The organism is Anabaenopsis tanganyikae CS-531 (assembly GCF_029891675.1).
GTDB classification, from domain to species: Bacteria; Cyanobacteriota; Cyanobacteriia; order Cyanobacteriales; family Nostocaceae; genus Anabaenopsis; species Anabaenopsis arnoldii.
Genome location: NZ_JANQDF010000030.1, coordinates 1 through 57,172, shown reverse-complemented (window position 1 = coordinate 57,172; position 57,172 = coordinate 1). Strand labels below are relative to the sequence as shown.

Below are 57,172 nucleotides of genomic sequence, written 5' to 3'. Positions count from 1 at the left end.
ACAATACAAGCAATATTGACTTGACGTTTAACTCCACCGATATTAACTATCGCTAATTTATGGTTAATATCGCTGATTTCGATAATTTGACCGGGAATTCCTAAACACATTGTTTTTTTCTGTAAGAATAACCATAGGGTAGCCGTACAACCTTACTTTAGGGGAAATTAACCTCAACAGCATTTTAAGGAAGATTCATTAATTGTGCTGCTGTAATCACCCCCTGTCCCAATGATATATTGCCATCATTGGCAGGAAATAAATTATGGGTCAGTACATGGATACCTAAGTTTTCTAAACCTGCCTTTACCTGTGCTAATAAGATACAGTTTTGAAATACACCCCCTGTTAAAGCCACCTGATTAATTACATTTTCGTGACACAGATGTTTAACTAAATTGACAATAGTTTGAGATAAACTTGTATGAAACTTTCTAGCTATATCTGATGGCTTAACTTGTTTTTGTAAGTCCCGAAGTAAGTCTGGCCACATTGGTTTGGAGTCTATATAGTAAATACTATCGGAAAAATTCACCTCAAAAGGATAAATTAGAGTTTCTTCATAATTATTTAAACTCAGAGGATTAACTAAAGCCTCCATGGCGATCGCAGCTTGTCCTTCATAGCTGCATTTTTCGGGATAAATACCCATAGCAGCTGCTACCCCATCGAATAACCTCCCAACGGAGGAAGCGAGGGGGGAATTAATTCCCTGTGCTAGAGCTTGATTAATCAGCTTTAAGGGCTTTTGCTGTAAAAATTTGATAATTTCCAAGTCAGAATATTCTTGTTGACAAGTCTCCCAAAGATCGGCGCTGAGTAAATGGGCGTAGGTGTTACGCCAAGGTTGATAAATAGCCTGTTCACCCCCAATCATAGCTACAGGCTTAAAAGTTGCTAATCGCTGAAATCGGCGATAGTCTGCTAACAGAAATTCACCCCCCCAAAATGTAGCATCTTCGCCATAACCTAAACCATCTAAAGCAATACCTAAAACTGGGGGTGCATTTAAAGGAATACCATTTTCTGCCATACAAGCAGCAATATGGGCGTGATGATGTTGGATGTGATGCAGTTTAACTTTATTCACAGGTGCGACTTCCTTACCCAGTTTTGTCGCCAGATATTCAGGATGTTTGTCAACAGCGATCGCCTGGGGTTGATGTTCAAATAAATTTAAATAGAGATTGAGGGTATCATGATAGCTATAAAAAGCCCCTGCATTTCCTAAATCCCCCAAATGCTGAGAAACAATCGCCTCATTTTCCCGCAACAGACAAAAAGTATTTTTTAACTGACTACCCATTGCTAAAATCGGCGGTACCTGCTCAAATCCTGGGGGTAACTTCATCGCTGCTGGTGCGTATCCCCTAGCTCTGCGAATGATTTTTACTCTATCATCAACCACCCGCACCACAGAATCATCAACTCGGTTGACAATTTCGCGATTGTGTAAGAGAAAATAATCAGCTATTTTACCTAACTTTTCCCTAGCTTCGCCATTATCAATACATTGTGGTTCATCAGCAATATTCCCACTAGTTAACACAATAGGGCGATTCATCCGCCGGAGAATTAAATGATGTAAAGGCGTATAAGGTAACATAAAACCCAGGGTATTTTGTCCTGGTGCAACTGCAGGCGCAATGGGAAACTCAGCAATTATCTGCCCATCTTCATTTTCCCATGGTTTCTGATGTAACAACACAATCGGCGCAGCGGGACTCTGTAGTAATTCCCTTTCCCTGGGGTTGACTATACAATATTGTTCAATAATAGAAATATCCCGCGCCATTAAAGCCAAAGGCTTATAATCACGGTGTTTACGTTGACGGAGTTTTTGCACAACCCCCTCTTGAGTTGCATCACAAGCTAGGTGAATACCACCCAACCCCTTAATAGCGACAATCTCCCCTTTTTGCAGCAAAGTACAAACAGCATCCACATCATCGAGCATAGAAAACATGGAAGCCGTCACAGGTTGACCATCGGCGCGTTCTAACCAAGCTGTGGGTCCGCAAGTATGACAAGCTACAGGTTGGGCATGAAAGCGGCGATTTTCCACATCATTATACTCCTGCTCACATTCCGCACACATAGGGAACGCAGACATACTGGTATTGCATCTATCGTAAGGAATCCCACGAATAATACTGAAGCGCGGACCGCAGTGAGTGCAATTAGTAAAAGGGTAACGAAAAAACCGACTAAAGGGGTCAAAAATTTCTTGTTGACATTGGGGACAAGTCGCCGCATCAGGAGCAATTTCAGTTTTAATAGAATTGCTGACACTGTGGGAAATCACAAAATCAGGAAAACTCCACTTACCCTGATAAGGTGTGCGAATCAACTCCTGAATTTTTGCCAAGGGGGGACATTCAATATATAGTCGTTCTACAAACTCAGCGATCGCCTCCTCACTTCCAGACACCCGAATCAAAACCCCCTCACCATCATTACAAACTTCACCACACAACCCCCCAGCTTTAGCTAGACGATAAACAGTAGGGCGAAATCCGACACCCTGAACAGTACCACGAACTCTAATTTCTTGGGTTACCACATCTTCCATGGTTCTTTTTTTGCGCCTGAGAATTTAAAAAACTGTTACTGTAACCGCCACAACAAAACCCGATTATTTCCAGAGTCAGCAATCACCGCAGTATTACCGCAAACCTTCACCCCATAACACCAATTTAAACTATCTCGCCTGGGTAACCCAAAATTACGATTTTCACCTTTACTCTGAAAATTTGCTTGTCCGGCGATCGCATCAGCCACCGCCCCCTGCAATAATAATAAAGATTCCCGTCCTTTCCATCCTAACAACCGGGAATTAGCAGTATCAGCAACCAGCAAGCAATCATTACCAACACCTACACCATAAGGCATACTCATACTACCAGCACTAGGAAAATAAACACCTTGATTCATTTCCACAACATCAAAGCTTTGTTGTCCTAGAACCACCGCACAAGGCGCATTATTTTCTGTAGGTATTCCCTCCCAAATCATTACCCGATGATTCCCCGCATCAGCCACCACTAAATTATGATTCCAAATTGTCATATCATGACACCAGCGCATACTCGCAGCAGTAGGAGCACCCCCCCCATTTTCATGGCGCGATATCAGATTTGGTTGTCCCAAAACTAAATCAGCTGGTTGACCATTTTCTGTAGGTAATTCATGCCAAATTAATAACCGCCGATTTCCCGTATCAGCCACAAATAACTTACCTTGATGATAGAAAACACCATAGGGCCAGTGCATAGTATCAGCTGCTGCTAGAGTACCTCTATTGGGTTCACAATGGCTAAAATCAGCTTGACCTAACACTAAATCTGCTGGTACATGACTATCCTCCGGGACATTTTGCCAAATCAATACCCGATGATTCCAAGCATCAGCAACCGCTAACCCATGACCACAAGCACAAATTCCCGTAGGAACACTAAAAGTATTTCTTCCTGGTGAACCTTTAGCATTTTGTCCCTCATGCTGAAAATCCGGTTGTCCAATTACCCAGTCAGCTGGTTGACTATCTCTAGTGGGTAAATTTCGCCATCCTAATAACCGGTGATGTCCTGTATCGGATACCCATAATGGACCGGTTGGAGATAATAAACAAGCACCACGGGGGCCAAACATAGATACCGCACTAGGTACTATAGGCACTGCTAATATTTCTGGTGTAATTATATCACCTAAAATCACCTCAGCACCATGAGGGGATAACAGTAATAACTGGGACGCAGGATTAATATTGATGGGTATGTCCATTAACCGCAGATCAAGATTGATAAATACAGGGTATTTTTTTTGAGGGAACAGGGAACAGGGAATAGGGAACAGGGAATTGGTGTGTACTTCATGAGAATGTAAAAACTGCTGATATTAAAGAGAATATTTAGGCAATTTTACAAACACTTTATCGGTTTTAATGTGTACTGGATAAGACTGTAATGGAATATCCGCAACAGTTAAACATTCACCAGTTTGTAAGTTATACTGAAATCCATGAGATGCACAAGTGAGAATGTGATTATCTAACTTACCTCTATCTAAAGGAGTTGCTAGGTGTGGGCAAGCATTCAGGTAACAGTTAACATTTTCACCATGACGATATAAAATCAGGGAATTCTTGCCTATTTTACCTGTCAATATTCCAGATGGGGGAATTTGATCCACTGTTGTCACTTTCACCCAAGTCGCTGTATCCTCCGGATAAAATGCACTATTGACAGCGGTAGCACTATGATTAACAGCAACAACTTTAGTAATTTCGGGACAATGATTTTTTATCGCCTGTTCCACACTTTGAGTTAAGGTTAAATTGGAAGTGGGACAGCTGCTACAAGTACCAATTAATTTAACTTCTACTGTATCAGGTGCTTTGAGTGCTGAAAATTCTACATCCCCGTTATGGCTTTTTAAGCCTGGTCGAACTTCTGCAAGAGCTGCTTGAATTCTGTCTATTAAAGGTGCTTGTGGCGGTTTAATTAGTTCGTGGTACAGCAGAACTGAATATACTATGTCATCATCTACTGCTCGCCGCAAGGCCGATATTGATTCTTTTTTGACGGTTTTAATTAAACTGGTCAGTGCTGCTTTATGTAAATCTTCAATCGCTCTTTTTAATCCTACAGCTACACACCTTTGGCTTTCATCCCATTGGGATATAATCGCTTCAAATCGGTTAATCTCTGTAACTAATTCTTCCAGCTTGGTCATGAGATATTGGTCGATAGTTGGTAGTATTTGGCTGACTTGGTGATAGAATTATTAGCCAAGTTATCAATTTTCTTATAGGCTCGGTATTTTCCCGCCCTCTCATTTAAATAAAATTTGCTGCAATTAACTACTAAGCGCAGGGTATACAGATGAATACATATAAATCCTGATTCATCTGTATTTGATTAATTGCAGATGGTAGATTTATTTCATTTTGAAATCTTTCAATAAATATGGCATCATGGCACCTGTAATTAAACTAGATACTGTCACTGCTAGGTAAAAAGGGAGTGCAGTTTGAGATAATATCAATATGAGAGAACTAATACCTGAAGCCATGAGAATTTTTTGGAAAAAATCCCATGGGTCACGCAGAAGTTTACCTTTGAAAAATAATTTGGCAGATAGCCATCCCAGTTCTAACATTATGCCTCCTAATAACTGCTGAATAGGTTGAGTAGAGCAAAACTTAATAATATGGCTGGAATCACACCAGCAGGGGCAAATAATGCCCCTAAAGTGGCTGAAAATTGATAGCCAATATCTTTTCCTGCTAATATCATGGCACTAATTGCACCACTAAACATTGATAATGCTGTAGCTATCAATATCCAGGTAATTTCTGTGGTTAGGTTTAAGTTACCATCTGCTAAGTTGGTGAGTATTTCTGTCATGGTGATTCGGTGATAGGTGTAAGTAAATTCCCAACTAATCCATAGTTACGCGCATTTGTACTTCTATATCTTGTATAGCTTGGGTAACAATTTCTGCTTGTTCTTGCTGTTCGTGTTTAGTGAAAATTGCCCAAGCTTCTTGATAGTAATTATATGCTTGGAGGAGGTTTTGAGGATTCCCCAATTCTGGCTTTTCTACATCGTCGGGTAAGTTGAATAAGGCGTTGGCTTTATTCGATATGGTGTTGGCGTATTCTAGGGGGGTGTCTCTGGGGTTACGGACTTTGAGGGCTTCGTCATAAGCTGCGATCGCCCGTAAGTTATTATCCAAAGGATGGGAACTGACTAAATATTGCAAAGCATTACCCAAATTGTTTTGCAACATGGCATATTCACGAGGATGGTCAATTAAGTTAATGTGCTTTAATGCTACTTCAAAGGATTGTACTGCTAACCCTTGGCGTAGGTATTCTTGTTGTGAAGCCATGGGCATAGACAAGTAGGCGATCGCAATATTATTGTATAAAATTGCGTATTCCTGTGGGTAATCCTCCCAAGTAAACACCTGTAAAGCCTGATGATAAGCTTGGATACTGTCGGTCATCCGTGCCAGATTGAATGGTACTAACGACTGCAAAACCAACCCCAGATTCATCTGTGCCTCTGCCACTTCTTCCGGTAATGCTAATTGCTGTAAAATTGGCAAAGCCTGCTGATAATTTGCTTTGGCTTCTAGCAGCAGTTGAGAACCGCCATCAGGTATACTTTGTAACGTCCCTGCCATCCCCACCAAAGCCCTGGCTTGCAATAGGGGGTATTCCTCACCACACATCTGATAGGCTCGGTAATATAGACCCATTGCATTGCGTAAATCTTGGGCGGTTTTGGGCTGCTTATGAAAGCCTTGAGCCATTTCAATCAGCATCTGGATTTTTTCTGCTACTGTGGCCGACTCCGAGCCAATAGCTGCGATCGCTGCTTTTACTGCTGAATCTGTAATAGTGGGGTTCATAACTGCCGTGATTTGGTCAAAGCCCATTAGTGGGTAAATTTATCAACTCGGCGGATGTACACAGGTTTAAAATCCCATAAATCAACACTTGGCAATTAAGCCCAAAATCAAATCCAAGTAGGTAAGAATGAAATCGGCGCTATAGCATTTCCCATGCTCGTGAGGTACAAAGTTTTTTAGTTTTAGGGAGCAGGTAACGAATTAGTGTGTACTTCATTAGACACATCAAAAAGCTATAGATTAGATTAATCTATCTGGAAAATTTAGAAAATCAATTCTTTTACCATAAGGCATCTGTTGAGCAAAATCAACCGGTAAATTGCCAATATTGATATCACCTTTAAACACCTGAAATATTTATAGAATTTCCCATGCTCGTGAGGTACAAAGTTTTTTAGTTTGAGGGAACACCGGAACAGGGAACAGGGAATAGGGAATTGGTGTGTACTTCATGAGCCTGAAAAAGGCTTTAATTTACAAACCCTTTGATCTGATTTAAGCAGAAAATGACGGGCACCGATGCTCAACCCACAAGATTTATGATATTTATTTACTTAAAAACTGCTGTAAAAGGTATTTGTACGTTGGTAACTTCAAGAGTATATTATCTTTTGATGAAGAAAAAATAATCAATTCAAAAATTAAATTATAATAATGAATATTGATTAACAGGTGATACTCTACAAGTCTCATCACCTCCATCAGTGCATAACCAACAATACAAAAATGTGTAGCTAATGACTAACGTACTATGGCTGCAAGGTGGTGCGTGCTCAGGTAACACCATGTCATTTCTCAACGCCGAAGAACCGACAGTGTGCGATTTAATTGCCGACTTTGGCATTAAGGTACTTTGGCATCCCTCCTTGGGACTGGAACTAGGTAACGACTTACAAACCCTCCTCTGGGACTGCTTCCTAGGCAAAATTCCCCTAGATATCCTAGTGTTTGAAGGCAGCGTTGTAAATGCTCCCAATGGTACAGGGGAATGGAACCGTTTCGCCGATCGCCCCATGAAAGACTGGTTAACCGACCTATCCCAAGCGGCTAAATACATTGTAGCAGTCGGAGACTGCGCCACATGGGGGGGAATCCCAGCCATGTCACCCAACCCCAGCGAATCAACAGGGTTGCAATTTCTCAAGCGTCAACCGGGGGGCTTTTTAGGTCAGGATTTTGTTTCTAAAGCCGGACTACCCGTAATTAATATTCCCGGATGTCCCGCCCATCCCGATTGGATTACGCAGATATTAGTGGCGATCGCCACCGGACGCATAACCGACATCGCCCTAGATGAATTACATCGTCCCCAAACCTTCTTCAACACATACACCCAAACAGGCTGTACCCGTAACGTTCACTTTGCTTACAAAGCATCCACAGGGGAATTTGGTCAACGTAAAGGTTGCCTATTTTATGATTTAGGTTGTCGTGGTCCGATGACCCACTCATCCTGTAACCGCATTTTGTGGAACCGTGTTTCCTCCAAAACTCGCGCCGGTATGCCTTGTTTAGGTTGTACAGAACCAGAATTCCCCTTCTTTGACCTCCAACCAGGAACCGTATTTAAAACCCAAACAATCATGGGAGTACCTAAAGAACTACCCCCCGGAGTCAAACCCAAAGACTACGCCGTGTTGACCATGGCCGCTAAAGATGCAGCCCCAGCTTGGGCAGAAGAAGACTTTTTCACAGTTTAGGGAATGGAACTAGAGACCCCATTCCTTAATTAACTACAGGAGAGGAGAATGGCAATTAAAACATTAGATATTTCCCCCGTTGGTAGAGTTGAGGGGGATTTAGATGTGCGCGTTGATATTGAAAATGGGCGGGTAGTCAACGCCTGGACACACGCCGAACTGTTTCGCGGCTTTGAAATTATCTTACGCGGCAAAGACCCCCAAGCCGGATTAATTGTCACACCCCGGATCTGCGGTATCTGCGGTGGTTCCCATCTCACCAGTGCATCTTGGGCATTAGATACACTTTGGGGTACAGAAGTACCCCGCAATGCCATATTGGCCAGAAATTTGGGTCAAATTGTGGAAACAATGCAAAGTATACCTAGGTATTTTTATGGATTGTTTGCCATTGACCTCACCAATAAAAATTACCGTCGTAGTCGCTTTTATGAAGAAGCTTGTCGCCGCTTTGCAGCTTTCACTGGTAAATCTTACGAAATTGGTGTGACAATTTCCGGCAAACCTGTAGAAATCTATGCTTTATTCGGCGGTCAATGGCCGCATTCTAGTTACATGGTTCCTGGTGGTGTGATGTGCGCCCCCACCCTCACCGATATTACCCGCGCTTGGGCCATCCTGGAATACTTCCGCACCAATTGGTTAGAGCCTGTATGGTTGGGTTGTTCCCTAGAACGTTATGAACAAATCCGCACCTATGATGATTTTATGGCCTGGCTAGATGAAGACCTGAATCATCGTGAGTCTGACTTGGGTTTTTATTGGCGCATGGGTTTAGATATCGGTCTTGATAGATATGGCGCTGGTGTTGGTAAATATGTCACTTGGGGATATTTAGCCCATGAGGACAAATACCAAAAGCCCACCATTGCTGGGCGCAATGCTGCCATGATTATGAAAAGTGGTGTATATGACAGCTTCAGCGATACTCACACTTTAATGGAGCAGTCCCAAATCCGGGAAAATACCACTCATTCCTGGTATGATGAAGGTATCGCAGATATTCACCCAACCAACCGCACTACTAAACCCACTGTTAATAACAGTAAAGACTTTGACAATGCTTACTCTTGGTCTAGTGCTGTACGCCACCAAGATTTCGGACGCTTAGAAGCTGGACCACTAGCCCGGCAGTTAGTAGCTGGTGGTAATCACGGCGAATCCTGGCAACACCATGACGGATTTATCCTAGATGTATTTAAGCACATGGGTGGTGCTAGTGTTCACCTACGCCAGTTAGGACGATTGCACGAGATTGTCAAATTATATCGCCAAGCTGAACACTGCTTACGGGAGTTTAAATTAAATGACCCTTGGTATATTAAACCTACAGAAAAAGATGGCCAGGGTTGGGGCGCAACGGAAGCAGCGCGGGGAGCTTTGTCTCACTGGGTGGAGGTAGAAAAGGGTAAAATTAAAAATTACCAAGTAATTGCTCCTGGTACTTGGAATATTGGCCCCCGTGACGGTGAAGGTAAACGCGGTCCGATTGAAGAAGCTTTAATCGGGACACCCATAGAAGATTCTACCGACCCGGTGGAGGTTGGTCACGTGGCGCGATCGTTTGATTCCTGTTTAGTGTGTACTGTTCACGCTCACGATGCGAAAACTGGCGCAGAGTTGGCACGTTTTCGTACTGCTTAGGTGTAGTTTGATGTCTTGGTAGCAGCAAGTTGTTAATTGTTGCTATCCATGATTATTTGACCCACCCTACAAAATATCAGGATCAATTCCCCGGGATTGTAAATAGGCTCTGAGTTTTTCCTTTTCTTGGCGTTCTTGTTCTGCGCGTTGGCGCTCTTGTTCGGCGCGTTGGCTTTCTTGTTCGGCGCGTTGGCGTTCTTGTTCGGCACGTTGGCGCTCTTGTTCGGCGCGTTGGCTTTCTTGTAAAATCTTCTCCACCGCCCAGGGTAACAAGTTACCTTGATTATCCCACCATCTCAACCAATAACCACTGCGCCCTTCCTTGTCCCCCCGCCATGTTCCCAAAAATAGCCCCATACTCTCTACCCAGTGGCGGCCATTTTCATCCGCTGACTTTAACTCATACCGCCCATTTTCTAACTGATAATATTCTAATAGTCCTCCCTCTGGCTCAAAAATTACATACACTGGTACTTGTAAAATTTGTTCATAAAAAAACCATTTACCGGGTGGGTATGTACGTTTGACTGAATATTCCCCCCCCTCTTTATCGGAAAGAAACTCCATGACTATGGCGGGAATATCTCCCTCTAGGTGGGGTGTATAGCTTTTCCTATCTGGTAATATTTCCTTAACTACCGGTACATATAACCAATCCGGGGCTTTAGCAATAAACTGGCCATCAAGGGTAGCACATAGCCCAAAGTTAGCGGCGATTAACATTTGTGGTTGGATAAAACCAGCAATTTCTAAACTTTCTCTTAATGCACCTGCTAATAGTGGTTGTCCTGTATTATCCACCGGTTCATCCTCTAGGTCTAAGTCCTGCGGTAATGGTTCCCAAGTGATGACTATCCCTGGGGGTGATGTGGTTTGACTAACTAGGGAGGATGTTACCATAAACACTACCTGTTATTTATGACGATTATAATCCAATTTTTCAACAATGCCTATTATAAAAATATCGTAGCTTAACATACTAAAAGTAATAGCGGTAATGGGTTAGGCTAGCTATGATGCACCTCACAAAAAAACAATTTACACGGTAAGCCTGTGTCTGATATACCGCTACATAGATATCTCCCTCGCCTCCCTGAAGCCGCACTACAAGAATTCATAGAATGGTGTGTTTTAGAGCAAGCAAAAGCCGCAGAATGTAATTTTACTCCAGACCAAAGTAAGTTGAATAACTTGCCACCCACAGAGTATATTACCCAACTCATTGACCAGTTTATGAAGGTGAAACCTGACCCAATTAAAGCTGGTTTAGTAGCTGCGATCGCTGGGAAAGAAGCTGACCAACATGGTTTATCTGGATTGGCAGTTATAGCCGATTTTATAGCACTTTATGTCAAGTATTTAATTCCTAAAGATGGCAATACTCCACAACAAGCAGAAATGATATTAACGGACGCATCAAAAAAGCAGTGTGAAAAGTTTATGGAAATTGCCAAAAAATATGATGTAAAGTTGTAGTCTTTTCCATAACTGATTATTCAGAGGTTTCGTGTATCACTCGCAGCCTCTGATTTAGCCACCAATGATGACCTAATTAAAAAACTCTTGTTAACTATTATCGGTTGCGGTAACCTCAACCGCAGTGACGACGCTGTAGGCGTAATTATTGCTCAACGCCTACAACAATATCTAGCCCAAAATCCCCATCCCCATGTGCAAGTATATGACTGTGGAACCGCTGGGATGGAAGTAATGTTTCAAGCTAGAGGTAGTCAAGAATTAATAATTATTGATGCTAGTTCCACAGGTTCAGAACCAGGTGCTGTATTTCAAGTCCCCGGACAAGAACTAGAAGCATTACCAGAACCTAGTTATAACTTACATGATTTTCGCTGGGATCATGCTTTAGCAGCTGGGAGGAAAATCTTTAATCAAGACTTTCCCCAACAAGTAACAGTTTACCTGATTGAAGCTGCCAATCTTAATTTAGGACTAGAGCTAAGTCCGGTAGTGCAAAATTCTGCTGATTTAGTTTTTCAAGAATTAGTCAGTAAATTGAATCACTAATTACGCCCAATCACGATAAACTGAAAGTTCATCTACCCTCATTTCAAAAGGTACACCCTGACTATCGGGGGGACAAACCCGAATTTTAGCACTGCTGATAATAGAGTGAAGTAATGTTCCCATGGGGACAATTTTTTGTAAAACCCGCCAGTTAGTAACTTGATCCGGACATTCAATTACTAGTGTCATCGCATTAGCGCGGGTTGTCACATACCAGCGACAATTAGAGAGTAGATTTTGAATGGTGCGATCGCACCCGTGATAAAAATACCTACTAATAGAATACTCTAGTTGTTGCCGTAGTATAATATCTGCCGATGTCGGCTGCATAGGATGAGAATCATCACTATCAAAATAGAAATTATTCTTAGCCATCTCTCGTTATGATCCTAGTTATTTGCCAATAGCCATTCCATAGAGAACATCTTGAGTTTCCTCATCATAAAAAGCACCAATTACAGTACAATTAATTCCCAAATAGTTGCTAACTAAATAAATTTTGTTTCCCACAAAACCAGCTAATTGCATAGCTGTTTGATAATTTGTCTATTCAGATACCAAAAACCAAGTTACAGCGCCACCTCTGACAATGAATGGCCTGATTGACGCATTAGTAACCCGTCTGTTCTCTGAAATCACCCGCTTTGAGCAAATGTGTACCTTTATATAATCCAGGTAACATCCCCTCTACGCGATAACAGAGTAAATTTCGATTTTCTCAAAATCATCTGTTGGTATTGGTTGTGCGATTTGTCGCCAGAGATATAGATAATCTTCTTGAGAAATAAACTGTTTCCGGAAACGTCTCGCTCAACGTCTATTTCACACAATAGGATAAAACTTATCTCTGTCAAAGTTAAACTGTGGCTGTTGTAATGGCTGTACTGGACTCTGCTGCAAAGCGGTTGCTTGATACCTATATTGAATAAATTGATCAGCTTCAAAATAATGTGTACCCCAGACAAAAGAAACCCGCAGTCCCAAAGCTCTAATTGGCTTGTCTTGGATTTGGACTGAGATTACCCCAGCAGTGATAAGCTCTTTATTTTTCAAGCCTAACAACCTATTGACATCAAGTTTATCAAAGTCAAAAATAAGTTGTATATCTTGGTTATGGAGATCAGCTGATGTTGCAATCACCCCTAAATGATGACCGCTATCCAGAAAGCAATATCTTAGTCTCCTATCCTGATATTTCCAACTAGACCTATAATAAACACAACTAATTTAAAAAAAGCATCACTTGATACTTTTTGCTGGTATAATATGATTTTATACTCCATCATCAATTAATTCATAGGTGAGTGCGAGAGAATTATTGTCAACTTCCAAATGATAGATACCATCCACCATTCCCCACATCCCACGAAGTAGATAAACCTCCCTAGGATATAAAGCCCTTTCCTGGGTAACTGCACTAGTTAGCCAGATAAACGAATGCAGGGGATTATTGAGATTTAATTTCACCCCCCTAAAATTTGGCATAAACTTTAAATTAATGGGGATGAGTGTAAGGATCTACATAATTTGGACTCACCTGTACAGATAAGTAATAATGCTTACTAGCATATCAGTAAAGCCTGTCTAAATTATTAACTTTCGGCGTTTTGAAGTAACCTTAATATCTCCATATTGCTAGCTAAATCTATAGCCATACAATCATCAAAATTCCTTAAATTTAAGTTAGGTTTGTGTTGTATAAGTAACTTAGCCACCCCCGTCTTCCCTGCTGATGCTGCATACATTAAAACAGTTGCACCGTTATCATTTTGGTTATTAATATCAATTTCTGTAGCTAGGAGTAAGCTAATTAGCTCATAATGATTACCACAACAAGCAAACCATAAAGCATTATTGCGATCATAATTTTTGGCATTAATATTCACGCCTAAGTCAATTAGCTCTTTGACTACTGCATATACTCCTTCTCTAGTAGCTTTTATCAAGGCTGTGTCGCCATTTTTACCTTGTCGATTTAAGTTATTGGGATTATAACCATTTGCTATCAGCCATTGCTGGGTAACTTCACTCAATTTTTGCTTTTTGATCTGATTCATAACTAATCCTTGATATCCCTAAACGGACTCATCAATTTGAATAGAGGTTTATAGCGAACTAGAAAAAGTCCAGAATAAGATTTACGCAGATTATCATGATTTTTTTGTTGCATCTATCTCCGGTCATGCTGAAGTTTTAGCTGTACCCAAGTTCAGAGATAAATCTTGGCAGGGTTTTTTGAGATTTAAGTTCACTAGCAACAATTTAGCTTATTTATATATTATCACTCTGATAAGTTTGAATTATGAATGATTTATAAAGATCCCCATACATCTGTAGGATAATTGGCTGAAGAAAATCTAAAAATACAGCTAAATTACAAATCTAATAAACTAGATATTTTTTGGTATCGTTTGTATTTAGTCCATGTTGTAGCTTACTTACTGCTACTGATGCCGTAAATGCCTTACAGGATGTCTGAACTTTCTGATTTAATGTGTGATAAATTTGACGAAAATATGCTAAATTACTATATATTCGGTTCTAATATAAATTAACTATTAGAGGTAAGGGGGAAAGTTCGGTGTAAGTCCGGCGCTGTCCCGCAGCTGTAAACCGATTTTAGATTTTTAGTTTGAGATTTAAAACACCAAAAACACCAAATTTAAAATTTAAAATTGCCTAAGTCAGAATACCCGCCGATATAAAAGTAAATTAAGCTACAATCTACGAGGTATAGATGAGAGCAGAACATACAATATTTGTTTGTACAACCTGTGGGAGTAAGTGGGAAGGCGGTAAACGTGTAGGTGAAAGTGGCGGAGAAATACTTCTCAAGCACTTACAAGCACATTATCCCCATTGGGAATTGAACACAGAGTTTAGGATTCAACCGGTAGAATGTATGAGCGCATGCGATCGCTCTTGTGTTGTTTCCTTTGCTTCACATGATAAATATACTTATCTTTTCGGGGATCTGTCTCCTGAGCTATCGCCAGCAGAAGTAGAGGGTATATTCCAGTGTGCTGGTAAATATTATGCACACCCACAAGGTTTGTTACCCTGGGGTGAACGTCCAGAACCTCTCAAGAAAGGAATTTTAGCCCGTATTCCAGCAGTACCTACGCCCTTACAGATAAATTGTACTGAGGCAAAAATCTGTAATTAAAAAAAAGATGAAGGATATACTTCATCCTTCATCTTGATTGCAGTTTAGCAGTGGGTGTAGTAGATGAAAAGATAATGAACCACAGATAAACACAGATGAATATCAATAAATCTTGAGTTTATCTCGGTGAAAACTGCTGTAAGCAAATATTGCTGATAGTAGCGGTTTAAGCAATATTCTATACAAGATATGCTTCTTGGTGGGTCTTAATTGTGCAATTAGAGCGAGGATAGGTAACGCAAAGTAAAGCGAATCCTTTAGATACTTGCTCGTCATCTAAGAAGTTTTGATCAGATTGATCAATTTCACCTTCTACAACTTTTCCTACACAACTCGAGCAAGAACCTGAGTGACAAGAGAAAGGTAATTCAATACCATTTTCTTCTGCTGCATCCACAATGTTAGTATCTTCATCTACTTCAATTGTGGTGTCCAGTCCTTCTTTTTTGTTGATTAATCTCACTTGGTAGGTAGCCATTTTCCGATTCTCCTCAAAATTTAGACGCTTAGATGGATTTCTCGAAGTTTATCTAGTGAACTCTGCGAGTAGCAACGCGGAAGACAGCAGCACATTGATGGGGTTCAATTCCAAGTACTATTTGCAAGGTATCCCCGTAGGTGTGCCATCATCTGTTTTGAAGGATTTTCCGCAACCGCAGGTATCACTTGCATGAGGGTTAGTGAACTTAAAGCCACTTTCCATTACCCCTTCTACAAAGTCGATGATTACCCCTTCTAATAACGGCGCACTTTTGGCATCAACATAAATCAGCACATTCCCCTGCTGAATTACCAAGTCATCTGGTTTTGGTTTACTGGTGATCTCAAGACCATATTCATAGCCACTGCAACCACCATTTTGCACAGATACACGGATACCTTTTTTAGTCTCGTTATTATCAGAGGCTGAACTTCGTAAAAATGCCCGCAGACGAAATTCTGCTTTTTCTGTTAAGCTAACAGCCATTACCTTTCCTGCCGATTTCTAGTGTGGGGATTTGTGTCAATTATGACTAAAGACTACGTTGTACAATTGCTGGTAGCTTCCATTGATGGGGAGTGACCATATCTCCAAGGCGCAGTGTTACCACATACGGGACAAGCGCGATCGCGCTGAGAACGGCGCTTGGCAAATTCCATGCGATTCAAGTCAATGGTCAGCAATTGCGATAACAGAGGTTGACTAAACCCAGTAATCAGCTTGATGGCTTCCAACGCTGTTAGACAAGCTAGTGTCCCAGAGACAGCGCCGAGAACTGAAAAAGCACGTCTGTCCCATTCCGGCTTTTCTGGAAACAAACAGGATAAACAAGGAGTTACACCTGGAATAATGGTAGTTAAGTAAGCCTCCATCCCGTCCATTGCTGCTTCCACCATCGGTTTACGCCAGCGTACACAAGCTTCATTGAGCAAATTGCGTTCTGTAAAATTGTGCGCGCAATCTAGCGCCATATCAGCCGATTGTACCAACGAGTCTACATTTTCTGGGGTGATGTAATCATGAACTACTTCCACCTGGACATCAGGATTAATTGCTTCCAGAGTTTCTTTAGCCTTGAATACCCTTGGCTTACCTACCCAATCATCAGTCATTAAAATCTGACGATTCATATCATCCAAGCGCAAGTCACCACCCCGGACTAGGATTAGCCGCCCAACGCCCGCTACTGCTAAGTAAAGCGCCGCCGTACCGCCTAATCCCCCCACACCCGTAACCAGAACTGTTGCAGACTTCAGGCGTTTTTGAGCTAGTTCGCCAAAATTTGGGAGCATCATTTGGCGACTATAGCGTTCCAACTCGGTAGGCGTTAGGTTGATCACTTTTTACCTCCTAATCAGAAGTGATTTCTGTCAGCGTAACTACATTCTTGGGCTTCTCATTAAACACCTTGAACAGCTTTTGTTCATGGGGGGTTGATTCCAGGAAAACATCATAAGCTTTTTGCAAAGCCAAAGAATATTGATCAAGTCTTTCTTCTGTACTCAAATCAGGAGCATGATCATCAACTTCCGCCATATATTGCGAAAATTTCTTCAAAATATGTAACCGATTTACATTGACAATTTCTTGGTCGTAGGGCAAATTAAAAAAATTAAAAAATTCCTCCGCATCTACCAGCTTTTTGAATTCATTCATAGTTCCACTCATTGAGAATTCTCCAGAATTTTGAGTTGTTGCTTAAGCTCATCTAGCTGTTGATAGATTTTATAAGTCGCAGCCGCCACATCCATAAGTGTTTTGTAATCTGTGGGCAAACCTTCAGCTAAATCATGCAGGTCCATCTTCATTTGACCAGCTTTACTATTCAGGCGCTTAATTTGGTTTTTCAGTTCTGTAATACTTGTTTCGCTCACTAGTACTCCTTATGATCAACACCGCAGAAAAATCCCCATAAACACCTTTGTATCTATTTAGCAGTTTCAGATCCCGGACTTCTTTCATAAACTCCAGACTCTTGAGCATCTACACCAGAAGTCCGGGATCTCCAAAGCTGTTTTAAAGGTTACCTACCTCGGCGAATCTTTTACCTAATTCAATACCTTTCTGCACATAGGCTTCTCCCTCCTGGGCTAATTTTTCTAGGGAGTCAAAACCAAATCTGTGCGCATCACGCAAGGTTTTTTTAGTTAGCAAAAGACGACCAGAAAAAACCAGCGCCCAGCCAAATCCTTCATGACTTAAGTCAAGCACTACCTGAGAAATTAAGCCTGTTTCCTGTTCTACACCAGCCGCTACAGCGCGGAAAAATGCCATAATCCGAGCTTGAGTAATCGGATCAACTTCACCCTCTAGGGAAATTTCCCGTTTCTTCTGTTTCGTAACTACAAAGGGTTTGAGTATTAATTCATCTGACCAGTTACGATAAACGCCATAAGTGTCTTGTCCACGGATTTGCTGGACTAATGTCTTGAGAAAAGGCGAGTTGAAGACTACTGTATCACTGCTTCCGTTCACACTATTATTTGTACTCATACCGTGGCTTAAACTTCAAGTTAATCTGCAAAGTTAGGAGTGGTTTGTCTCAATGCTTTACGCAACCAAGGGGGAGGATTACCTTTGAGGGTTTTTACTAGTTTTGTGAGAACTTCACTAATTTCTTCTGCTTCTGATTTGGCTTTGACTGGGGTAACGCCTTTCTTAATTAAACGGGCTGCGGCACTACCACCAATGGCAGCAACATAAACGATGGTACAATCCACTAAAGCATCAAGTTTAGGGGTGATTTTATCCTCGTTACCATCTTCTTTGAGATCACCCTCAAATTTGAGAGTTTCCAGAAATTGATATCCCTCGTCAGAGATTTCATAAACATCAATTTCTCTAGCCCACCCGAAGTGAGCATTAATATGAACTCGGTCACTGGTGGTAAAGGCAATTTTCATTCTCTTTTTTTTGTGAATTAAGGATCGGGTATTGCGTGTAGGGTATGGGGGATTGAGAAGTAATTGATTCTTAATCCCCATTCCCTAAGTTCCATAAGTGTTTAACTCTCTCTTCTTCAGCCTCTAAAAATAGATTACCAATGCCAAATAACAGCTCTATAGTGCCTCGGTAGCCCACTTTAGTAAAGTATCCATTACCCAAGCGGTCGTAAATGGGAATACCTAGACGATAGAGAGGAACTGAGAGACGTTTCGCGATCGCACCTAGATTAGAATTTCCAATCAATAAATCAGAACCCAGGGCTAATTGCTCAAAATCATCTAAATCGCCGATGGTGACACTTTTTACCGGGAGTTTTTCCAACAGCGGCGATCGCGTCGTAGTCACCGCCCCATGAATTTGACTTCCCATGGATTGCAGAAAGTTAACCATTGACCATAACAAATCCGGTTCTAACGCCAAAGACACTCGCTTGGCACTAAAGTAAAAATGACTATCTAACATCGCATCTTGTAACTGGCGACGTTGACGGCGGTATTTTTCCGGTACGGGATTGCTACTGAGAATAGATAATGCTTGCAGGAACTCATCTACCGGTTCCAATCCCGTCAGTTCACCAAACACCTCGTAGGGGATATTAAACCGCTCCTCCAGGATTTTAGCCGCCGGTCGCATACTCTCGCCCAAAGCGATGGTAAAGGCTGAACTACCTACATCTCGTAGTTGTTTTAAGGTAGTACCACTAGCTGTAATAGCAGTATAACCATCTTCTAAATGACCATCAAGAGAAGCCCCCAGGTCAGGAACAAAGATTGGCACTAAGCCAAAGGCTGTTACCATCTCTTTAATTTCCTGTATATCCCCCGGTGTAAACGCAGAACCTGCCAAAATAGTAACTTGTTCAGTTCTGATACCACCAGCTTGGGGGATTTCCCTGACTATACTTTCCACAGCCGCCCCAAATCCATCTTGCAACGCCCCCTTAAAGTCTGGGGTAGTAGCATATACAATGGGCAGATAATTTAGGGACTGATGGCGATCGCGGATTTCCTTGAGAAACCGCTCTAGCTCATCTCCTCTAGTTTCCGTCAGTCCTGTACTACATAAACCAATAATTTCGGGACTGACCTTCTCCACCAAAGTGAGAATTGCTTGTTCCACATTCTCCTCACCACCCAAGATAGTAGTAACTTCGGTCATGGCTGTAGTGGCTAGGGGAATAGCTTCCCGAAAATGCCGTACAAGCACAACTTTAGCGAAGGCAGTACAACCTTGGGAACCGTGAAATAAAGGAATCATCCCCTTCAAGCCCAAAAAAGCTAAAGATGCACCTAAAGCTTGGCTTTGTTTCAGGGGATTAACTGTAAGTGGTTTATGAGGAAGATTAACAATCGCCATGGCATTTATACTTATTCGTTGGTCTATTGGAGATCCCGGAGTTCTGGTGTAGATGCTCAAGAGTCTGGAGTTGATGAAACAAGTCTGGGATCTGAAACTGCTAGTCGTTGGTCATGAGCCTACAACCCTTCCCCTCATCTCTCAGACTCTTCCCAAGGGGCGGGTTTACGTATTTGTTCCCAAATAGGGCTATACAGAGCCTCATATAATTCCCGTGCCATCTCCACCATACCCACATAACCAGCATAGGGATGGTGGCGTTCTTGGTTGATATCCAGGAAAGGAATCCGGGCTTTTAACGCCGTGTATTGATTACGACCCCCGGCGATCAACATATCAGCGCCGGTGTCCTTCACCAGCTTTAACAATTCCTTAGCGTTACCCTTCTCCATCATGATGCCATCATTACCAATCAACCTCTTGATCCGGGCTTTATCTTCCTCAGTACTTTTTCTAGTACTAGTAGCAACGACTTCTATACCCAAGTCCTTAGCTGCGGAGATAATCGACCAACTCTTGACACCACCGGTATATAATACAACCCGCTTACCTTGAAGTCGAGCGCGATAGGGAGCCAAAGCCAAATCAAGAGCTGCAGTTTCTTGGGCAATTAACTTTTCTGTGCGCTCCTGCAAATCAGCATCGCCCAATTGCGCCGCAATATTTCGCAGACAGCGATTCATATCATCAATGCCATAGAAAGACTCTTCAATGTAAGGAATGTTGTAACGTTCCTCCATCTTTCTAGCCATATTCAGCAACGCACGGGAACAGATCATCACATTGAGCTTGGCCCGGTGGGCGTAACGAACCTCGTCATAGCGAGCATCACCCGTTATTTTAGATAAAACACGAATGCCTAACTTTTCCAGCAGTGGTGTGACTCCCCACATTTCCCCGGCAATATTATACTCACCGATCAAGTTAATATCATAAGGTGTAGTTGTTTCCGGTTCTGCCGTACCAACTACATATTCCAGCAAAGCCTCACCACCAAAGCGGTTACCCAGGTTCTTACTACCAATGAACCCCGGAGCAATCACAGGAATCACAGGGGTACCAGTTTTCTCAGCCGCAGCCTTGCAAACAGCATCTATATCATCGCCAATCAAAGCAGTGACACAAGTAGCGTAGACAAAAATGGCTGGGGGATTGTAGCGTTCTTTAAGTTGCAGAATCGCCTGATAGAGCTTCTTTTCACCCCCGAAAATCACATCATTCTCACTCAAATCGGTAGTAAAACCCATCTTGTAGAGTTGGGGACCAGAGGAAAGACTACCACGACTACCCCAAGAATTACCAGCACAGGCAATAGGCCCATGGACCAAATGAGCCGCATCAGTGATTGGCACCAAAGCAATCATTGCACCATCAAAAGCGCAACCTCCTTGAGCCGCACCGGGCTGGGCTTGTTGGGTACAAGACTTATTTTTCTTCTCACCCTGTTTGTGCTGATTGTGTTCACATCCCGACTCACTCAGCAGCTCATTAATTTTGCCTTGGGTAATTTTCATGTCTCTTCTCTTGCTAGATCGACGTGTTAAATAGTAACTAATAGACTGCTTGCAAAACTCCTCTCCCGACCACATTCACACCGGATAAACCATTAATAATAATCTGTGTTCATCTGTGGAATACTTATCATAAAATGTACTTTTGCAAGAGCATTAAAAAATCAATATCACTGCCTAACAAATATACTTGGTGACATCTTCCCCACGTTCATCAGCCAGAAAAGATAAAGCCCGAAAACGCATAGCCACCAACTCATCATATACAGGATTGAGTTTACACAAAGCCGGAATATGGAAAGTCCGACCGAATAAATTAACATTACGCTCAAAAGGACAACAGCAAGGAATGACCTGGCAGATTATATGAGCAAGATGATAATTTCTCACTTCAATCCCATCTATTAAACCACGCAGAGGATTGAAGATTTTCTGAAACCAACCAGACTTTTGATAGTTAGGTGGATGGTAATGATGATCAGAGTGAGTATGATGTATAGTTTCCATAATAGATACCTCCATTAAAGATGTAATTTGCTAGAAAAAGGTAAGTAGTGGCTCTAGGGGCGCTGGGGATGAGTATCACCCTTTTTGCCCCTAGCCCTTACTCCCCTTCCTTACCTTTGATTAGCACTCTGCAATTCTTAGCGAATCAAGTCGTAAGAAATATCTGTTTTAGAAGGAATATTGGTGTTGCGATCGATTTCTTCAAAGATTGTATTGACAATCCAGTTGAGCAAGTTGATCACACCTTGATAACCGATAGTGCTGTAGCGGTGTAAGTGGTGGCGGTCCATGATAGGATAACCAATTCTTACCAGGGGAACCTTACAATCACGCCACAGGTACTTACCATAGGAGTTACCAATCAGCAAGTCTACAGGTTCAGTGAACAGTAAAGAACGCATATGCCATAGGTCTTTACCACCCCAGATGGTTGCGCCTTGACCAAAAGGACTAGAATCTAGTAGAGCTTGAAGTTCTTTTTCAAACACATCATTGGAGTTGTGAACCAAGATATGCACAGGTTCAGCACCCATTTCTAACATGAAACCAACTACGCTGTATACCAAGTCTGGCTCACCGTAGATAGCGAAGCGCTTACCGTGTAACCAAGCGTGGGAGTCGGTCATGGCATCAACTGCGCGACCGCGTTCGATTTCCAACTCTTGGGGAATGGGCTTACCGCTCAATTCACTGAGTTTCATCAAGAACTCGTCAGTAGCCTTAATACCCCAAGGACGGGAAACTACAACTTCTTGCTTCCATTCTTTTTCAATGTACTCACGGGTCTTAACTGTGGAGTGCGCTTGCAGAAACACTGTAGCCTTAGCGTTGATGGAGTCTGCGGCATCTTCCAACTTAGTACCACCGGGATACATATCGAATTCACCTGTGTTGGGTGAATCCAGGTAGTCACTGTTATCAGCTAGAATGGTGTAGTCAAAACCGAATAAACCTGCAATACGCTTGATTTCACGGTTGTTGCCTACGTAGGTGTCAAAACCTGGGATAAAGTTGATTTTGCCATTGCTGGTAGCTTTCTTCTGACCTGCGGTGAGGTTAGAAAGAATACCCTTCATCATGTTGTCGTAACCAGTGATGTGGGAACCAACAAAGCTAGGTGTGTGAGCATAAGGGACTGGGAAATTCTTAGGAACTGAACCAGCATCCTTAGCGTTGTTGATGAACGCTTGTAAGTCATCACCAATAACCTCAGCCATACAGGTGGTGCAAACAGCAATCATCTTGGGCTTGTAGAGTTGGTAAGAGTTAGCCAACCCATCAATCATGTTCTGCATACCACCGAATACCGCTGCGTCTTCAGTCATGGAAGAAGACACACCAGAGAATGGCTCTTTGTAGTGACGGGTTAAGTGGGTACGGAAGTATGCAACGCAACCTTGAGAACCTTGTACAAAGGGTAAAGTGCCTTCAAAACCCACAGCAGCAAAAATTGCACCTAAAGGTTGGCAACCTTTAGCAGGGTTGATGGTTAATGCTTCACGAGCAAAGTTCTTTTCGCGATATTCCCAACCCTTGGTCCATTCTGCAACCCGTTCGATTTCTTCGGGGCTGTGACCGTTTTCAAATTCCTTCTTGTTTTGGAAGAGTTGTTTGTACTCTGGTTGGTGAAATAACTCAACGTGGTCTTGAATTTTATCTGGATTCTGAGGCATTTGCTGGTTCTCCAAGCTTACATGATTCGTTAGTAATTGGGAAATTTGACCGGAATTTAAGGATGGGGGTGGGAATGTCACTCAAAATTCAGAATGCAAAAATCAAAATTAACTTTTAACTTTTGAATTTTGAACTTTGAATTCCCAACTCCTCCCCTGGGGCTAAGACCCCAGGCCATCCCTATTTATCCTTTTCCACTGATTTAGGCGGTAGCTTTGGCTTTAGCTTTAGCGTCAGCCTTTTTGCTCCAGGGAGCGCCAATTAGTCCCCAGGTTGGGCTATTGAGTGCCAAATCCATATCGCGAGCGAAGATAGCGAAGCCATCATAACCGTGATAAGGACCGGAGTATTTCTTTTTATGGTTTAATAGCTCTAAATGTCTTAATGTTTGTGGTAAGCAATGGTAGTGATAAACATTGTTTGCTGATAACACATTTATTTTTAGGCTAAATATAGGCTAAACCATAGCGATGCATCATCAGGGTAAAGACAAGTATCAAGAAGCTTTTACAGACTTAGAACCATTTCCATCTACTGACGGCAGTTTTCTCGGCTCCAGTCTGCAAGCACAACAGCAAAGAGAACACATGAGAACAAAAGTATTAGTAGAGTTAGAACAAGTAAATCTGCGCTTGAAATCTGCAAAGGCGAAGGTAACGGTGAGAGAATCAAATGGAAGTCTGCAATTACGGGCGACCTTACCAATTAAACCTGGGGATCAGGACACAAGAGGGACTGGAAAAAAACAATATAATCTCAGCTTGAATATTCCGGCTAACTTGGATGGACTGAAAACGGCTGAGGAAGAAGCTTATGAATTAGGTAAGTTAATCGCTAGAAAAACCTTTGAGTGGAATGATAAATATTTAGGTAATGAGGCAATTAAACAAGAATTTAAAACTATAGGTGAGTTATTAGCACAGTTTGAGGAGGAGTATTTTAAAACTCACAAACGCACTACCAAAAGTGAACATACTTTTTTTTATTATTTTTCCCGAACTAAGCGGGTTACTAATTTAGAGGATTTAGCAACACCTGAAAATTTAATTAGTGCAATTACAAAAATAGATAAGGAATGGGCAAGATATAATGCTACCAGAGCTATATCTGCATTTTGCCAAACTTTTAAAATTGAAATAGATTTATCTCCATATTCTAAAATCCCGGAGAATAATTCCCGGAATATACCGACGGATGCTGAAATAGTGGCGGGAATTATTAAGTTTGAATCTTACTTAAATCACAGGGGTAATCAAGTTAATCAAAATGTCAAAAATAGCTGGCAACTTTGGCGGTGGATTTATGGTATGTTGGCGGTGTTTGGGTTGCGCCCGCGGGAGTTATTTATTAATCCTGATATTGATTGGTGGTTAAGTCCAGAAAATATAGATTTTACTTGGAAAGTTCATAAAGATTGTAAAACTGGGGAAAGACAAGCATTACCATTACATCAACAATGGATTTGGGAGTTTGATTTGAGAAATCCTGTATATTTAGAGATGTTGGCAACTGCGATTAGTAAGAAAAATCAGAATAGTCATGCGGAAATAACGGCATTAACTCAACGAGTTAGTTGGTGGTTTCGGAAAATTGGGTTAGATTTTAAGCCTTATGATTTACGTCACGCTTGGGCGATTCGGGCGCATATTTTAGGGATACCAATTAAAGCCGCTGCGGATAATTTAGGTCATAGTGTGCAAGTGCATACACAAACTTATCAGCGTTGGTTCTCTCTGGATATGCGGAAGTTGGCGATTAATCAGGCTTTGAGTAGGAGGAATGAGGTTGAGTTAATGCGGGAGGAGAATGAAAGATTGAGGTTAGAGAATGAAAGATTGAGGTCGGAAAATGCAGGGTTAAGGTTGGTTGAGCAAATAATCAACACTCGATGACTTACAAAAGCGATCGCAAGCTGGTATGGCGATCGCCGTTTTGATAGTCTGTTGATGCGATCGCACTCTTAGCCAATCAAATCAAAATTTTAGTCTAAAAGAAATACATGAAAAAATGTTTATCATTTGACAAATTTACCAATCAGGAAAATTTAACAATTACCCGAATACATATAAATTAAGATATTGAATATTGACTGTCAGCAATAATCAATGTTATTGTAGAACATAATTAATTGAATTTAGGCTAAAAATTAACTTATATTAAATCTATAATTGCATCACCCTAATTTAACGCAGCTTTCAAGCAGCGTGACCAGGTTCGGAGTAATCCCAAGAGTGCATTTGACGGAAAGGTAGACCCATCTTTTGGAAGACGTACTTCTCTTTCACACCGGAAGCAATTAAGTCTGGTTTAAGAGCCTTAACAAACTCCTCAAACTCGTAAGCAGTTACGTCGTCGTAAACGATGGTGCCATTTTCGATGTAGTGAGTGGTACGTTTGTAGTCGTCGTTATGAGCGAACTCATAACCAGTACCAATCATTTTCATACCCAAGTCTTGGAAAGCTGGGACAACGTGGCGAGGACGCAGACCACCAACCATCATGGCGACAGTCTTACCTTCCAAACGGGGGCGATACTTGTTAACGATCGCATCCATGGTAGGCTGATACTTAGCGATCACCTTCTCAGCGTTTTCTTGGATCTTGGAGTCAAACTTAGAGGCAATTTCCCGTAAGGACTCAGCAATCTTGGTAGGACCAAAGAAGTTGTATTCTAACCAGGGAATACCATATTTCTCTTCCATGTGACGGCTGATGTAGTTCATCGAGCGGTAACAGTGGATGAGGTTCATCTTGACGTTGGGGGTCATCAACATTTCGTTGATGGTACCATCACCAGACCACTGAGCAACTACACGCAAGCCGATTTCTTCTAGTAAGATCCGGCTAGCCCAAGCATCACCACCGATGTTGTAGTCACCGATAATGGCTACGTCATAGGGGGTAGATTCAAAGTTAAGTGTACCGTCAGCCTTAGCTTTGTCAGCTCTGGGGAATACCCAGTCACGAATCATGTCGTTAGCGATGTGGTGACCCAAGGACTGGGAAACACCGCGGAAACCTTCGCAACGTACAGGAACAACAGGCTTATCAATCTCTTTTGCTGCTTTTTTCGCTACAGCTTCGATGTCATCCCCAATTAGACCGATGGGACATTCAGACTGAATAGAAACACCACGGTTTAGAGGGAATAATTCTTCCAACTCTTGGATTAATTTCAGTAGTTTTTTGTCACCACCGAAAACGATATCCCGTTCTTGGAAGTCAGAGGTAAAGTGCATAGTACCAAAGGTATCAACACCTGTAGTACCAATGTAGTAGTTACGACGACCAGACCAAGACCAGTAACCGCAACCTACAGGACCGTGGCTGATGTGGATCATGTCCTTAATAGGACCCCAAACCACACCCTTAGAACCTGCATAAGCACAACCACGGGCGGTCATTACACCAGGAAGAGATTTGATGTTAGACTTAACGCCGCAATCGCTCTTACCTTCTTCAAATACGTTTAAGTGCTTTTCGCGTTTTTTCTTAGCTTTATCAGGGTAAGCTTCTAGAACTTCTTTAATAAGTTCTTTTCTTTCTTCGACAATCTTGTTGTTTTCTGGAGGTGTCATTTTAGCCTCTCAAGTTAGTAAGGATCTGGGGATAAGGTAGATGGAATTCCCCTAAAGGATAAGGGGAAGGTCAAAGGTAAAAGGTCAGAGATAATTCTTACCTTTTCCTTTTTCCCTGTGTATTATTACTTAGCTGCTGCTTTATCTGCTGCTAACAGTTTTTCTGCTTCTTCGTCGCTTTCGAGAATACCGAACTCGATCAACAGTGCTTCTAATTCATCCATCTCGATAGGAGTGGGGATGGTGAGGTTTTTGTTGTTGATGATCTTCTTAGCTAATTCACGGTATTCATGAGCTTGATTGCTGTCAGGTGCATACTCGTTAACTGTCATCCGACGCAATTCAGCGTGTTGAACGATGTTGTCGCGGGGTACGAAGTGAATCATCTGGGTGTTCAAACGTGCAGCCAGAGTTTCAATCAATTCGATTTCGCGGTCAACCTTACGGCTGTTACAAATCAAACCACCTAAGCGCACACCGCCGGTGTGAGCATATTTAAGAACACCACGAGCGATGTTGTTAGCAGCATACATCGCCATCATTTCACCGGAGGTAACGATGTAGATTTCTTGTGCTTTACCTTCACGATCAAGAGCGGTAATATTATCCTTATAGGCTGTAAATGTTCATTTTTAACAATGTTTGCTGTCATCATTGTCAATGATGAACAGTTTTTTTATCAGGGTAAATCTAGGGTATGAACAGAACACAGGAAGCATTTGCCGATTTTCACCAAACAGCCAGGAGCGATGGGGGATATATAGGTAGAATGCAAGCAGTTACAAATCAAGAAAATCACCTGATAGCAAAACTAGAAACGGAATTAAAAGCCGTAAATAATAGACTCAAAGCTGCTAGGGTGAATGTTTCCGTCAGAAAATCTGGTAAGTCACTACAACTGAGAAGCACCCTACCCATTAAACCAGGAGATTTTGACAAAAACGGTATAGGAACAAAGCAATATGATATTTCTTTGGGTATTCCCTTTAATTTTGATGGCTTACGGACTGCAGAAGAAGAAGCCTATGAGCTAGGAAAGTTAATAGCCAGAAAACAGTTTCAATGGACTGAAAAATACTTAGGTAAAACTCGCAATAAAGTTACCAACAAAACTATTGGTGATTTAATTGCAGATTTCGAGGTGAATTATTTTCAAACTAGAAAACGTAACCTGAAAAGTGAAAATACATTTAGTAGCTATTTTTATATTGCTCAAAAACACCTACCCAAAGAAAAATTAGCAATAGATATTAACTTTATTACAGCTGTAAAACTTTGTAATTCTTCAGATAGTGTGAAAAATGAGCTAATTAAAGTTATTCGGGTGCTGTGTAAATCTTCTGGTTTAGAAGTCCCAGAACTGAGTAATTTAAAAATCAAACCTACTGCTCAACGTCAGCGTGATATACCCAGGGATGTAGATATAGAGCAAGAATATCTCAAGTTTGAAACCTACTCAATCAACCGCCCTAGTAAATTACTCACTAGGGAAGATAGGAATAATTGGAAACTATGGCGCTGGGTATACGGAATGTTAGCCACCTATGGATTAAGACCTAGGGAAATTTTTGTTAATCCTGATTTAGATTGGTGGTTATCTTCAGATAATATCATTAATACTTGGCGAGTAAATCAAGAGTGTAAAACCGGTGAAAGGGAAGCTTTACCATTATATCCCCAGTGGGTAGAAACCTTTAATTTAAAGACTGACACAGAGGCTATTGAATTATTAAAAGCCAAAATTCACGGTAAAGTTACCAATAAACAAATTAACTCTGCTCGTCATGGTACGGACAGATGGTTTAGATTTGTGGGTATTCCTTTTCAACCTTATGATTTACGCCACGCTTGGGCGATTCGCGCCCATTTAATGGGGATTCCTATTAAAGCTGCTGCTGATAATTTGGGTCATTCCGTAAATATGCACACATCTATTTATCAAAGGTGGTTTAGTTTAGAAAATCGCAAGGTGGCTATTGCACAAGCTATTAATAAAAAGTCGCAGATGGAAGAGTTGCAAGATATGATTTTTCAGTTGCAACAGGAAAATGAACGGTTGAGATTTGAAAATGAACGCTTGCGTTTACGGTTGAATGTCTAGGTTTAACAGGTGAGGTTAATTAGATGGTTGGAGAAAATAAATTTATTTTAAATTTAAAATAAATTTTAGGGTGTGTTGTCGCCCAGCACACCTCATGCTTAATCATTTGGTAAACCTAAATCTGGTAATTCTTCTACAATCTTCACGGTTTCTAAACTAACGGTAATGACTTGTTTAACTAACCTGACTATATACTGCTCATCATCAAGGCGGTTGGGATCATTGGTAATTCCGCTGAGTTTATCTGTCTTAACTTGATATTGGTCTATAATCCAATCCAGGGCGGAACGGTTACCCAGACGGTAGTTAAAGACTTCTGGGGGTATACCGGTTAGGGTGAGAAAATCATTATATTTGATTTGGGTTTTATCTTTGGATAGGCGCATTTTTTCCACAAGCCAATAAGAGTTCACAACTTAATAGTAAGCAGCATTGGTTTTTGAAGAAAAAACTTTAATCTTCTTCAAATTCACCGTCGAAATCAGTCAGTGATGCCTCTTCTGTTTCAATTTTATCAATTTCTTCATCAATCATTCCTAGTTCCTTCTTAGCAAATACACGCCGCGCCCGTTTATCTAAGATTTTGATAATGTTAGTTTTATCTCGCTTGATAGATTCAATATCTTCTTTTTGAATTAGCACCATATAGTAACGAGACACTTCCATCATCCGATAGGCATACTGAAAAGCATCTCTGGTAAACTCCCCAGTAGTTACAATCATAACCACATCAGCCCCAGTTACAAAAGTCATACCAACTTCTTTAGCTAGCACCTCAACATCTACCCGCTTTGTATTTTTGCATTGAATTTGCCAACGGTGATAAACAAAGCGGTCTGATGCAGCTAATACATCTACTTCACCTTGGCCTGTTTCATAATCCCTTTTACGCCACTTAGTAAAACGTAGGCTAGTTAGACGAATCATCCAGATTGCAAGTAATTCTAGGGCTTTACCCTTAATATGCTTATCAGGATGCTCTAAGTCTTGGATAACATCATCAAAGCTACGATTTAGTTCAGTTTGTGATATTTCTGTCATGTCTGCCATTGATTCTAGCAGTTTAGACAGTAATTCTTTCTGTGCTTTCTGAGTGAGCTTGACAAGATTGGGTTTAGCACCCCGTCCCCCTGTTGTTTTTTCGGTTTCAATTAATCCTGTATTTACGAGAGGTTGAATAATATCTTTCACAAATGACTTGGAAGGAAATCTTACTTTATAAACGCTGATACAATATTTAACAATATCATTCCATTTCGTTAATTCTGTAATACTCATCTGAAGCATTGCCAGCAGAAAATACTTTTGTTCTGATGTGAGTGTATAAAGTTCATCAATATAATCCTTATCAAGTTCCAAAATATCATATACTTGATCCCAGTTAATTTGATATTGTCTTTCAAATACCCCAGCTTCTTGTAACCATTGCCTCATCGTGCTGACATATATGGCATTGGGAGATATAGAATAACCCATCTCTTGTAATTCATAACCAATTAAATCCAGCTTTGGTTGATCACCTCTACTATTGATTGCCTCAACTGCTGTTAAAAGTGACATTCCAGTTAAATTTGTTAGAATATGGCGGGCAAAAATTCTTGCTACTTCTTGGGGATTGTCACGATTTTCTAAAATCTCATTAGCGAGGTCTGATACTTGATACTGCCAATCATCATCTCCAATTGACTCAACTAATTTATAAGCACGTAGAGAGAGAAATGTATTCATAGCTAGTTTACTACGATTATCTTCTTGCTGAGAGTTATTTTCTCTTGAGTGATTAGAGTAGTATGTTCTTGCAATTTCCTCCTGTAGGGCACGACGGTTTGGCTGATAAGATTTACATAGTTGAATCAAATCAGTTAATTTCATTGTTTTTGGTTCAAACTGATGCCCATAAGTAAATTTAAGTGTTTTGTCTGCCATTTTGATATTTTGTGAGTCAAATATGTCTAATTGATATGGAGTATTTTTATCAGTTTTTGCAGAAATATTAACAACATCAGATGCTAATTTTAAAGCTTTGGCTTTGAGTGCTTTTTTATCTACAAGTGGAGTAACAACCAATGGAGCATCAATTTCAAATCGGAACTGCGATGTTTGAATATAATTTTCATCAAGTTCAAATGCTAACCACCGCCGATCTAGTGTTTCCGCAACGCGGCCTGTAGTATTTGATCCCGCAAATGGATCTAAAACTAAATCACCTGGTTTTGTGCACAGTCCAATTACAAACTCAGGTAAAGCTTGAGGAAAGCGGGCGGGGTGAGGTTTAATACCTTCTTCTTTACACCGCCTTTGATAGTAATCATTCGATGCTGTATTAGAAGCTGAAATGACATTTACAGGTTGTAGCATGTCATTTTCTAAAATCCAATTAAACTCACCTAACACTGGTTGACCAATCAATCCAGATGAACCAAATTCGGAATCAATAATGATATTTGGGGGAATTGCGCCACCACGGTCATTTTTAAATTTCTTGGAAATATCATGGCCAGATGGGCGCAGTTTTGCTTCATACCCATTTTTTAATAGGTTTTTCATAGCATCACTATAAGGGCGTAAAACCCGCTTATTATTTGCTTGAGGATGGGTATCTTTCGACAGCCACCAAACAGTATTTACAGCATCTTTCACCCGTTCTCTACGTACTGTCACCCACTCAGCAGGAGTAGGAAGTTTTGCAGGGTTGTACCAAAAAAGCTCCTGAGCTAGATGAAAACCTAATCCGCCCTGGGATTTTGGTTTGCATAATTCTACAACTAGCTCAAAATGATAAAGTGATCGCACTGGTACTCCCTTATGCCAAGTACCACCAATATCTATCACCAGCGAGCCTTGAGGCTTGAGAACACGGTAAAATTGACTGGCAAAGGTCTTAAACCATTTAATGTATTCATGAGCATCTACATTACCATACTCTTTTTTACGCACTAGAGCAAAGGGAGGGGAAGTACAAATTAAGTCAATACACTCATCAGGTAACTCTCGCATCAGGTCTAGGCTGTTACCTAAGTAAGCAGCACCTAAATGAGTAAAATAGTATGGCTTACTAGTAATATTTATGAAATTATCAAAAATTGTTGGAGTACGCATAATCCTATTATTCTATAAAAGTCGAAGTAAATATATACAGTTACAAATTTTCATAAAAATCAGTATAAAAAATTGTAACTTTGTATAGCAACCCCATGTAATAGTGTATGTTAATTATAACTCAGTATTTAAAAATGATAGAAGAAATGGATTTAATTAAACTTGTCATCGAAGTGGATGAAGAGCTTATTCAAAAAGGGATAGAACCCTATCAACGTCCTCTATCTGCTTACCTAGTCATTCTACAACAACGTTTGAAAATCAGCAGCAGTGTCATGTGGGATGAAGATCCCTTATTCAAGTTTGTCGAGCAAATATACAAAAAATTGTATCGTTTCACAGATCTGGTGATGCCACCTATGCATCTAGGAGCATTTATGTTTCGTGATGTATTTTTTCCTCTACGTATACCACATATTTTTGGGTCACCAGGAATTAATCCGGTAGATTTTCTAGACATCCCTGAAAGACAGAAACAATGGCTGTTTGATGATCAACAGGCGGGGTTAACATTCTTTGATCAGGTCATCGACCTGATGGATTTTGTTTATGGACTCGATGATATTGAAAAAAGAGGGAACCTACCAAATAAAACAGTGGAATTGTGGTATCTGGGAAAAGGGCAGCTTGAAGCCTCAGCAGCAACGCTTTTAGGTTCATTCAATAAATATGTGGTCATCCAAAACTGTTGTCTTGCCACTGAGTTACTTTTGAAGGGTGCTTTAATAGCTAAGGATGTTGACGAAAAAACTTTGAAAAGCAATTCCTATGGGCATAATCTTAAGAAGCTGGTAGAAAAAATTGCTGAAAAGTTACCTGGTATGAATACAGAAACCTTGGCGTTCGTAGTCGAAAGATTACCCCACTACGTTAACACTCGATACGAGGCTCAGAACTTTTCACGCTTGCAGCTTGGAGAATTTTTAATGAATACTCAATTTGTCAGTGGTGAGATTTTGCGTCAGTTCTCGAATCGTAACTGTCGAAAAGACTTTACAGCAATGCCGAATGGAGGCTGGAACTTGACTAATCGCACATTCCCAAAGAAAATTATTGCGGGATATTAGTAACCCGGTTATCAAAATTTATGTATACCTCTTGACACTAGGAGGTAAATAGGGTAAAAAGATGAATTAAAAGCTCAGAAAATGCCCCTTTTAGAGAATTTCCCTGGGTGAAATTAGGGCAAAGTTAGGGCAAGATTAAATTATCATCTGATTTCAGAGAATAGGAGAAACCCTAGAAATCAGGGCTTAATCTTCACGGATAGGCATAGCAAAACCACCACATACAACGTCACCCAATACGTCGTAAGATACGAAATCAACGTCTTGGTAAGCGCCGTTTTCTTCTAAGAAGTTGATGGCGGTGATAATACCACGACCTGCACAACCTACACCGGGTTCTGGACCGCCAGATTCCACGCAGCGAACGCCACGGAAACCGGTTAACATTACTTCTTCAAGTTCCAAGTCTTCAACTGCACCACGTTCAGCAGCCAAGTGAAGAACGGTGGTTTGAGCTTTACTGTGGAGCATCAAACGGGTGGAGTCAGCTTTGGGGTCACAACCAACGATGAGGATGCGCTGACCCATTTCTGCCATAGCCGCCAGGGTGTTTTGAGAAGTGGTAGATTTACCGATACCACCTTTACCGTAGAAAGCTATCTGTCTAATGTTTTCGTCAACTGACATGATGATTTTTCTCCTGCAATTTGTTGGTTAGTGTGGATCTGTGTGTTGACGTTCACGCCTGTTGAGCTACAGCAGTGAGCGCGTGTTGTAGAACGTCGCGGGGGCGATCGCTCCACAGCATAATTGAAGGGTTTTGGTGTCATAATAGTTCGGGGTTAAGTTTTTGTTTAAGTTTCCCGTGTCATTTGTCCAGTGGAGACTGGACAAATGACAGAGAAATTACACACATTAGAATAGGTAGAGAAAACAAGTAGGATGTGAAGGAGTGATACGCCAATCAATGCAGATTTCTTACTTGTTCAAAATAGCGGCTTTGAGGCTAGAGACTTTAGCCATTGCAGCGCTAGCGTCTTCTGCTGACACTCCACTAGCGGTCATGGCTGCAGTCAGGTGCTTGCTCACAGCTTCAAAGTGTTGCTCACTGAGCTTCATCCCTGAGTGGGTTTTGTCCATGGCACGGCCAGAGTATTGCTTTGGACCTTCGAGAATTTGAGAGAAGAAAGCAATTTGATGAGCGCGTTGTTTCGCCATATCGGTTTTAGCGAAGAAGCCTTTGAGGCTGTTGTCTGCCATAATGCTGTTGTGAAAGGCATCAACTACTTTCTCAATTGTTGGCTGTCCACCAATTTTGTCGTACAATGTACTCATGTCCTGCTCCTTTCGGTGTGAGTTGGATAATGCTATCGGCAATGAGGTGTGAAATACTTTCACCTATGTGCTGTTGCTTTCCTTGTTCAGTAGGAATGAATTGATGTGGCGATATCTATCTGCTTCAACTCCTACTTGCCGAATATTCAATGGTTAACAGGTTGTATTTCCGCTGTGTGTAAGTCTCAAAGTTATGGTTCCACCGCTTCTACTACCAAGTTTTGGCTCACACGTTCTTTTAACCTAGCTTCAATAGCAATCTTGAGAGTAGCTGTGCTGCTAGAACAAGAACCACAAGCGCCTTGGAGTAGTACCTTGACTTTATTGCCTTCTACGTCGTAGAGTTCCACATCTCCACCATCAGCAATCAGTACGGGTCTAACCTCTTCATCGAGAACTTTTTGAATGAGTGCAATTCTTTGCACATTGGTTAAAGGTTTTGATGATGGCTGGGGAGAGTTAGCAACTGCGACTTTATGCTTACTGTCAGCGGTTAAAGCGGCTTCTTCCTTTACATCTCTTATAATATCATCAATATTCGCTAAACAGGAACCGCATCCGCCACCAGCTTTTACATAATTTGTTACTTGTTCGGCTTCCGTAAGATGATTTTCTACAATCACACGGCGAATTTTGGCTTCAGTAATACCAAAGCAGCTACAAATCAATGCACCTTCTTCATCGTCATCATGGGTAGGGAGGGCTATACCTCGATAATTATAAATAGCCGCTTCTAAAGCTTCTTGTCCCATGACAGAACAGTGCATCTTGGCTTCTGGTAAGCCACCGAGGTAATCTGCAATCTCTTTATTAGAGATTTTCAAAGCTTCATCGAGGGTTAAACCCTTGACCATTTCAGTTAAAGCACTCGAAGATGCGATCGCACTAGTACAGCCAAAGGTTTGAAAGCGAGCATCTAATATTTTATCAGATTCGACCTCAACTTTGAGGTGTAGTCGCAGAGCATCACCACAAGCAATACTCCCAACCTCACCGGTGGCCACCTTAACACCAGGTTCGCTGGTTTCTTCAATAGCTCCCTGATTTTTGGGATTGTAAAACAAGTCTAATACTTTATCTGTGTAGTCCCACATGGTCAATTTTGGATTTGAGATTTTGGATTTTAGATGAGGGACTAGGAACTAGGGATGAGAAAAAATTCTACATACCCCATACCCAGCAGTCCCTAGCTATGAATGAGTGCTTGTTCTTGCAGCCAACCGGCATTATCATTCTGGAAAGGGGACATAGCCCGTAAACGTTGGACAATATCAGGCATTACCTCTATAACCCTGTCAATTTCAGACTCTGTAGTGTAGCGAGACAGACTAAAACGAATAGAGCCATGTAAAGTAGTATAGGGTAAACCCATTGCCCGCAAAACGTGGGAAGGTTCTAAAGACCCAGAAGTACAAGCAGAACCAGAGGAAGCACAGATACCATGCTTGTTCAGGGAGAGCAGAATTGCTTCACCTTCAATATATTTGAAACCAATATTAGTGGTGTTAGGTAATCTCTGCGTTACATCCCCATTGACTTCACAGTCAGGGATTTTGGCCAGTAAGGTTTGCTCTAAGCGATCGCGCAATTTTCTTTCTCTGGCGGTAGCCTCTTCTAAATGTAATAATTCTAACTCTGCGGCTTTACCTAAAGCAATAATACCCGGAACGTTTTCTGTTCCCGCCCGACGGCCACGTTCTTGGTGTCCACCAATCAGCAAAGGACGGAACCGCACACCGCGCCGGACATACAAAGCCCCAATTCCCTTAGGAGCATGGATCTTGTGACCAGACAGAGTTAACATATCTATGGTACTAGTCTTCATGTTCATGGGAATTTTGCCCACAGCTTGCACCGCATCCACATGAAAGATAGCGCCAGACTGTTTGACTCTTAACCCAATTTGCTCAATAGGAAACACCGTACCTGTTTCATTATTGGCATACATAATTGTTACCAAGGCGGTGTTCCCAGTCAGAGAAGCTTCTAACTCATCTAAATCTAACTGTCCCTGAGGATTTACCGAAAGATAGGTAACAGTATAACCTTGAGTTTCCAGTTGTTTGCAGACATTCAAAACTGCTGGGTGTTCAACCTGGGTAGTAATGATATGTCGCTTTTGGGGTTGTGCTAACAATGCAGCCCGAATGGCGGCGTTATCTCCCTCTGTACCACAACTAGTGTAGACAATTTCCGACTCATCAGCACCAATCAGGGCGGCTAGTTGTTGGCGTGCTGTTTTCACAGCTTTGCCCAGTTGTCCACCAAAGGTGTGCATACTAGAAGGATTACCGTAGTAGTCCCGTAGATAAGGCAACATCACCTCTAAAACTTCCGGGTCTACTTTTGTTGTAGCATTATTGTCTAGATAAATGATGCTCATCCTGATACACCTACTACTTCGCTCTGATGTCGAGATAATTGCTCGGAGAATTTTTGGGAGTAATAATTAAACCAACGCTCCCAATAATCTTGTTTTTTGGTTAATTTTGCTAAAGAGCGATTGTAATTAGCAAACCAACTTTCCCAATAATCGTGGGGTTGTTTTACACAACCATTAGAAGTAGGACAAATAGCTTGACACTGAGGGACAGAGTAAATACTACCGGCGCAGTTTGTGCAAAGTGCAGCATCAATTACATGATGACCGTCAATTACTTTAACTGCGTCATTGGGACATACAGACAGACAACGATTACAGGAAATACATTGGCTAGTGATTTGATAAGCCATGATTATTCTCCTTTGTGATTACTGAGTATGGGGTACTGGGTATGGGGAAATATCTCCCCTATTCCCTACTCCCTAATCCTGATTGGCTAATTCCTGGATATATTGCTCGTAAAATTCCAAAGCAACTTTTGAAATCACGTCGTAAGCTTCAACAGTCTGTATTCCCGCTGCTTGCAATTTCTCTTGAGGACAGTTACCAATCTTAGAGACTAAAATTGCTTTGCAATCTGCGATCGCTGCCATAATATGCTCAAAAGTGGCTTCTTCTCCAAATCCACCTTGACAATATTGGTCAATTTTACGATGACCAACAAAGCTAACTTGATTACCATCCACCTCATAAATCTGGAATTCCTTCGCATGACCGAAGTGTTGGTTAACCAACCCACCGCCCTTGGTGGCTACTGCAACCAAGATTTTAGGATTATTGGCAAATTTCTTGCCCTTCTGCGCCTTTTCCTTGGCTATTTTTAGTTCTTGTTTAAACTTCTCAATCCCTTCATGAACAACAGTCCGTTGTTCCAGGTCATATTCTGGGGACATTTCCAAGAACTTATCCTTAGTAAATTCCTGGCTGCGGTCTTCTCCTAATAATCCTACCGCATCGGCTCGGCATTGACGACAATGGCGCATCATTTTCATATTACCGGCGCAATTGTCTTGTAGTGCCTTCACTTCCTTAGGTGTAGGGCCACGTTGACCTGTTAAGCCAAAATGTGTACCATGTTCCGGTGCTGAAATCAAAGGCATAATGTTGTGCAAGAATGCACCATTTTCACGAATCATTTTATTGACTTCGATCAGGTGCTGATCATTAATCCCCGGAATCATCACGGAGTTAACTTTGCACAAAATATCAGCCTCTTTGAGTGCTTGTAATCCTTCCATCTGCTTCTCTAGCAGAATTTTAGCACCTTCAACACCTCTATAACGCTTGCGCTTGTAGTGAACCCAAGAATAAATCTGAGCGCCGATTTCTGGGTCTATGGTATTCAGGGTAATAGTAACGTGATCTATATTTAGTTGTTTGATGCGGTCAATGTATTCTGGTAACATTAAACCATTAGTTGAAAGGCAAAGCTTAATATCTGGTGCCTTGTCTGCAATCAATTCAAATGTACGGAAAGTCTTTTCAGGATTCGCCAATGGGTCACCAGGTCCGGCAATTCCCACCACTGTCATTTGGGGAATTTTACCTGCAATTACCAAAGCCTTGTGTGCAGCTTCTTCTGGTGTCAGCAGTTCGCTCACTACTCCAGGACGACTTTCGTTAGCACAATCGTATTTACGGTTACAATAGTTGCATTGAATATTACAGGCTGGTGCAACTGCAACGTGCATTCTGGCGTAGTGGTGATGAGCGTCTTCGCTATAACAGGGATGTTTGGCGATACGTTCTTGAAGCTTTTGATCCATTTCTCCGGTGGTGCTGCTGTCGCATCCACAACCACCTGATTTTGCTGGGTTTGATGCTGGTTCCTGATGCTCGGAGGTGAGGAGTCCGCTAGACGGTAGTGTCATTGAATTTCGCAAGGGTTCAGTGGGCTAAAGGCCACAGTGGGAGATGCCGTTGCTACTGTCTTTACCTAGGAAATGAAGTCGCGTCTTCTCTTCACTGCAGTTAACAGTTTGATAACTATTGACTGAGGTGTGGCTGGTGTGTGTCAACTTTTTGATCTGGGGTCGAAGTTATTGAGTACAGCCGCGACTTCTCTTCACAAAGGCATGGTGCTATCTCATCCCTCCACTCACTCTTCGCTGTTCCTTGTGTTTAGGGCGTTGAGTGATTGGCGATATAAGATTTATAGCAGTACTTCTCAAATACTTGCCGAGCCTATGGAGGATAGAATTTATTGGATTTATTACCCTTGTACTCAAATTTTACCACCCCGACTGTGTGGGTTTTACAAAGATTAATAATTTTTTTTTCGGTTAGGGGTTCTAGTATTTTTCAATTGGGGTACGAGAATTTATAAATAGGGGTTCAGGATTTCTTAGTACTCAGTTCAAACCCATTTATAGTTAGGGTTTTAGCCTATTATTTATCGACTTTCAGGTACATAAATCTGTACTCAAAACCGCATTAAGTCCTATTTCTCATTACCAGGAATAGCGGCTCAATGGGTGAAAAACACAGAGCAGGTTTATGTCGTACCACTCCAAATACATGGGAAATTCCATTCTGTATCTAACCTATCATTTTTTTTGACGTAAAAATGCAGTTCATCTTTATTTAATTTTTACTGACAATTAACCTCAAGTCCTAGCACCTGGCTAAATCAGGCGGTTTGTTGAGAAAAAATAAAACTTAAACTCTTAATTTTCCCTGGCACAACCGCTGTTAATCAGGTGCTTTTGAGAATGATGCAATATCTGAAAAATCTGGATACATTGCATAATCAACACTCAACAAACAACTACATTAACTCTGATCATACAGCTATTGAGAATTAATGGCTATAAGCAAAAATGATCAGTTCATAGTGAGCATATATCCCTAAATAGGCAGAAGTTGAGGATTTTGCAAAGTCAAAATTGAGAAATGGCGACAGTTTAATTATGTATCTAACATATCATTTTTTCTGGCGCAAAAGTTGCCTTTTATATTTATTTAATTTTCTCCTGATAAAAATACCTAAAAAATGCTCAAAAGGTTTGAGAAATCTTAATTCCAACAAGTTTAGATATGGTAAACTTATCCGGTGAAAAGTAGCTTGAATCATACAACAGGTTTCCAGCAAATCAAACCAACATAAATCTTCTGGGGTGGATATCTTAGAGGATGTTTTATAAGTTTTCAACAGGTAATTTTTATCTTAGGGAACAGGGAACAGGGAACAGGGAATGGGGAACAGGGAATGGGGAACACACCGAACACGCCGAAACAATAAAATAAAGTCCCCTTTCCCTTATAAAGGGAAAGGTGAGGGTGGGGTCAAACAATAGTTGATACACTAATCACGACTTGACAAACATCCTCTTACCCCCGTCTGTATGTCGATATGTCAGTTCAGGAATTGGTCGCGGCAATTTCTCATGTCCGAGGGATCACTTTTCTGATACCACTTTTACCAACAGCATCACCTTTGTAACGAGGGATAACATGAATACTGGCGTGCATAATATTTTGACCCCCCGCTCTATTGACGTTCATACCGACATTAAAACCATCAGGCGCAAATTCTGTTTTGAGAATTTCCTGGACTTTATTCACCATCAACCAGCAAGCAGACTGTTCTTTGAGTGGTAAGTCAAAATAATTACTAATATGACGTTTAGGAATAACTAAAGTGTGACCTTTACTGATGGGATAACCGTCAAACATAGCATAGGCGGTCGCTGATTCTGTCACTAATCTGAGATGTTTGTGAGGATTACAAAATATACAATAATTGGTAGAATTTCGCTGTTGATTATAATGAACATATTCATATATTTCGCGCATTTCATCTGAGTACAATGAGTTAAAGGGAAGTCTAGCTAAACATTGATATGTAGGCTTTTTGTGGACATAATGTTCTCTAAATCCTTCCCTTTTGATATCTCTCCTCACGGCATAATAAGCTTTACCTCCTGGTTTTAACAGATGAGATACTTCCATGAGGATATTAGCTTGTTCTTCAGGGAACACAACATTTAAAACATAAAAACAAATTATTGTGTCAAACTTGACTTGAGGATATTGGGGAAAATAATGAGGGTCATAGCCTGTAATATCAAAGCCTTTTTGACTGATCATCTTGACATCATTACCAAAACCGCAACCAAAATCTAATATTTGGCCTTTTAACAGGTTTTGATTTAATAAAAACTCTGCCGGAAATGATAAGGAAGTTCTTTCAATGGCGGTGAGATGGCTGAATAGATTTTTCTGCTGTTTCATGGAATTTGGCAATGCACACTATCGGTGTATTAGCACAAGTAAACTTGCGTAAATAAATTACACTCTAGCATTCCCCTGAGTGTCTTCTGCAGATAAGTAAAGTTTGACAAAGTTTATATTAAGAAACGTATACATATACACAGACAAAAAAACCTAAAACAAAATAAAGAAACCTGTTTTTTCCCTGGCGAAATCCTAGAATAGGAATCGTAGCTGGCTATACAGATATATGACTTATCATGCTGTTTACCTCATCTTGACGTGCCAGTGAGTACAACTTAATAAATTGCAAAATAACTTGCCTAATTCGCTGCAAACTCTTACAGGTGAAGTATTTTGTATTGAGTAGAAAAATGCTGAACCCCCTCACCTCAGAAAACTAGAACCCCTATTATTCAATACTAGTACCCTACCCCCAGGAAAATTTTAAATTTCCCTGAAATCACCCTTGAAGATACTTGAGTACAAATGTAATTAATCCAATAAATCCAATCAGCATTGGTTGTAGTGTCCTGTTGGGAGTCACCTGATATAAGCAGAAAATAGCACAAGGCTTTTTGATGTAAACCCAGGACGAAGAACTATTGACAACTTATTCATCATGTTTACACCTCATAGTTCTGATTTCCCAGACGAGCAAGTTTTGCAGATTTCCTTATGCGATGGACCAAGCGCTGTTTTTGGGATGCGCGGAAAGCTCTTGTCAATTCGCTGGCTCATTGCTCAACGTTTGCAAGAATTAATGATTCCCTGCTGTTGTCACAGTGATGGTTCCTTAACAGTCCAAGTCAATAACGTGCTAGAAGCCATCCTGATTCGCAGTATCCTGATGCAATTTCTCGCTTCTCGCCAGGAATTAGTAGATTGGCTAGAACGTTGCTCCGATGCAGACAACTCCTAAATGTCCTCTCTTATTTGTTCATTTTCCTATCAACTTATGACTACCTGTAACAGTGAAAGAAAATTCATCAACTTTTTACATCAGGAGATAGAACTGACAAATGCAGATATTGCTGTAGCCTTACGCCACCGTCAGTTTGATAATGGTCCGTTACCAATGCTCCTGTGGCAATATGGACTGGTTAACTTAGAGCAATTAGAGCAGATTCTAGATTGGCTAGATAACCATCGTTAACAGATGTCATGTCTAATTTTCATCGGTTGACCTCAGCTAACTGACCAAATGATTATTTTTCTCAGCTTTATGCTCTAATTTACTAATAGTTAAATAAAGCAATCCTAAATGATTCATGAACAATTTCTGTTCCCTGTTCCCTTTCCTCACTGATAATTTCTCAAGTCAAATAGGATGACTATAAATTAATCGCTATTACAAAATAGATGATTTAGCAATAGTGAAAATAATTCTAAAATATACCTATATTTGGTTTGATGTCATACAGATATGATGTGTTAATTTAGTTATGATTTAATAATCATGAAGATGAAATATTAAATCTGAGAGTTTATAGCATTTACCATTCATCCTATGGTTACGCCACGCCGGGTATCAGCATTTGCATTAGGCATTTACTAAACTTTTCAGGGAAATAAGCTGCCAAAACACAAGGAATATTAAGAATGGTTCCTAAGAGGGATGTTTGAGATGAATGAAATCTTAATTAATGACACTACATTACGTGATGGTGAACAAGCAGCAGGTGTTGCTTTCACTTTTGAAGAAAAAGTCGCGATCGCCAAATTTCTGGACGCTATTGGTATTCCCGAGTTAGAAGTGGGAATTCCAGCCATGGGAGATGCAGAGACACACGCCATTATAGCAATTTCCCAGTTAGGTTTGCAAGCCAAGCTTCTGGGCTGGAACCGGGCTGTAATTTCAGATATCAAAGCCTCCATGACCTGTGGTTTACAGCGAGTACATATTGCTATTCCGGTTTCTGGAATCCAAATCGCTGCTAAATTTCATGGTCAATGGCGGGTAAGTTTACAAAAACTCAAAGACTGTATCAGCTTTGCAGTAGATAAAGGTCTTTGGGTAGCAGTAGGCGGTGAAGATTCTTCTAGAGCTGACCCCAACTTCCTGTTAGATGTAGCACTTAATGCCCAAGAATGGGGCGCGTCACGTTTTCGCTTCTGCGATACTGTGGGCGTTCTCGACCCCTTCAGCACCTACGCCAAAGTTAAACAATTGGTTTCGGCTTTGTCCATTCCTGTAGAAATTCACACTCATAATGATTTTGGCTTGGCCACTGCTAACGCCCTAGCTGGTATCAAAGCTGGAGCTACATCTGTAAATACCACAGTTAACGGCGTAGGGGAAAGGGCGGGAAATGCAGCTTTAGAAGAAGTGGTCATGTCCATTAAACGCATTTACGGCATTAATTTGGGTGTTGATACTCGCCGTTTGTTGGAACTATCACAACTGGTTGCTTCAGCATCCAATTCTCATGTTCCACCCTGGAAAGCAATTGTGGGCGAAAATACCTTCGCTCATGAGTCGGGAATTCATGCTCACGGCGTATTGCAAAACCCCCTCACCTACGAACCATTCGCACCGGAAGAGGTAGGTTGGGAAAGGCGTTTGGTAGTGGGTAAGCATTCTGGTAGACATCACATTAATAGTTTGTTACAGCAAAACGACATTTTTCTTGACCCGGAGGAAACCCAGTCTGTATTGGATGCAGTTCGCCAGCAGTCAATTAAGCAAAAACGCAATCTGACTGTAGAAGAACTTTTGAGCTTGGTAAGAGAACAGAGGTACTCTCATGCAACGTGATGAATTAGAACTAAACTTACCGCCTGTTTTTGAAATCGGTCAAAAAGTCAGACTTCGTAAACTAATCAAAAACGATGGTACATTTCCCGGTCAAGAAATCGGGGCTGTTTTAGGTAATATAGGGGATATTGGCTACATAGCGAGTATAGGTACTTATCTACAAACTTCCTATATTTATGCGGTGCATTTTCTAGAGACGGGGTTCGTTGTCGGTTGTCGGAAAAGAGAACTAGAATCGGTTGAGGAGAACTCATGAAAGTAATGCTACGGATGAACGATGCAGGCCATTTAGTTGCTTACGTTGCTAAAAAAGACCTTGAGGAAGAAGTAGTTAAACAAACAGATGGTAATGATGGGATAGTTCTCACTTTAGCCAATGGCTGGGAATTAGAATTTGCTCAATTACCAGATGCGGCTAGTTTACCGCTAACTGTGGAAGCTAAACGCCTGGCTTAAAACGGTGATCGCCTGGGGAGGCTCCGGCGCACAACTCACTAAAGCATATTCATCTCTTGTGAGGTACAATAGTAGCGGGCAAGATGCCCGCATCACAAGAGTTTTACCATGTTACTTACGTGGTAATTCTAAGGGGATTGTACCTAATAAGCCCTTACGAAAATCTGTTAACAGATGTCTGGCTGTGCGTTCTACGTCCCCTTGATAGCGATGTTCTGCTAAGGCGTGTAAATAGCTTTCGCCTGTGTACAGCACCGGGTCAAGTTGGTAGCGGGTATATAAGGGTGACGGTGGTAATAAGTTTCCTGCTGTCTCTTGCAGTTCGTTGAGTAAGTCGATCAAAGTAGATGCTACTAGCTGATTATCATAAGATGCTTGACCAATGTCATCACAAATTGCTAACTTGGCGGCCGCTTCTTGATTTCCCATTTTTAAGGGAATAACCCCAGGAGCATCTAGTAATTCTAAGTGTTCAGAAATTCTCACCCAGCGTAAGGAGCGAGTCACCCCTGGACGCGCAGCACTTTCTACCACTCGCTTTCCTAAAAGACGGTTAATTAAGGCTGATTTCCCGACGTTGGGAAATCCAATCACTACTGCTCGCACTGGACGAGGTAACATCCCGCGATCGCGTCTTCTTTGATTGAGTTTTACCCCTGCTGCTTGGGCGGCCTTGGCGATCGCCACCACACCTTGACCTTGTTTAGCATTGGTAAAATAGGCAACTTGACCTTGATGTTTAAACCAATCTACCCAAAGCGATCGCACTTGGGGGGAAATCATATCTAATCGGTTTAATACCAATATCCGCGCTTTATCCCCCACCCATTCATCTATTTGGGGGTGGTGTGTTGCTAAAGGAATCCGCGCGTCTCGTACTTCCAACACCACATCTACCCGGGTCAGCTGTTCTTTGAGCTGCTTTTCCGCCTTAGCAATATGACCTGGATACCATTGGATCAGGTTTAATTTATAGTTTTGAGTTAAAGACATAATTAATGGCCAATAGGTAGTGATTATAGCACTCTTTTGTACAAAAGCGATGGATCAGGTGTATTTTTGATGTAAAATTAAGCGGTTGCCATCGGGGTCATAAGCATAAATTTCTCTCCCATGGGAAGGTGTGGAGATTTTACCGGGGGGTGGGTAGCCTAAGTTTGTCAGGTGAGCGATCGCTGCTTCTAAATTACTCACTTCTAAACATAAACTGATCTTACTCTTAGCTGAGGTGGCAAATTCCCATGTGTGGTTCTTGTCAGGTTGAAAAATACCCAATCTTAAACCCGGAAGTTGAAACTCTGCATAGACACTGGGGATGAGAGAAGATGGTTGTTCCTCAAGTAGCTGAGTATAGAAATTAACTAATTTTTCCCAGTTAACAGATGCTATAGTCACCAGGGCTTGGGTATATGCAAAAACCATATTTTCTTCAAAACATCCGGCTAAACAAACTTGGAGATTATTGATATAATTAGTAACATTTATTCCGTCAGTGACACCCACTGCGAAGCTATCTCAACCATTGTGAAAATGGGTGTTTGACCAAATAGCTGTTAAAATATCTGTGATCGTGAGATACTTCTTCCCCAATCCAAGGCGGTAGTTCAATTTCTTGATTGGCATCATTGAGTTCAACTTCTGCTAGGATTAGCCCCTTGTTTAAACCATCAAACTCGTCTATTTCCCATGTTAACCCTCCCCATTCTACTTTGTATCTAATCTTTTCAATCCAAGGCTGTTCACACAATGTATTGAGCATTTCTTGAGCATCTTCCACAGGGATGGGATACTCAAACTCTAACCTTGAGCATTCAACACTAGGTCCTTTAATCGTTAAATAACCTTGTTGTCCTACTATACGCACACGTACAGTCACTTGATTTTTCGTCGGAATATATCCTTGACAATATACACTTCCTATGCATAATTCGCGCCAACTATCCCCTTGGAGCAAATATTTACGCTCTATTTCTTGAGCCATTTTGTTAAATGATGCTTTTTTTTGCTAAATATCCAGAATATTTTTAATATTCAACTGTATAAATTTTATAATATATTGTTTGGGCTTTGGTGTCTATTCACAGAAATTTAAGAGAAAATAACAGGTCATCAACTAAATGACCTGGGGGTAATAGTATTTTATGGCGATAGCTTGGCCAAGTTCTGGATTATGGTATAATATCCAGGATAAAGGATTGGCGACAGGTTCGCTACCCAAGCTATCTACGTCTGAATTTCCTCCATGAATATTTCAGTAATCACTCAAATGAGGCAATACTTCATTTAATGAAGGCGGATTTAGTAACCCGTGGCAATGCGTCCAGATCCACGGTCGAAGTTAAGTCCAGTGTCATACATCATAAAGTTACACTCAGGTAGGTGTTTAGTACTATTGTTTCCTAGGGAAATAGGCAGAGAGAACATAGCAGCCTTCAAACCTACAAACAAGCGATAGGTGAGGCGGTACATAATCTTAGTTCGGTAAGTTAATCGTAATTTCTACAAGCACAGGAAGTTTACGAATAGAAGATTCCACAAAGCCTTGAATATACTCTAGCAAAATTATTGTTTAGGCAACAGTATTACAGGTCACATTAACATAATTTGATAAAAAGAAACATAAAACTATACAATTTCATACAGTTATTTTCTAAATATCTGGTAACAAAAATGTGGAGGTGCTGCATAGACGTTTTATACTAAGATTAGAGACGCTCAAGCTTTGCGATCGCTTCGAGAATTGGTTGATAATACTCCATATTTCCTTCTTGATAATAGATATCAGCACATTTTTGAAAATCCCCAATTGCACCTTCATAGTCTTGTAGACGACGGCGGATATCAGCTCTGAGCATATAAGCTGAAGCCCAATAAGGTTGACGTTGTAAAGCTTGGTTTAAATCAGCCAACCCAGCGGTTAGGTCTCCCAACATAGAAAGGGCGCGACCCCGATTGTACCAGTCTTCCACTATACTAGACTCCATAGAAATAACTTGACTATAATCTTCTATTGCTCCTTGATAGTCCTCCAGAGCATAGCGAGCATTGGCGCGATAGCGAAGCGCATGTGCAAGCAGATCGCGGTAAAAAGCAGATAGAGGCTCCCTTTTGAGTGCTATGGCTGCGCCACGCAAGCTATTGGTGTAGTCTGCAACTGCACTCTCATAGTCTTGGAGCTTGTAACACACAGAGGCTCGATTGTAGTAAGCTTCTATCAAATCGGGATTGATTTCTAATGCTTGATTATAATCTGCTATGGCCTTATCTTCCTCGCCTAAAAGACGATAAGCATTACCCCGATTACAGTAAGCTTGGGAAAAGTTAGGAAGTAACTCTATGGCTTGAGTATTATCTGCAACTGCGGCGAAGAAATATTCCAAATTATGGTGAGCAATACCTCGACCATAATAAGCTGCAACTAAATCAGGAGTAATCTTTAATGCCGTGGTATAATCATCAATAGCCCCTTGATAATCTCCCCAACTAGACAAAGTTGTAGCACGATGGTAGTACCCTGTAGCCAAATGCGGCTCAAGTTGTATAAGTCGATTACTATCATCAACTGCTCCTTGAAAATCTCCCACAAGGCGACGTACATTCGCGCGCAAACCGTATACTAAAGCTAGAGTCGGGTTTTTTTGCAGTGCTTGGCTATAGTCCTCCAGGGCTTGGTGATAATCTCTTAAAGTTTCTCTAATCAGACCCAGTTCAGTGTATGCTTGCACATCATCAGGGTTCAACTTCAGTGCTTGGTTAAAGTCAGCAATTGCTTGCGTAAAATCTTCCAGGCGAGAATAAACAAGACCCCGATTGTAGTAAGCTTCAGCAAAGCCAGAGTCAATTTTCAAAGCCCGATTGTAATCCTCTATCGCGGCCTGATTTTCTCCCAGGGCATAGCGGGCATTACCTCGATTATGATAAGCTACAGCCAAATTGGCATCTATTTGTAAAGCCCGTTCATGGTCGGCGATCGCTTCAGCATACTTCCCTAAAATATAGTAGATATTACCTCTAGCGATGTGAGCGGCAGCAAAATCAGGATACCATTGTAAAGCTTGCTGCAAATCCGCAAGCGCTCCTTGATAATCACTGCGATGACAACGCTCTACACCCCGATTATGTAAAGCCTTAGCAACATCAAAGTGGATATCAGTAGCTAAGTCAGGATTTTTTTCTATCGCTTGTTGATAATCCGCGATCGCTTGGTTATAATTCTGTAACCCAAGGTAGGCATTACCCCGACCGTGGTATGACTCAGCAATATCTGGCTCAATTTCTATAGCTTGCTCAAAATCGGCAATAGCACCCTCATAATCCCCTAAGAAGTAAAGGGCATTACCACGATTGTAATATGCACCGGACAGAGTGGGATTGACTTCTATAACTTGATTAAAGTCGGCGATCGCCCCATAATAATCTTTGAGTTGACTGCTGAGAATCAGACCCCTATTATAGTACGCCTCGGCCTGGCCTGGCTGAGTCGCAATAACTTGAGTATAATCTGCTATGGCTTCTAGATAGTCACCTTGCAAATGTTTATTGAATCCCTCTTGGAACAACTCGTCAGCATTCATCTCATTTCTCTGGGTGATTACGCTCCCGTCACTCATTGTAATCTAGAGGTACTTTCACATCAATTTATTCATGCTGACTTGCACCAGAGTATTTATACTCCCTCGCCTCAATCACCGTTATGCTTAAACTAGATATTTGTGAAAAAATCACAAATATAGCATTTACCATGCTCGTGAGGTACAATTTTTTTTAGTTTGAGGGAACAGGGAACAGGGAACAGGGAACAGGGAATAGGGAATTGGTGTGTACTTCATGAGCCTGAAAAAGGCTATATGTCCTTTAGCCCTAAAAATTGACTATGCTCATAGAGTTTAGTATTGGTAATTACAGATCATTCAAAGATAAAGTTACCTTTAGCATGAAAGCGGCTAATATTGTCGCCAAAGACACAAAAACTGATGAACACAATACTTTTGTTGTCGATGATCAACTGACATTACTTAAAAGTGCTGCCATTTATGGTGCTAATGCTAGCGGTAAAAGTAATCTAGCAAAAGCCATCAACTTTATGAAATGGTTTATGATTAACTCCTCTAAAGAAACTCAGAGTACGGAACCAATAAATGTGGAACCATTTGCACTTAGCACCGAAACTGAAACCCAACCATCTTTATTTGAAATTGTATTTATTTTAGATAATAAAACATATCGATATGGTTTTGAAGCAACTCAAAAAAATATTGTTTCAGAATGGTTATTTTATGTGCATAAAAAAAGACAGACTCGGCTTTTTGAACGCAAGGATCAACACTTCAATATATCTAAGAATTTTCAAGGAGAAGACATTCAATCAAAAACTAGAGAAAATGCACTATTTATATCAGTAGCTGCTCAATTTAATGTTGAAATAGCTAAGAAAATACTAGATTGGCTCACCACAAAAATACAAATAATTTCCGGGTTAAATAGTTATTTAAGTTACACAGTTAAGTTTTTAGAACCGGGTCATGATAATAGAGAAGAAATCATTCAATTAATCAAAAATCTAGATTTAGGTATCAGAGACATCAGGGTCACAGAAAGAGAGGTTACACTTAACCCTTTGTTAATACCAGAAGAACTATTAAAAGAAGTTAAGAGCGCAACTGTAAAAGCAACATCACGAACTATAATGACCATCCATCAAAAATTTGATCATCAAGGTAATTTTATATCTCTGGAGTCATTTGATTTAGACAATCAAGAATCGGAAGGAACGAAAAAAATATTTTCTATAGCGGGACCTTTAATACATACCCTTAAAAAAGGTAATACTTTAATATTTGATGAATTTGATGCAAGACTTCATCCTTTGATGAGTAAAGCAATTGTGGAAATGTTTAACTCTCAAGCAAGCAATTATAAGAATGCACAATTGATATTTATGACTCATAATACCAACCTTCTGAATAACAAACTATTTCGTAGGGATCAAATTTGGTTTACAGAAAAAAATAAATATGGCGCTACAGATTTATATTCCCTAGTGGAATATAAAATTAGGAATGACGCTTCATTTGAAAGTGACTACATTAAAGGTAAATATGGCGCTATTCCCTTTATTGGTAACTTGAGCCAAATCTGGGATGATAATAATGGCTAAAAGTGTTAGGACAGCATCATCTCGTGCTTATTCAGAAAGAAAAGTTGGAACCCGGGAATTACGAAAAAAATTTTTAATTGTCTGTGAGGGTGAAGAAACTGAACCAAACTACTTTAAATCTTTTCGTGTTCGGAAAGATGTAATTGATGTGCGAGGATTGGGCTATAATCCAAGTAAAATAGTAGAAAAAGCGCAAGAATTGAATACTGAAAATAAAGGAGAATATGACCAAGTTTGGTGTGTATTTGACCGAGATGATTCGCCAAAACAAGATTTTAACAATGCAATAGCAAATGCTGAAAGAGTAGGATTTAAAGTTGCTTATTCTAATGAAGCTTTTGAATTATGGTATGTTTTACATTTTGAATTTCTTGATACCGGAATTACCAGAGAAGATTATATTAAGAAATTAAAAACGCACCTGAATCAACAATATAATAAAAACAGTAATAAAATTTATGAACAAATAGAACATTTACAAAATACTGCCATTAAAAATGCTGAAAATCTTCTCAAACAATATAATCCACCCAACCCAGAAAGTGATAATCCTTCTACAACAGTACATCTTCTAGTTAAAGAATTAAACCAATTCATCCCATAAAGCATAACAATTTAACGCTAAACTTAAACCTGGAAGTTTGCCTAATATATTCAAATATTTAACCCCATATTATGACTGTTAACTTGATGATATTTTAGATCAGGTGGGCATTGCCCACCACAAACTTTTACAGCTTAAACTTCTGAGTAATACGCTTCATAGCTTCCTCCACATTTTCCCGACTATTAAAAGCGGAAATGCGGAAATAACCCTCACCCGCAGCACCAAAACCAGAACCAGGGGTACCCACCACATTTACAGTCTGTAGCAGCTTATCAAAAAAGTCCCAACTAGATAAATCATTGGGGGTCTTCACCCAAACATAAGGAGCATTGATCCCACCATATACAGCCAAACCTGCGCCAGAAAGTTGCTCACGAATAATTTTGGCATTTTCTAGGTAAAAACTTACCAATGCCTGAATCTGTGCTTGTCCTGCTTGAGAGTATACAGCTTCAGCACCCCGTTGGATGATGTAGGAAACCCCATTAAACTTAGTGGATTGGCGACGGTTCCACAACTTCCACAATTCCACATCCGAACCATCAGCAGCTTTAGCGGTTAGAGTCTTGGGTACAACAGTTAACGCGCAACGGGTTCCTGTAAAACCTGCATTCTTAGAGAAAGAACGAAACTCAATAGCACATTCCCTTGCGCCTTCAATTTCATATATTGAGTGAGGAATGGTCGGATCAGTGATATAAGCTTCGTAAGCAGCATCAAAGAAAATAATTGAGTTATGGGCCCTCGCATAGTCTACCCATGCTTGGAGATGTTCCTTGGTCGCAGTTGCTCCAGTAGGATTATTGGGGAAACACAGATAAATTAAATCGACTTTCTGGGAGGGAATCTCAGCTGTGAAGTTATTTTCAGCCGAAATCGGCAGATACACTAAACCCGCAAATTCCCCTTGATCGTTAGCATCCCCGGTATTACCAGCCATAACATTAGTGTCCACATAGACGGGGTATACAGGGTCTGTAACTGCAATAATGTTATTTTTGCCAAAAATGTCGAGAATGTTGCCTGTATCGCACTTAGAACCATCAGAGATAAAGATTTCTGAGGCATCTATATCAGCCCCTCTGGCTTGAAAATCTTGAGCGGCAATCTTTTCTCGCAGCCAAGCATAACCTTGTTCTGGGCCATAGCCTTTAAAAGTAGCGCGATCGCCCATTTCTGCCACAGCTGCGATCATAGCCGTGCGACAGGCTTCTGGTAGAGGTTCAGTAACATCACCAATACCCAAGCGGATAATTTTCGCATCAGGATTTGCTTGAGCAAAGGTATTCACCCGCCGAGCAATTTCGGGAAACAAGTAACCAGCTTTCAGCTTCAGATAGTTGTCGTTAATTGTTGCCATAGTAAAGTTTAAACAATTAGCCTAGATAAAATAGCTTATCTGTTTTTTTGTAAAGCTGCGCCAAAATCTCTCTAGGTCTCATCTGGTTGTTTTACCCAAACAGGTATAGACCAAAAGAAGTGCTACTCAAGCAAATACTCTCTTGAAGCTCTCAATAATTAGTTCTGATGACAGATTTAATGCCCAGGGTTGAATTGTTAACCTATGTCTGTAAGTAATAATAGTTACTAAATTAATAATCATGAACATTCTTGCTTGGATTGCTTTAGGTCTAATTGCTGGAGCTATTGCTAAAGCGATTTACCCGGGACATCAAGGTGGCGGCATTTTAGGAACAATCTTACTGGGTATTATCGGTGCTTTTATTGGTGGTAGCCTTGGTATATTCTTTGCCACAGGTAGATTTGCTCTAGCGGCTCCTACTCTTAGTGCTGCAGGCATTATCTTAGCAATAATTGGCTCAATTATTGCTATTTTATTGTGGAACTTGTTAACTTCTCGCCGTGCTGCATAAGTAATTGAGGTACATATGGACGTAGATAATTTTCTGCGACGTTACGCTGCAGGAGAACGAGATTTTACACAGGTAGATTTAAGCAGGGCTAATTTAGGTGGATTAATCTTAAATCAAGTTGATCTTAGCGGTGCCAATCTCAGTAAAGCCAATCTGCATAAAGCACATCTAGAAGCCGCAAATCTGAGTAATGCCGATTTAAGTACAACCTATCTGACATCTGCAAATTTAGAAGGCGCTAACTTGGAAGGAGCCAACCTGCACAAAGCCGATTTAGATCGTGCTAATTTAAGAGCAGCAAATTTGACCAACGCCAACCTGGAAGGAGCGAATTTTCGTAATGCTATCCTTCCGGATGGCACTATCTCCGACTAAATATTAAATATTACTCAATTTTGATTCCTGCTCAAAAATTGTGAATTTTTGAGCGGTAATTGTGGAAACTAAACCTTGGCAATGGTTACAGTTTGGGCTTGATTTTGATACTTACCAAAGCGTTCCGCGTAGGTTGTTTGACATGGTTCACCTTCCAAAAATAGGAGCTGCAACACGCCCTCATTAGCGTAGATGCGACAGTCAGCACTAGAAGCATTGCTAAATTCCAGAGTTAAGAAACCTTCCCATGAGGCTTCAGCGGGAGTTATGTTAGCAATAATCCCGCAACGCGCCATAGTTGATTTTCCGATACAAATAACTGTGATGTTCGGAGGAATCCGCAATCTTTCCAGGGATACACCCAAGGCGTAAGAGTTGGCGGGAATAATAAAAAATGATCCATCTTCATCGGTTTGTAGTGGAATCGATTCTAGGTTCTCAGGGTTAAACCGCTTAGGATTAACAATAGTACCTGGAATGTGTCTAAAAATACGAAAATCTGTGGGAGCCAATCTTAAATCATAGCCATAGCTAGACAAGCCATAACTAATGACTCGCCTATCTTCAACCTGGCGCACTAGAGAATTTTCAAATGGAGAAATCATTCCTAGTTTGGCTTGTTCGATAATCCATTTATCATTTTTTAGCACGTTTGACCTCTGTGTAAATAAATCTACAAACATCAACAATCATTTCGCTTACCTCTTGGATGCGTGGATAAGCCTGGGGTATCAGGTTAAGGTCGATGACTACGACGGATTTCGGTAATTTGGTCTGCTACATCTAACAGGGATTTTGGCATCTCTGTTCCTGTAAGGATAATATCAACATGAGCCGGGCGTTGTGCGAGAAATTGTAAAACCTCGGTTTCGGGAATTAAGCCAAAATTAATTGCTAAACTTAATTCATCTAAAACCACAAGAGAATATTTACCCGCACTTACTATTTTTTGCGTATATTGCCACAACTTTTGTAAAGCTTCCCCTTCCGCAAGGTCTAGATGGGGTGTGTCGATACAGCGGGGGACATCACAGCGAATCCAATCTAAATTTTGCCCTAATTGAATGGGGCGCTCTTGACCTTGACGAATACCACCTTTGAGAAATTGTACTACTAATACTGGTGTACCTTGACCTGCGATTCTCAGGGCTTGGGCTATGACACTAGTAAAAAAAATACGTTTTTTACTAGTAAAAACTTGCACTAATCCTGCCACTGGATAGGGTAAGCTCAGGGTTGAACTGGCGCTGGGAGTTTCTAATTGGGCAATCATAAATCAGTTAAAAAAATAGCAAAGAATTAGAAAATTTTACACACATTAGTAAAATCTACTGGGATAATTATAGTAATTACTAGAAAAAAAAGGACTGGGATGAGTTCGATTTCTTCTGTGTTTATACAAAGTTAAAACTCCTATCAACGCACTAAAATATAAAAGATTTTGACCATGAAAGATTGTATCTGCTAATCTGATACCTTGCGTGGCGTAGCCATAGGCAGTATAGTCTGTATAAAATTTCTGAGGTAATTCTCATGGTTTGGCAACGCCCCGATGGTCGACAACCCTATCAAGTCCGTCCTATCAGTTTTCATGGGGGTTTTACCCGCTTTGCTCCCGGTTCAGTCCTCACAAAATTTGGAGACACTCAGGTACTGTGTACGGTCAGTGTGAGTGAAGGTGTGCCTAAGTTTTTAGCGGGAACTGGCAAAGGTTGGTTGACATCAGAGTATAGAATGTTGCCTTCTGCCACACAAGAACGGCAAGCTCGGGAATTGTTGAAATTGTCTGGACGAACTCAGGAAATTCAACGTTTAATTGGACGTAGCCTACGAGGAGCAATTGATTTTGAGGCCTTGGGAGAAAGAACCCTGACTGTGGATGCTGATGTCTTACAAGCCGATGCTGGAACTAGAACAGCAGCGATTACAGGGGGGTTTGTGGCTTTAGCTCATGCAGTTTCTCAATTGTTGCAGCAAGGTGTATTAGAGCGATCGCCTTTATCTGGACAAGTAGCAGCAATATCCGTGGGTTTATTGCAAGGCGAGCCTTATTTAGATTTAAACTATATTGAGGATGTGGCAGCAACAGTAGATTTTAATGTGGTTATGAACCAAGATCTGGGTATAATTGAGATTCAGGGCACAGCAGAAGAAGGCAGTTATAGTCGGACTCAGTTAAATCACCTACTAGATTTTGCGGAAAAAGGCATTCAGCAACTGTTAATATTTCAGAAAGAGGCAATCTCAGACTGGGATCAACTGTTACCAGTCAACTAGAGATGTAATTAACCGCCTGCGTATAAGGTGATCAGCCTTTGTCCCTGTACAGCTTAAGTAGCCCATCCCATGGCAAATGGGAAATTCCGTGGGAATTCCTTAAAAGTTTCAAAAGTTAAAAAGGGCAATGGTCATAAATTAGTTATGGTATTGCACAGAAGTGGGCGATATGATGATTAAACTATGAATAACAAGGTTGAAGTTCTTCCGGGTATTTCCGACTTAGTGGCGCGATCGCTAGACTTGATTCTATCCAAGTTGTCAACCGCCATTAAGGAACGCGGACAATTTACCATCGCCCTAGCTGGTGGTAGTACACCGAAGCCATTGTACGAAGCGATAGCTAGTCAAAAACTCCCTTGGGATAAAATTCATGTCTTTTGGGGAGACGAACGTTATGTACCCCCAGATCATCCTGATAGCAATGAACTGATGGCGCGGCGTGCGTGGTTAGATCATGTTGATATCCCTGCCACTAATATTCACGCTATACCCACTTTAGACGGAGATCCAGCCCTATCAGCCACCAAACATGAACAGCATCTGCGAGAATTTTTCCATTCTCCCGCCAACGAGTTTCCCGCTTTAGATGTGATATTACTAGGAATGGGTGATGATGCACATACCGCTTCTTTGTTTCCCCAGACTGCGGCTTTAAAAGTCCATGACCGCTTGATTACAGTGGGTAACAAAGACGGAAACCCCCGCATAACCTTCACATACCCATTTATTAACGCTGCTCGCAGTGTGATTTTTATGGTTGCTGGTGCTAATAAACGACCAGCTCTAGCTCAAGTCTTCGCCCCTGTGGCTGATGATTTTACTTATCCATCCCGCTTGATTAAACCCCAAGGCGAACTGTGGTGGTTGCTGGATGCAGCAGCAGGTATGGCTCTACCACGCTAGCTATGAGAACTCCCAGATTGACTTTCCCATCAGGAGTAATGATTACCATCACAAGCTAGAGTTTTTTCCTGAGCGAATCTCTAATCGCCGGGAGATTCAGGCTTGTTCCTGGCCGCTTTTCTGTGTGACACTGTTCCAGAATTTTGGTGTCTACAGTGTTTTGTATGTTTACGAAGAGTATCTTACGATGATCTTGAACAAGGACCTAAATCGATGATCGTCTGTCCTAATTGCAATCACCCCAATCCAGACGGCGCTGTCCAGTGTGAAGCCTGTTATACGCCGTTACCAACCATTGGTCACTGTCCCAACTGTGGCGCAACTGTCCAGGCTGATGCTGCTTTCTGCGGTCAATGCGGTTATAACCTGCATTCTAATGGAGCAGCTACCCCCGCATCTGTGGCAATTCCCAACATCCCAGTAGAAGTACCGCAGTTAGTACAGCCTGATCCCCCTTTAGAAGTTTCACAACCTGATGCTTTGGGAACTAACCCAGACCCCAACACCAATCAGCCGGTTATTTCACCCCTACCACCAACGATAATTTCAACAGCTGTACCCGAACCCGCACCCGTGGTACCCGAACCCGCACCCGTGGTACCCGCACACGCACCCGT

Annotated in this window: 61 protein-coding genes, 4 pseudogenes and 1 riboswitch (1 of these 66 cut by a window edge); of the genes and pseudogenes, 20 read left to right on the top strand and 45 right to left on the bottom strand. The window is 41.1% G+C overall.

Features of this window, described 5'->3' with window-relative positions:
* The 7 genes from NWP22_RS03135 to NWP22_RS03105 form a co-directional block, all read right to left on the bottom strand.
* Positions 1-110, bottom strand: partial view of a HypC/HybG/HupF family hydrogenase formation chaperone gene (locus NWP22_RS03135; RefSeq protein ID WP_271731954.1) — the beginning only. The gene continues 142 nt to the left of window position 1, outside the view; 110 of the gene's 252 nt are visible here — the first part of the coding sequence; its start codon is at positions 108-110; its stop codon lies beyond the left edge, outside the window.
* A gap of 74 nt (positions 111-184) precedes the next feature.
* Entirely contained in the window at positions 185-2,563 is a 2,379-nt protein-coding gene (gene hypF / locus NWP22_RS03130; RefSeq protein WP_280801506.1) for a carbamoyltransferase HypF, read from the bottom strand.
* Positions 2,564-2,607: 44 nt separating this feature from the next.
* Positions 2,608-3,783: an NHL repeat-containing protein gene (locus NWP22_RS03125; protein WP_280801503.1), complete on the bottom strand. Its 1,176-nt coding sequence runs from the start codon at positions 3,781-3,783 to the stop codon at positions 2,608-2,610.
* A 114-nt stretch (positions 3,784-3,897) separates the two neighbouring features.
* Positions 3,898-4,734 carry a NifU family protein gene (locus NWP22_RS03120; protein WP_271731958.1) on the bottom strand — a complete coding sequence of 279 codons (837 nt, stop codon included), beginning with the start codon at positions 4,732-4,734 and terminating at the stop codon, positions 3,898-3,900.
* Positions 4,735-4,938: 204 nt separating this feature from the next.
* Positions 4,939-5,160, bottom strand: a complete 222-nt coding sequence (locus tag NWP22_RS03115) for a hypothetical protein (protein WP_271731960.1) — start codon at positions 5,158-5,160, stop codon at positions 4,939-4,941.
* Between the two features lie 8 nt (positions 5,161-5,168).
* Positions 5,169-5,408: an asr0689 family protein gene (locus NWP22_RS03110; protein WP_271731962.1), complete on the bottom strand. Its 240-nt coding sequence runs from the start codon at positions 5,406-5,408 to the stop codon at positions 5,169-5,171.
* Between the two features lie 34 nt (positions 5,409-5,442).
* Positions 5,443-6,420: a tetratricopeptide repeat protein gene (locus NWP22_RS03105; protein ID WP_271731964.1), complete on the bottom strand. Its 978-nt coding sequence runs from the start codon at positions 6,418-6,420 to the stop codon at positions 5,443-5,445.
* A gap of 737 nt (positions 6,421-7,157) precedes the next feature.
* Between NWP22_RS03105 and NWP22_RS03100 the strand changes: the two genes are divergently transcribed.
* Positions 7,158-8,120, top strand: a complete 963-nt coding sequence (locus NWP22_RS03100) for an NADH-quinone oxidoreductase subunit B family protein (RefSeq protein WP_280801502.1) — start codon at positions 7,158-7,160, stop codon at positions 8,118-8,120.
* A gap of 48 nt (positions 8,121-8,168) precedes the next feature.
* On the top strand, positions 8,169-9,764 hold the full coding sequence (locus tag NWP22_RS03095; protein WP_271731968.1) for a nickel-dependent hydrogenase large subunit: 1,596 nt from the start codon (positions 8,169-8,171) through the stop codon (positions 9,762-9,764).
* 66 nt (positions 9,765-9,830) lie between these two features.
* Here the strand turns inward: NWP22_RS03095 and NWP22_RS03090 are convergent, their stop codons facing one another.
* A complete protein-coding gene (locus tag NWP22_RS03090) occupies positions 9,831-10,664 on the bottom strand; it encodes a Uma2 family endonuclease (RefSeq protein WP_280801501.1) in 834 nt (277 codons plus the stop codon).
* Positions 10,665-10,817: 153 nt separating this feature from the next.
* Here NWP22_RS03090 and NWP22_RS03085 point away from each other — a divergent pair, with 153 nt between their 5' ends.
* Entirely contained in the window at positions 10,818-11,240 is a 423-nt protein-coding gene (locus tag NWP22_RS03085; RefSeq protein WP_271731972.1) for a hypothetical protein, read from the top strand.
* An 87-nt stretch (positions 11,241-11,327) separates the two neighbouring features.
* Complete coding sequence (locus NWP22_RS03080; RefSeq protein WP_271731976.1) at positions 11,328-11,789, top strand: hydrogenase maturation protease; 462 nt, start codon at positions 11,328-11,330, stop codon at positions 11,787-11,789.
* Here the strand turns inward: NWP22_RS03080 and NWP22_RS03075 are convergent, their stop codons facing one another.
* The 5 genes from NWP22_RS03075 to NWP22_RS03065 all read right to left on the bottom strand — a co-directional run bounded on the left by NWP22_RS03075 (position 11,790) and on the right by NWP22_RS03065 (position 13,846).
* A complete protein-coding gene (locus tag NWP22_RS03075; RefSeq protein WP_271731978.1) occupies positions 11,790-12,164 on the bottom strand; it encodes a hypothetical protein in 375 nt (124 codons plus the stop codon).
* 18 nt (positions 12,165-12,182) lie between these two features.
* On the bottom strand, positions 12,183-12,317 hold the full coding sequence (locus tag NWP22_RS18295; protein WP_280793087.1) for a nitroreductase family protein: 135 nt from the start codon (positions 12,315-12,317) through the stop codon (positions 12,183-12,185).
* A 294-nt stretch (positions 12,318-12,611) separates the two neighbouring features.
* On the bottom strand, positions 12,612-12,929 hold the full coding sequence (locus tag NWP22_RS18290) for a hypothetical protein (RefSeq protein ID WP_280793086.1): 318 nt from the start codon (positions 12,927-12,929) through the stop codon (positions 12,612-12,614).
* A gap of 132 nt (positions 12,930-13,061) precedes the next feature.
* Positions 13,062-13,274 carry a hypothetical protein gene (locus NWP22_RS18285; RefSeq protein ID WP_280793085.1) on the bottom strand — a complete coding sequence of 71 codons (213 nt, stop codon included), beginning with the start codon at positions 13,272-13,274 and terminating at the stop codon, positions 13,062-13,064.
* Positions 13,275-13,381: 107 nt separating this feature from the next.
* Complete coding sequence (locus NWP22_RS03065) at positions 13,382-13,846, bottom strand: ankyrin repeat domain-containing protein (protein WP_280793083.1); 465 nt, start codon at positions 13,844-13,846, stop codon at positions 13,382-13,384.
* A 462-nt stretch (positions 13,847-14,308) separates the two neighbouring features.
* Positions 14,309-14,504, top strand: a riboswitch (cobalamin riboswitch).
* Between the two features lie 22 nt (positions 14,505-14,526).
* Between NWP22_RS03065 and NWP22_RS03060 the strand changes: the two genes are divergently transcribed.
* Complete coding sequence (locus NWP22_RS03060; protein WP_271731982.1) at positions 14,527-14,955, top strand: DUF1636 domain-containing protein; 429 nt, start codon at positions 14,527-14,529, stop codon at positions 14,953-14,955.
* A gap of 178 nt (positions 14,956-15,133) precedes the next feature.
* On the opposite strand, the gene NWP22_RS03055 is transcribed toward NWP22_RS03060, so the two are convergent.
* The 12 genes and pseudogenes from NWP22_RS03055 to NWP22_RS03000 form a co-directional block, all read right to left on the bottom strand.
* Positions 15,134-15,433 (bottom strand): 2Fe-2S iron-sulfur cluster-binding protein, encoded by a 300-nt coding sequence (locus tag NWP22_RS03055; protein WP_200987994.1) that lies wholly within the window; start codon positions 15,431-15,433, stop codon positions 15,134-15,136.
* 117 nt (positions 15,434-15,550) lie between these two features.
* Entirely contained in the window at positions 15,551-15,922 is a 372-nt protein-coding gene (locus NWP22_RS03050) for a HesB/IscA family protein (protein WP_271731985.1), read from the bottom strand.
* 53 nt (positions 15,923-15,975) lie between these two features.
* Positions 15,976-16,776 carry a HesA/MoeB/ThiF family protein gene (locus NWP22_RS03045; RefSeq protein ID WP_271731986.1) on the bottom strand — a complete coding sequence of 267 codons (801 nt, stop codon included), beginning with the start codon at positions 16,774-16,776 and terminating at the stop codon, positions 15,976-15,978.
* 10 nt (positions 16,777-16,786) lie between these two features.
* A complete protein-coding gene (nifW, locus tag NWP22_RS03040) occupies positions 16,787-17,104 on the bottom strand; it encodes a nitrogenase-stabilizing/protective protein NifW (protein WP_271731987.1) in 318 nt (105 codons plus the stop codon).
* Positions 17,101-17,310: a CCE_0567 family metalloprotein gene (locus tag NWP22_RS03035; protein WP_271731988.1), complete on the bottom strand. Its 210-nt coding sequence runs from the start codon at positions 17,308-17,310 to the stop codon at positions 17,101-17,103. The genes nifW and NWP22_RS03035 overlap by 4 nt, the downstream gene beginning before the upstream one ends.
* A 142-nt stretch (positions 17,311-17,452) precedes the next feature.
* Positions 17,453-17,929, bottom strand: a complete 477-nt coding sequence (locus tag NWP22_RS03030) for a NifX-associated nitrogen fixation protein (protein WP_271731989.1) — start codon at positions 17,927-17,929, stop codon at positions 17,453-17,455.
* Between the two features lie 20 nt (positions 17,930-17,949).
* The gene (nifX, locus tag NWP22_RS03025; protein ID WP_271731992.1) at positions 17,950-18,339 is read right to left on the bottom strand and encodes a nitrogen fixation protein NifX; all 390 of its coding nucleotides are present in this window, start codon (positions 18,337-18,339) and stop codon (positions 17,950-17,952) included.
* Positions 18,340-18,409: 70 nt separating this feature from the next.
* Positions 18,410-19,738 carry a nitrogenase iron-molybdenum cofactor biosynthesis protein NifN gene (gene nifN, locus NWP22_RS03020; protein WP_280801500.1) on the bottom strand — a complete coding sequence of 443 codons (1,329 nt, stop codon included), beginning with the start codon at positions 19,736-19,738 and terminating at the stop codon, positions 18,410-18,412.
* A 134-nt stretch (positions 19,739-19,872) separates the two neighbouring features.
* Positions 19,873-21,252: a nitrogenase iron-molybdenum cofactor biosynthesis protein NifE gene (gene nifE, locus NWP22_RS03015; RefSeq protein ID WP_271731995.1), complete on the bottom strand. Its 1,380-nt coding sequence runs from the start codon at positions 21,250-21,252 to the stop codon at positions 19,873-19,875.
* A 174-nt stretch (positions 21,253-21,426) separates the two neighbouring features.
* Complete coding sequence (locus tag NWP22_RS03010) at positions 21,427-21,756, bottom strand: Mo-dependent nitrogenase C-terminal domain-containing protein (protein ID WP_271731997.1); 330 nt, start codon at positions 21,754-21,756, stop codon at positions 21,427-21,429.
* A gap of 137 nt (positions 21,757-21,893) precedes the next feature.
* A complete protein-coding gene (gene nifK / locus NWP22_RS03005; protein ID WP_271731999.1) occupies positions 21,894-23,429 on the bottom strand; it encodes a nitrogenase molybdenum-iron protein subunit beta in 1,536 nt (511 codons plus the stop codon).
* 203 nt (positions 23,430-23,632) lie between these two features.
* Positions 23,633-23,791: pseudogene (locus NWP22_RS03000) on the bottom strand (nitrogenase molybdenum-iron protein alpha chain); the annotation flags it as partial.
* 109 nt (positions 23,792-23,900) lie between these two features.
* Between NWP22_RS03000 and NWP22_RS02995 the strand changes: the two are divergent.
* On the top strand, positions 23,901-25,322 hold the full coding sequence (locus NWP22_RS02995; protein ID WP_280801498.1) for a site-specific integrase: 1,422 nt from the start codon (positions 23,901-23,903) through the stop codon (positions 25,320-25,322).
* Positions 25,323-25,625: 303 nt separating this feature from the next.
* On the opposite strand, the gene nifD is transcribed toward NWP22_RS02995, so the two are convergent.
* Both nifD and nifH read right to left on the bottom strand, forming a co-directional pair.
* Positions 25,626-27,008: a nitrogenase molybdenum-iron protein alpha chain gene (gene nifD, locus NWP22_RS02990; protein ID WP_271732003.1), complete on the bottom strand. Its 1,383-nt coding sequence runs from the start codon at positions 27,006-27,008 to the stop codon at positions 25,626-25,628.
* A 125-nt stretch (positions 27,009-27,133) separates the two neighbouring features.
* Positions 27,134-27,595, bottom strand: a pseudogene (gene nifH, locus NWP22_RS02985) (nitrogenase reductase); the annotation flags it as partial.
* 110 nt (positions 27,596-27,705) lie between these two features.
* Between nifH and NWP22_RS02980 the strand changes: the two are divergent.
* Complete coding sequence (locus NWP22_RS02980) at positions 27,706-29,109, top strand: integrase (protein ID WP_280801497.1); 1,404 nt, start codon at positions 27,706-27,708, stop codon at positions 29,107-29,109.
* A 98-nt stretch (positions 29,110-29,207) separates the two neighbouring features.
* Here NWP22_RS02980 and NWP22_RS02975 read toward each other — a convergent pair whose 3' ends face one another.
* Both NWP22_RS02975 and NWP22_RS02970 read right to left on the bottom strand, forming a co-directional pair.
* Positions 29,208-29,522, bottom strand: a complete 315-nt coding sequence (locus NWP22_RS02975; protein ID WP_280801496.1) for a type ISP restriction/modification enzyme — start codon at positions 29,520-29,522, stop codon at positions 29,208-29,210.
* A 40-nt stretch (positions 29,523-29,562) separates the two neighbouring features.
* Positions 29,563-32,106: a DNA methyltransferase gene (locus tag NWP22_RS02970; RefSeq protein WP_280801495.1), complete on the bottom strand. Its 2,544-nt coding sequence runs from the start codon at positions 32,104-32,106 to the stop codon at positions 29,563-29,565.
* A gap of 236 nt (positions 32,107-32,342) precedes the next feature.
* Between NWP22_RS02970 and NWP22_RS02965 the strand changes: the two genes are divergently transcribed.
* Positions 32,343-33,275, top strand: a complete 933-nt coding sequence (locus tag NWP22_RS02965; RefSeq protein ID WP_280801494.1) for a HEPN domain-containing protein — start codon at positions 32,343-32,345, stop codon at positions 33,273-33,275.
* A gap of 192 nt (positions 33,276-33,467) precedes the next feature.
* On the opposite strand, the pseudogene NWP22_RS02960 reads toward NWP22_RS02965, so the two are convergent.
* The 8 genes and pseudogenes from NWP22_RS02960 to NWP22_RS02925 all read right to left on the bottom strand — a co-directional run.
* Positions 33,468-33,902, bottom strand: a pseudogene (locus NWP22_RS02960) (AAA family ATPase); the annotation flags it as partial.
* Positions 33,872-34,045: a hypothetical protein gene (locus NWP22_RS02955; protein ID WP_200987981.1), complete on the bottom strand. Its 174-nt coding sequence runs from the start codon at positions 34,043-34,045 to the stop codon at positions 33,872-33,874. The pseudogene NWP22_RS02960 and the gene NWP22_RS02955, both read right to left, overlap by 31 nt.
* A gap of 148 nt (positions 34,046-34,193) precedes the next feature.
* A complete protein-coding gene (locus NWP22_RS02950; RefSeq protein WP_271731348.1) occupies positions 34,194-34,550 on the bottom strand; it encodes a group I truncated hemoglobin in 357 nt (118 codons plus the stop codon).
* A gap of 191 nt (positions 34,551-34,741) precedes the next feature.
* Positions 34,742-35,644 carry a Fe-S cluster assembly protein NifU gene (gene nifU / locus NWP22_RS02945; RefSeq protein WP_271731347.1) on the bottom strand — a complete coding sequence of 301 codons (903 nt, stop codon included), beginning with the start codon at positions 35,642-35,644 and terminating at the stop codon, positions 34,742-34,744.
* Between the two features lie 92 nt (positions 35,645-35,736).
* On the bottom strand, positions 35,737-36,933 hold the full coding sequence (gene nifS / locus NWP22_RS02940; protein WP_280801493.1) for a cysteine desulfurase NifS: 1,197 nt from the start codon (positions 36,931-36,933) through the stop codon (positions 35,737-35,739).
* Positions 36,930-37,283: a DUF362 domain-containing protein gene (locus NWP22_RS02935; RefSeq protein ID WP_271731345.1), complete on the bottom strand. Its 354-nt coding sequence runs from the start codon at positions 37,281-37,283 to the stop codon at positions 36,930-36,932. The genes nifS and NWP22_RS02935 overlap by 4 nt, the downstream gene beginning before the upstream one ends.
* 72 nt (positions 37,284-37,355) lie before the next feature.
* Positions 37,356-38,804, bottom strand: a complete 1,449-nt coding sequence (gene nifB / locus NWP22_RS02930; protein ID WP_271731344.1) for a nitrogenase cofactor biosynthesis protein NifB — start codon at positions 38,802-38,804, stop codon at positions 37,356-37,358.
* Between the two features lie 1,513 nt (positions 38,805-40,317).
* Complete coding sequence (locus NWP22_RS02925; RefSeq protein ID WP_271731343.1) at positions 40,318-41,166, bottom strand: HIT domain-containing protein; 849 nt, start codon at positions 41,164-41,166, stop codon at positions 40,318-40,320.
* Positions 41,167-41,767: 601 nt separating this feature from the next.
* Between NWP22_RS02925 and NWP22_RS02920 the strand changes: the two genes are divergently transcribed.
* From NWP22_RS02920 to nifT, 5 genes and pseudogenes are all read left to right on the top strand, one after another.
* Complete coding sequence (locus tag NWP22_RS02920; RefSeq protein ID WP_280801492.1) at positions 41,768-42,067, top strand: Asr1405/Asl0597 family protein; 300 nt, start codon at positions 41,768-41,770, stop codon at positions 42,065-42,067.
* Between the two features lie 36 nt (positions 42,068-42,103).
* Entirely contained in the window at positions 42,104-42,301 is a 198-nt protein-coding gene (locus NWP22_RS02915) for a DUF2949 domain-containing protein (RefSeq protein WP_271731341.1), read from the top strand.
* Between the two features lie 471 nt (positions 42,302-42,772).
* Positions 42,773-43,903 carry a homocitrate synthase gene (gene nifV / locus NWP22_RS02910; protein WP_271731340.1) on the top strand — a complete coding sequence of 377 codons (1,131 nt, stop codon included), beginning with the start codon at positions 42,773-42,775 and terminating at the stop codon, positions 43,901-43,903.
* Positions 43,893-44,211, top strand: a pseudogene (locus NWP22_RS02905) (nitrogen fixation protein NifZ). Before nifV ends, NWP22_RS02905 begins: the two are co-directional and overlap by 11 nt.
* Positions 44,156-44,359, top strand: coding sequence for a putative nitrogen fixation protein NifT (nifT, locus tag NWP22_RS02900; RefSeq protein WP_271731339.1), 204 nt, complete (start codon positions 44,156-44,158; stop codon positions 44,357-44,359). The pseudogene NWP22_RS02905 and the gene nifT overlap by 56 nt, the downstream one beginning before the upstream one ends.
* 111 nt (positions 44,360-44,470) lie before the next feature.
* Here nifT and ylqF read toward each other — a convergent pair whose 3' ends face one another.
* From ylqF to NWP22_RS02875, 5 genes are all read right to left on the bottom strand, one after another.
* Entirely contained in the window at positions 44,471-45,352 is an 882-nt protein-coding gene (ylqF, locus tag NWP22_RS02895; protein WP_280801491.1) for a ribosome biogenesis GTPase YlqF, read from the bottom strand.
* Between the two features lie 54 nt (positions 45,353-45,406).
* Positions 45,407-45,781, bottom strand: a complete 375-nt coding sequence (locus tag NWP22_RS02890; RefSeq protein ID WP_271731351.1) for a VOC family protein — start codon at positions 45,779-45,781, stop codon at positions 45,407-45,409.
* A gap of 88 nt (positions 45,782-45,869) precedes the next feature.
* Complete coding sequence (locus NWP22_RS02885; protein ID WP_271731337.1) at positions 45,870-46,340, bottom strand: CYTH domain-containing protein; 471 nt, start codon at positions 46,338-46,340, stop codon at positions 45,870-45,872.
* Positions 46,341-46,657: 317 nt separating this feature from the next.
* Positions 46,658-46,828, bottom strand: a complete 171-nt coding sequence (locus NWP22_RS02880) for a hypothetical protein (protein WP_271731336.1) — start codon at positions 46,826-46,828, stop codon at positions 46,658-46,660.
* Between the two features lie 236 nt (positions 46,829-47,064).
* Positions 47,065-48,933, bottom strand: coding sequence for a tetratricopeptide repeat protein (locus NWP22_RS02875; protein WP_271731335.1), 1,869 nt, complete (start codon positions 48,931-48,933; stop codon positions 47,065-47,067).
* A 299-nt stretch (positions 48,934-49,232) separates the two neighbouring features.
* Here NWP22_RS02875 and NWP22_RS02870 point away from each other — a divergent pair, with 299 nt between their 5' ends.
* On the top strand, positions 49,233-50,516 hold the full coding sequence (locus NWP22_RS02870) for an AAA family ATPase (protein WP_271731333.1): 1,284 nt from the start codon (positions 49,233-49,235) through the stop codon (positions 50,514-50,516).
* Positions 50,509-51,120, top strand: coding sequence for an RloB family protein (locus NWP22_RS02865; protein ID WP_280801490.1), 612 nt, complete (start codon positions 50,509-50,511; stop codon positions 51,118-51,120). The genes NWP22_RS02870 and NWP22_RS02865 overlap by 8 nt, the downstream gene beginning before the upstream one ends.
* 127 nt (positions 51,121-51,247) lie before the next feature.
* Here the strand turns inward: NWP22_RS02865 and NWP22_RS02860 are convergent, their stop codons facing one another.
* Positions 51,248-52,483 carry an LL-diaminopimelate aminotransferase gene (locus NWP22_RS02860; protein WP_271733920.1) on the bottom strand — a complete coding sequence of 412 codons (1,236 nt, stop codon included), beginning with the start codon at positions 52,481-52,483 and terminating at the stop codon, positions 51,248-51,250.
* A 241-nt stretch (positions 52,484-52,724) separates the two neighbouring features.
* Here NWP22_RS02860 and NWP22_RS02855 point away from each other — a divergent pair, with 241 nt between their 5' ends.
* Together NWP22_RS02855 and NWP22_RS02850 are read left to right on the top strand one after the other, a co-directional pair.
* Positions 52,725-52,997, top strand: coding sequence for a GlsB/YeaQ/YmgE family stress response membrane protein (locus NWP22_RS02855; protein ID WP_271733921.1), 273 nt, complete (start codon positions 52,725-52,727; stop codon positions 52,995-52,997).
* 15 nt (positions 52,998-53,012) lie between these two features.
* Positions 53,013-53,372: a pentapeptide repeat-containing protein gene (locus tag NWP22_RS02850; RefSeq protein ID WP_271733922.1), complete on the top strand. Its 360-nt coding sequence runs from the start codon at positions 53,013-53,015 to the stop codon at positions 53,370-53,372.
* Between the two features lie 68 nt (positions 53,373-53,440).
* Here the strand turns inward: NWP22_RS02850 and dcd are convergent, their stop codons facing one another.
* On the bottom strand, positions 53,441-54,022 hold the full coding sequence (gene dcd / locus NWP22_RS02845; RefSeq protein ID WP_271733923.1) for a dCTP deaminase: 582 nt from the start codon (positions 54,020-54,022) through the stop codon (positions 53,441-53,443).
* 86 nt (positions 54,023-54,108) lie between these two features.
* A complete protein-coding gene (locus tag NWP22_RS02840; RefSeq protein ID WP_271733924.1) occupies positions 54,109-54,645 on the bottom strand; it encodes a P-loop NTPase family protein in 537 nt (178 codons plus the stop codon).
* Between the two features lie 260 nt (positions 54,646-54,905).
* Between NWP22_RS02840 and rph the strand changes: the two genes are divergently transcribed.
* From rph to NWP22_RS02825, 3 genes are all read left to right on the top strand, one after another.
* Positions 54,906-55,649: a ribonuclease PH gene (gene rph / locus NWP22_RS02835; protein WP_271733925.1), complete on the top strand. Its 744-nt coding sequence runs from the start codon at positions 54,906-54,908 to the stop codon at positions 55,647-55,649.
* A 183-nt stretch (positions 55,650-55,832) separates the two neighbouring features.
* Positions 55,833-56,555 (top strand): 6-phosphogluconolactonase, encoded by a 723-nt coding sequence (pgl, locus tag NWP22_RS02830; RefSeq protein ID WP_271733926.1) that lies wholly within the window; start codon positions 55,833-55,835, stop codon positions 56,553-56,555.
* 213 nt (positions 56,556-56,768) lie between these two features.
* On the top strand, positions 56,769-57,172 hold a 404-nt coding region (locus NWP22_RS02825), incomplete at its 3' end, for a zinc ribbon domain-containing protein (protein ID WP_280801489.1).

Excerpts from the sequence above, each read along its gene's own strand:
- NWP22_RS03105 (WP_271731964.1), bottom strand. The coding sequence starts at position 6,420 with ATGAACCCCACTATTACAGATTCAGCAGTAAAAGCAGCGATCGCAGCT.
- nifE (WP_271731995.1), bottom strand. The coding sequence starts at position 21,252 with ATGAAAATTACCCAAGGCAAAATTAATGAGCTGCTGAGTGAGTCGGGA.
- nifU (WP_271731347.1), bottom strand. The coding sequence starts at position 35,644 with ATGTGGGACTACACAGATAAAGTATTAGACTTGTTTTACAATCCCAAA.
- NWP22_RS03055 (WP_200987994.1), bottom strand. The coding sequence starts at position 15,433 with ATGGCTACCTACCAAGTGAGATTAATCAACAAAAAAGAAGGACTGGAC.
- NWP22_RS02850 (WP_271733922.1), top strand. The coding sequence starts at position 53,013 with ATGGACGTAGATAATTTTCTGCGACGTTACGCTGCAGGAGAACGAGAT.
- nifT (WP_271731339.1), top strand. The coding sequence starts at position 44,156 with ATGAAAGTAATGCTACGGATGAACGATGCAGGCCATTTAGTTGCTTAC.
- NWP22_RS02925 (WP_271731343.1), bottom strand. The coding sequence starts at position 41,166 with ATGAAACAGCAGAAAAATCTATTCAGCCATCTCACCGCCATTGAAAGA.
- NWP22_RS02870 (WP_271731333.1), top strand. The coding sequence starts at position 49,233 with ATGCTCATAGAGTTTAGTATTGGTAATTACAGATCATTCAAAGATAAA.
- NWP22_RS03090 (WP_280801501.1), bottom strand. The coding sequence starts at position 10,664 with ATGGTAACATCCTCCCTAGTTAGTCAAACCACATCACCCCCAGGGATA.
- NWP22_RS02970 (WP_280801495.1), bottom strand. The coding sequence starts at position 32,106 with ATGCGAGAGTTACCTGATGAGTGTATTGACTTAATTTGTACTTCCCCT.
- NWP22_RS03075 (WP_271731978.1), bottom strand. The coding sequence starts at position 12,164 with ATGGCTAAGAATAATTTCTATTTTGATAGTGATGATTCTCATCCTATG.
- NWP22_RS02855 (WP_271733921.1), top strand. The coding sequence starts at position 52,725 with ATGAACATTCTTGCTTGGATTGCTTTAGGTCTAATTGCTGGAGCTATT.
- NWP22_RS02935 (WP_271731345.1), bottom strand. The coding sequence starts at position 37,283 with ATGGCTTATCAAATCACTAGCCAATGTATTTCCTGTAATCGTTGTCTG.
- nifV (WP_271731340.1), top strand. The coding sequence starts at position 42,773 with ATGAATGAAATCTTAATTAATGACACTACATTACGTGATGGTGAACAA.
- NWP22_RS02890 (WP_271731351.1), bottom strand. The coding sequence starts at position 45,781 with ATGGTTTTTGCATATACCCAAGCCCTGGTGACTATAGCATCTGTTAAC.
- NWP22_RS02880 (WP_271731336.1), bottom strand. The coding sequence starts at position 46,828 with ATGTACCGCCTCACCTATCGCTTGTTTGTAGGTTTGAAGGCTGCTATG.
- NWP22_RS18285 (WP_280793085.1), bottom strand. The coding sequence starts at position 13,274 with ATGCCAAATTTTAGGGGGGTGAAATTAAATCTCAATAATCCCCTGCAT.
- NWP22_RS03110 (WP_271731962.1), bottom strand. The coding sequence starts at position 5,408 with ATGACAGAAATACTCACCAACTTAGCAGATGGTAACTTAAACCTAACC.
- nifK (WP_271731999.1), bottom strand. The coding sequence starts at position 23,429 with ATGCCTCAGAATCCAGATAAAATTCAAGACCACGTTGAGTTATTTCAC.
- NWP22_RS02915 (WP_271731341.1), top strand. The coding sequence starts at position 42,104 with ATGACTACCTGTAACAGTGAAAGAAAATTCATCAACTTTTTACATCAG.
- NWP22_RS02955 (WP_200987981.1), bottom strand. The coding sequence starts at position 34,045 with ATGACACCAAAACCCTTCAATTATGCTGTGGAGCGATCGCCCCCGCGA.
- NWP22_RS02920 (WP_280801492.1), top strand. The coding sequence starts at position 41,768 with ATGTTTACACCTCATAGTTCTGATTTCCCAGACGAGCAAGTTTTGCAG.
- NWP22_RS02950 (WP_271731348.1), bottom strand. The coding sequence starts at position 34,550 with ATGAGTACATTGTACGACAAAATTGGTGGACAGCCAACAATTGAGAAA.
- nifB (WP_271731344.1), bottom strand. The coding sequence starts at position 38,804 with ATGACACTACCGTCTAGCGGACTCCTCACCTCCGAGCATCAGGAACCA.
- NWP22_RS03095 (WP_271731968.1), top strand. The coding sequence starts at position 8,169 with ATGGCAATTAAAACATTAGATATTTCCCCCGTTGGTAGAGTTGAGGGG.
- NWP22_RS02995 (WP_280801498.1), top strand. The coding sequence starts at position 23,901 with ATGCATCATCAGGGTAAAGACAAGTATCAAGAAGCTTTTACAGACTTA.
- NWP22_RS02965 (WP_280801494.1), top strand. The coding sequence starts at position 32,343 with ATGATAGAAGAAATGGATTTAATTAAACTTGTCATCGAAGTGGATGAA.
- NWP22_RS03115 (WP_271731960.1), bottom strand. The coding sequence starts at position 5,160 with ATGTTAGAACTGGGATGGCTATCTGCCAAATTATTTTTCAAAGGTAAA.
- NWP22_RS03100 (WP_280801502.1), top strand. The coding sequence starts at position 7,158 with ATGACTAACGTACTATGGCTGCAAGGTGGTGCGTGCTCAGGTAACACC.
- NWP22_RS02865 (WP_280801490.1), top strand. The coding sequence starts at position 50,509 with ATGGCTAAAAGTGTTAGGACAGCATCATCTCGTGCTTATTCAGAAAGA.
- NWP22_RS02875 (WP_271731335.1), bottom strand. The coding sequence starts at position 48,933 with ATGAATGCTGACGAGTTGTTCCAAGAGGGATTCAATAAACATTTGCAA.
- nifS (WP_280801493.1), bottom strand. The coding sequence starts at position 36,933 with ATGAGCATCATTTATCTAGACAATAATGCTACAACAAAAGTAGACCCG.
- NWP22_RS02885 (WP_271731337.1), bottom strand. The coding sequence starts at position 46,340 with ATGGCTCAAGAAATAGAGCGTAAATATTTGCTCCAAGGGGATAGTTGG.
- NWP22_RS02840 (WP_271733924.1), bottom strand. The coding sequence starts at position 54,645 with ATGATTGCCCAATTAGAAACTCCCAGCGCCAGTTCAACCCTGAGCTTA.
- rph (WP_271733925.1), top strand. The coding sequence starts at position 54,906 with ATGGTTTGGCAACGCCCCGATGGTCGACAACCCTATCAAGTCCGTCCT.
- nifW (WP_271731987.1), bottom strand. The coding sequence starts at position 17,104 with ATGAGTGGAACTATGAATGAATTCAAAAAGCTGGTAGATGCGGAGGAA.
- NWP22_RS03010 (WP_271731997.1), bottom strand. The coding sequence starts at position 21,756 with ATGGAAACTATACATCATACTCACTCTGATCATCATTACCATCCACCT.
- ylqF (WP_280801491.1), bottom strand. The coding sequence starts at position 45,352 with ATGTCTTTAACTCAAAACTATAAATTAAACCTGATCCAATGGTATCCA.
- NWP22_RS03125 (WP_280801503.1), bottom strand. The coding sequence starts at position 3,783 with ATGGACATACCCATCAATATTAATCCTGCGTCCCAGTTATTACTGTTA.
- NWP22_RS02860 (WP_271733920.1), bottom strand. The coding sequence starts at position 52,483 with ATGGCAACAATTAACGACAACTATCTGAAGCTGAAAGCTGGTTACTTG.
- nifD (WP_271732003.1), bottom strand. The coding sequence starts at position 27,008 with ATGACACCTCCAGAAAACAACAAGATTGTCGAAGAAAGAAAAGAACTT.
- NWP22_RS02980 (WP_280801497.1), top strand. The coding sequence starts at position 27,706 with ATGAACAGAACACAGGAAGCATTTGCCGATTTTCACCAAACAGCCAGG.
- NWP22_RS18295 (WP_280793087.1), bottom strand. The coding sequence starts at position 12,317 with ATGCAATTAGCTGGTTTTGTGGGAAACAAAATTTATTTAGTTAGCAAC.
- NWP22_RS03030 (WP_271731989.1), bottom strand. The coding sequence starts at position 17,929 with ATGAGTACAAATAATAGTGTGAACGGAAGCAGTGATACAGTAGTCTTC.
- nifN (WP_280801500.1), bottom strand. The coding sequence starts at position 19,738 with ATGGCGATTGTTAATCTTCCTCATAAACCACTTACAGTTAATCCCCTG.
- NWP22_RS03120 (WP_271731958.1), bottom strand. The coding sequence starts at position 4,734 with ATGACCAAGCTGGAAGAATTAGTTACAGAGATTAACCGATTTGAAGCG.
- NWP22_RS03065 (WP_280793083.1), bottom strand. The coding sequence starts at position 13,846 with ATGAATCAGATCAAAAAGCAAAAATTGAGTGAAGTTACCCAGCAATGG.
- NWP22_RS03050 (WP_271731985.1), bottom strand. The coding sequence starts at position 15,922 with ATGGCTGTTAGCTTAACAGAAAAAGCAGAATTTCGTCTGCGGGCATTT.
- NWP22_RS03060 (WP_271731982.1), top strand. The coding sequence starts at position 14,527 with ATGAGAGCAGAACATACAATATTTGTTTGTACAACCTGTGGGAGTAAG.
- nifX (WP_271731992.1), bottom strand. The coding sequence starts at position 18,339 with ATGAAAATTGCCTTTACCACCAGTGACCGAGTTCATATTAATGCTCAC.
- pgl (WP_271733926.1), top strand. The coding sequence starts at position 55,833 with ATGAATAACAAGGTTGAAGTTCTTCCGGGTATTTCCGACTTAGTGGCG.